Source organism: Streptomyces sp. NPDC006339 (assembly GCF_040612775.1).
GTDB lineage: Bacteria > Actinomycetota > Actinomycetes > Streptomycetales > Streptomycetaceae > Streptomyces.
This window is the reverse complement of sequence record NZ_JBEXQW010000024.1, coordinates 1-57671: the sequence shown is the minus strand read 5'-3', so window position 1 is coordinate 57671 and position 57671 is coordinate 1. Positions and strand designations below refer to the sequence as shown.

Annotated in this window: 49 protein-coding genes and 3 tRNA genes (1 of these 52 running past the window's edge); 15 read left to right on the top strand and 37 right to left on the bottom strand. The window is 71.9% G+C overall.

Translation table 11 applies throughout. The features are described from left to right. Positions 1-245, bottom strand: the start of a protein-coding gene (gene dnaJ / locus ABZ135_RS20555; RefSeq protein ID WP_356697642.1) for a molecular chaperone DnaJ. The gene continues 892 nt to the left of window position 1, outside the view; 245 of the gene's 1137 nt are visible here — the first part of the coding sequence; its start codon is at positions 243-245; its stop codon lies off the left edge, out of view. Then, on the bottom strand, positions 246-1265 hold the full coding sequence (hrcA, locus tag ABZ135_RS20550; RefSeq protein ID WP_356697641.1) for a heat-inducible transcriptional repressor HrcA: 1020 nt from the start codon (positions 1263-1265) through the stop codon (positions 246-248). It lies immediately after the preceding gene. Positions 1266-1436: 171 nt separating this feature from the next. Here hrcA and ABZ135_RS20545 point away from each other — a divergent pair, with 171 nt between their 5' ends. Together ABZ135_RS20545 and ABZ135_RS20540 are read left to right on the top strand one after the other, a co-directional pair. Continuing rightward, a complete protein-coding gene (locus tag ABZ135_RS20545; RefSeq protein ID WP_356697713.1) occupies positions 1437-2168 on the top strand; it encodes an MBL fold metallo-hydrolase in 732 nt (243 codons plus the stop codon). 10 nt (positions 2169-2178) lie between these two features. Continuing rightward, positions 2179-2982 carry a DUF3097 domain-containing protein gene (locus ABZ135_RS20540; protein ID WP_356697640.1) on the top strand — a complete coding sequence of 268 codons (804 nt, stop codon included), beginning with the start codon at positions 2179-2181 and terminating at the stop codon, positions 2980-2982. A 436-nt stretch (positions 2983-3418) separates the two neighbouring features. On the opposite strand, the gene hemW is transcribed toward ABZ135_RS20540, so the two are convergent. The 3 genes from hemW to lepA form a co-directional block, all read right to left on the bottom strand. Beyond that, a complete protein-coding gene (gene hemW, locus ABZ135_RS20535) occupies positions 3419-4651 on the bottom strand; it encodes a radical SAM family heme chaperone HemW (RefSeq protein WP_356697639.1) in 1233 nt (410 codons plus the stop codon). 68 nt (positions 4652-4719) lie between these two features. After that, on the bottom strand, positions 4720-6597 hold the full coding sequence (locus ABZ135_RS20530) for an AMP-dependent synthetase/ligase (protein ID WP_356697638.1): 1878 nt from the start codon (positions 6595-6597) through the stop codon (positions 4720-4722). Between the two features lie 154 nt (positions 6598-6751). Continuing rightward, positions 6752-8623, bottom strand: coding sequence for a translation elongation factor 4 (gene lepA / locus ABZ135_RS20525; RefSeq protein WP_356697637.1), 1872 nt, complete (start codon positions 8621-8623; stop codon positions 6752-6754). 184 nt (positions 8624-8807) lie between these two features. Between lepA and rpsT the strand changes: the two genes are divergently transcribed. Continuing rightward, positions 8808-9074, top strand: a complete 267-nt coding sequence (gene rpsT, locus ABZ135_RS20520) for a 30S ribosomal protein S20 (RefSeq protein ID WP_030211082.1) — start codon at positions 8808-8810, stop codon at positions 9072-9074. Between the two features lie 188 nt (positions 9075-9262). On the opposite strand, the gene holA is transcribed toward rpsT, so the two are convergent. Then, positions 9263-10252 carry a DNA polymerase III subunit delta gene (gene holA / locus ABZ135_RS20515; RefSeq protein ID WP_356697636.1) on the bottom strand — a complete coding sequence of 330 codons (990 nt, stop codon included), beginning with the start codon at positions 10250-10252 and terminating at the stop codon, positions 9263-9265. Between the two features lie 56 nt (positions 10253-10308). Here holA and ABZ135_RS20510 point away from each other — a divergent pair, with 56 nt between their 5' ends. Then, complete coding sequence (locus ABZ135_RS20510) at positions 10309-10554, top strand: hypothetical protein (protein ID WP_356697635.1); 246 nt, start codon at positions 10309-10311, stop codon at positions 10552-10554. Positions 10555-10594: 40 nt separating this feature from the next. Here the strand turns inward: ABZ135_RS20510 and ABZ135_RS20505 are convergent, their stop codons facing one another. From ABZ135_RS20505 to ABZ135_RS20460, 10 genes are all read right to left on the bottom strand, one after another. Continuing rightward, positions 10595-11485: a YceI family protein gene (locus ABZ135_RS20505; RefSeq protein ID WP_356697712.1), complete on the bottom strand. Its 891-nt coding sequence runs from the start codon at positions 11483-11485 to the stop codon at positions 10595-10597. Positions 11486-11628: 143 nt separating this feature from the next. Next, the gene (locus ABZ135_RS20500) at positions 11629-12912 is read right to left on the bottom strand and encodes an MFS transporter (RefSeq protein WP_356697634.1); all 1284 of its coding nucleotides are present in this window, start codon (positions 12910-12912) and stop codon (positions 11629-11631) included. Positions 12913-12914: 2 nt separating this feature from the next. Continuing rightward, positions 12915-13535, bottom strand: coding sequence for a helix-turn-helix domain-containing protein (locus tag ABZ135_RS20495; RefSeq protein ID WP_356697633.1), 621 nt, complete (start codon positions 13533-13535; stop codon positions 12915-12917). A gap of 57 nt (positions 13536-13592) precedes the next feature. After that, the gene (locus ABZ135_RS20490) at positions 13593-16046 is read right to left on the bottom strand and encodes a ComEC/Rec2 family competence protein (RefSeq protein ID WP_356697632.1); all 2454 of its coding nucleotides are present in this window, start codon (positions 16044-16046) and stop codon (positions 13593-13595) included. Continuing rightward, the gene (locus ABZ135_RS20485) at positions 16043-17128 is read right to left on the bottom strand and encodes a ComEA family DNA-binding protein (protein ID WP_356697631.1); all 1086 of its coding nucleotides are present in this window, start codon (positions 17126-17128) and stop codon (positions 16043-16045) included. The genes ABZ135_RS20490 and ABZ135_RS20485 overlap by 4 nt, the downstream gene beginning before the upstream one ends. Positions 17129-17237: 109 nt before the next feature. After that, the gene (locus ABZ135_RS20480; RefSeq protein ID WP_356697630.1) at positions 17238-18083 is read right to left on the bottom strand and encodes a DegV family protein; all 846 of its coding nucleotides are present in this window, start codon (positions 18081-18083) and stop codon (positions 17238-17240) included. Between the two features lie 125 nt (positions 18084-18208). Continuing rightward, positions 18209-18928 (bottom strand): hypothetical protein, encoded by a 720-nt coding sequence (locus tag ABZ135_RS20475; protein WP_356697629.1) that lies wholly within the window; start codon positions 18926-18928, stop codon positions 18209-18211. Positions 18929-19048: 120 nt separating this feature from the next. Further along, a complete protein-coding gene (gene leuS, locus ABZ135_RS20470; RefSeq protein ID WP_356697628.1) occupies positions 19049-21916 on the bottom strand; it encodes a leucine--tRNA ligase in 2868 nt (955 codons plus the stop codon). A 264-nt stretch (positions 21917-22180) separates the two neighbouring features. Beyond that, positions 22181-22253 (bottom strand) — tRNA-Ala (locus ABZ135_RS20465). Positions 22254-22321: 68 nt separating this feature from the next. After that, positions 22322-22394, bottom strand: a tRNA-Ala gene (locus tag ABZ135_RS20460). Positions 22395-22513: 119 nt separating this feature from the next. Here ABZ135_RS20460 and ABZ135_RS20455 point away from each other — a divergent pair. After that, a complete protein-coding gene (locus tag ABZ135_RS20455; protein ID WP_356697627.1) occupies positions 22514-23833 on the top strand; it encodes a glycosyltransferase 87 family protein in 1320 nt (439 codons plus the stop codon). Here ABZ135_RS20455 and ABZ135_RS20450 read toward each other — a convergent pair. The 8 genes from ABZ135_RS20450 to ABZ135_RS20415 form a co-directional block, all read right to left on the bottom strand. Continuing rightward, positions 23812-24045 carry a hypothetical protein gene (locus ABZ135_RS20450; RefSeq protein WP_005317760.1) on the bottom strand — a complete coding sequence of 78 codons (234 nt, stop codon included), beginning with the start codon at positions 24043-24045 and terminating at the stop codon, positions 23812-23814. The genes ABZ135_RS20455 and ABZ135_RS20450 overlap by 22 nt on opposite strands. Before the next feature lie 259 nt (positions 24046-24304). After that, positions 24305-24377, bottom strand: a tRNA-Ala gene (locus tag ABZ135_RS20445). Positions 24378-24472: 95 nt separating this feature from the next. Continuing rightward, complete coding sequence (locus ABZ135_RS20440) at positions 24473-25126, bottom strand: histidine phosphatase family protein (RefSeq protein ID WP_356697711.1); 654 nt, start codon at positions 25124-25126, stop codon at positions 24473-24475. Beyond that, the gene (gene rsfS, locus ABZ135_RS20435; protein ID WP_356697710.1) at positions 25123-25560 is read right to left on the bottom strand and encodes a ribosome silencing factor; all 438 of its coding nucleotides are present in this window, start codon (positions 25558-25560) and stop codon (positions 25123-25125) included. The genes ABZ135_RS20440 and rsfS overlap by 4 nt, the downstream gene beginning before the upstream one ends. Positions 25561-25640: 80 nt before the next feature. Next, entirely contained in the window at positions 25641-27347 is a 1707-nt protein-coding gene (locus ABZ135_RS20430; protein ID WP_356697626.1) for an LCP family protein, read from the bottom strand. 19 nt (positions 27348-27366) lie between these two features. Beyond that, positions 27367-27987 (bottom strand): nicotinate-nucleotide adenylyltransferase, encoded by a 621-nt coding sequence (gene nadD / locus ABZ135_RS20425; RefSeq protein ID WP_356697625.1) that lies wholly within the window; start codon positions 27985-27987, stop codon positions 27367-27369. A 52-nt stretch (positions 27988-28039) separates the two neighbouring features. Further along, positions 28040-28204, bottom strand: a complete 165-nt coding sequence (locus ABZ135_RS20420; protein WP_356697624.1) for a hypothetical protein — start codon at positions 28202-28204, stop codon at positions 28040-28042. Positions 28205-28286: 82 nt separating this feature from the next. Beyond that, positions 28287-28526 (bottom strand): hypothetical protein, encoded by a 240-nt coding sequence (locus ABZ135_RS20415; RefSeq protein ID WP_356697715.1) that lies wholly within the window; start codon positions 28524-28526, stop codon positions 28287-28289. A gap of 128 nt (positions 28527-28654) precedes the next feature. Here ABZ135_RS20415 and ABZ135_RS20410 point away from each other — a divergent pair, with 128 nt between their 5' ends. Beyond that, entirely contained in the window at positions 28655-29824 is a 1170-nt protein-coding gene (locus tag ABZ135_RS20410) for a M48 family metallopeptidase (protein WP_356697623.1), read from the top strand. Here ABZ135_RS20410 and ABZ135_RS20405 read toward each other — a convergent pair. From ABZ135_RS20405 to rfbA, 8 genes are all read right to left on the bottom strand, one after another. Further along, entirely contained in the window at positions 29809-30891 is a 1083-nt protein-coding gene (locus tag ABZ135_RS20405) for a hypothetical protein (protein WP_356697622.1), read from the bottom strand. The genes ABZ135_RS20410 and ABZ135_RS20405 overlap by 16 nt on opposite strands. Before the next feature lie 121 nt (positions 30892-31012). After that, positions 31013-31555, bottom strand: a complete 543-nt coding sequence (locus tag ABZ135_RS20400) for a hypothetical protein (protein ID WP_356697621.1) — start codon at positions 31553-31555, stop codon at positions 31013-31015. A gap of 89 nt (positions 31556-31644) precedes the next feature. Then, the gene (locus tag ABZ135_RS20395; protein WP_356697620.1) at positions 31645-32928 is read right to left on the bottom strand and encodes a glutamate-5-semialdehyde dehydrogenase; all 1284 of its coding nucleotides are present in this window, start codon (positions 32926-32928) and stop codon (positions 31645-31647) included. A 155-nt stretch (positions 32929-33083) separates the two neighbouring features. Then, a complete protein-coding gene (locus ABZ135_RS20390) occupies positions 33084-33572 on the bottom strand; it encodes a hypothetical protein (protein WP_356697619.1) in 489 nt (162 codons plus the stop codon). A 207-nt stretch (positions 33573-33779) separates the two neighbouring features. Beyond that, complete coding sequence (proB, locus tag ABZ135_RS20385; RefSeq protein WP_356697618.1) at positions 33780-34901, bottom strand: glutamate 5-kinase; 1122 nt, start codon at positions 34899-34901, stop codon at positions 33780-33782. 76 nt (positions 34902-34977) lie between these two features. Then, positions 34978-35967: a UDP-glucose 4-epimerase GalE gene (gene galE / locus ABZ135_RS20380; RefSeq protein ID WP_356697617.1), complete on the bottom strand. Its 990-nt coding sequence runs from the start codon at positions 35965-35967 to the stop codon at positions 34978-34980. Between the two features lie 213 nt (positions 35968-36180). Then, complete coding sequence (gene rfbC / locus ABZ135_RS20375; RefSeq protein WP_356697616.1) at positions 36181-36789, bottom strand: dTDP-4-dehydrorhamnose 3,5-epimerase; 609 nt, start codon at positions 36787-36789, stop codon at positions 36181-36183. Positions 36790-36808: 19 nt separating this feature from the next. Beyond that, complete coding sequence (gene rfbA / locus ABZ135_RS20370; RefSeq protein WP_356697615.1) at positions 36809-37687, bottom strand: glucose-1-phosphate thymidylyltransferase RfbA; 879 nt, start codon at positions 37685-37687, stop codon at positions 36809-36811. 148 nt (positions 37688-37835) lie between these two features. On the opposite strand from rfbA, the gene rfbB reads away from it, so the two are divergent. The 9 genes from rfbB (at position 37836) to ABZ135_RS20325 (ending at position 50792) form a co-directional block, all read left to right on the top strand. Next, entirely contained in the window at positions 37836-38825 is a 990-nt protein-coding gene (gene rfbB / locus ABZ135_RS20365) for a dTDP-glucose 4,6-dehydratase (RefSeq protein ID WP_356697614.1), read from the top strand. After that, the gene (gene rfbD, locus ABZ135_RS20360; RefSeq protein ID WP_356697613.1) at positions 38822-39799 is read left to right on the top strand and encodes a dTDP-4-dehydrorhamnose reductase; all 978 of its coding nucleotides are present in this window, start codon (positions 38822-38824) and stop codon (positions 39797-39799) included. Before rfbB ends, rfbD begins: the two co-directional genes overlap by 4 nt. Beyond that, positions 39796-41064: a hypothetical protein gene (locus ABZ135_RS20355; protein ID WP_356697612.1), complete on the top strand. Its 1269-nt coding sequence runs from the start codon at positions 39796-39798 to the stop codon at positions 41062-41064. Before rfbD ends, ABZ135_RS20355 begins: the two co-directional genes overlap by 4 nt. A gap of 145 nt (positions 41065-41209) precedes the next feature. Continuing rightward, positions 41210-41587 carry a DUF2304 domain-containing protein gene (locus ABZ135_RS20350; protein WP_356697611.1) on the top strand — a complete coding sequence of 126 codons (378 nt, stop codon included), beginning with the start codon at positions 41210-41212 and terminating at the stop codon, positions 41585-41587. Beyond that, positions 41584-42318: a glycosyltransferase family 2 protein gene (locus ABZ135_RS20345; RefSeq protein WP_356697610.1), complete on the top strand. Its 735-nt coding sequence runs from the start codon at positions 41584-41586 to the stop codon at positions 42316-42318. The genes ABZ135_RS20350 and ABZ135_RS20345 overlap by 4 nt, the downstream gene beginning before the upstream one ends. Then, entirely contained in the window at positions 42315-43250 is a 936-nt protein-coding gene (locus ABZ135_RS20340) for a glycosyltransferase (protein WP_356697609.1), read from the top strand. The genes ABZ135_RS20345 and ABZ135_RS20340 overlap by 4 nt, the downstream gene beginning before the upstream one ends. 109 nt (positions 43251-43359) lie before the next feature. Beyond that, entirely contained in the window at positions 43360-45606 is a 2247-nt protein-coding gene (locus ABZ135_RS20335; protein WP_356697608.1) for a bifunctional glycosyltransferase family 2 protein/CDP-glycerol:glycerophosphate glycerophosphotransferase, read from the top strand. 69 nt (positions 45607-45675) lie between these two features. Further along, on the top strand, positions 45676-49242 hold the full coding sequence (locus ABZ135_RS20330; RefSeq protein ID WP_356697607.1) for a CDP-glycerol glycerophosphotransferase family protein: 3567 nt from the start codon (positions 45676-45678) through the stop codon (positions 49240-49242). A 20-nt stretch (positions 49243-49262) separates the two neighbouring features. Continuing rightward, the gene (locus ABZ135_RS20325) at positions 49263-50792 is read left to right on the top strand and encodes a DUF6020 family protein (protein ID WP_356697606.1); all 1530 of its coding nucleotides are present in this window, start codon (positions 49263-49265) and stop codon (positions 50790-50792) included. A gap of 152 nt (positions 50793-50944) precedes the next feature. On the opposite strand, the gene obgE is transcribed toward ABZ135_RS20325, so the two are convergent. The 5 genes from obgE to ABZ135_RS20300 all read right to left on the bottom strand — a co-directional run. Next, positions 50945-52384 carry a GTPase ObgE gene (obgE, locus tag ABZ135_RS20320; RefSeq protein ID WP_356697605.1) on the bottom strand — a complete coding sequence of 480 codons (1440 nt, stop codon included), beginning with the start codon at positions 52382-52384 and terminating at the stop codon, positions 50945-50947. Between the two features lie 108 nt (positions 52385-52492). Next, complete coding sequence (gene rpmA / locus ABZ135_RS20315; RefSeq protein WP_010041940.1) at positions 52493-52747, bottom strand: 50S ribosomal protein L27; 255 nt, start codon at positions 52745-52747, stop codon at positions 52493-52495. Positions 52748-52761: 14 nt separating this feature from the next. Next, positions 52762-53082 (bottom strand): 50S ribosomal protein L21, encoded by a 321-nt coding sequence (rplU, locus tag ABZ135_RS20310; protein ID WP_010476312.1) that lies wholly within the window; start codon positions 53080-53082, stop codon positions 52762-52764. Between the two features lie 183 nt (positions 53083-53265). Continuing rightward, positions 53266-54177, bottom strand: coding sequence for a UTP--glucose-1-phosphate uridylyltransferase GalU (gene galU, locus ABZ135_RS20305; RefSeq protein ID WP_356697604.1), 912 nt, complete (start codon positions 54175-54177; stop codon positions 53266-53268). A 94-nt stretch (positions 54178-54271) separates the two neighbouring features. Then, positions 54272-57671 (bottom strand): Rne/Rng family ribonuclease (locus ABZ135_RS20300; protein WP_356697603.1); only part of this gene is annotated, 3400 nt, incomplete at its 5' end.

Below are 57671 nucleotides of genomic sequence, written 5' to 3'. Positions count from 1 at the left end.
AAGCCGCCGGCCCCGCCGCCTCCGGAGGAGGACAGGGGGTCGCCGCCGAGGTCGTAGACCTGCTTCTTCTGCGGGTCCGAGAGCACCTCGTACGCGGCGTTGATCTCCTTGAACCGCTCCTGCGTCTTCGGGTCCGGGTTCACGTCCGGGTGAAGCTCGCGGGCGAGTCGGCGGAATGCCTTCTTGATCTCGTCCTGCGAGGCGTCCCGACGCACGCCGAGGACGGCGTAATAGTCCGTGGCCACTTACGACTCCGCCAGGATCTGTCCGACGTAACGTGCCACTGCGCGTACCGCTCCCATCGTTCCGGGGTAGTCCATGCGGGTCGGTCCGACCACGCCGAGTTTGGCGACTGCCTCGCCGCCGGAACCGTAGCCGACCGAGACGACGGATGTGGACGTCAGGCCCTCGTGGGCGTTCTCGTGCCCGATCCGTACGGTCATGCCCGATTCCTTGGCCTCGCCGAGCAGCTTGAGGAGCACGACCTGCTCCTCCAGTGCTTCCAGGACGGGCCTGATCGTCAGGGGGAAGTCGTGTCCGAAGCGGGTCAGATTGGCGGTGCCGCCGATCATGAGCCGCTCCTCGTGCTCCTCCACGAGGGTCTCCAGGAGGGTCGCGAGCACGGTCGAGACCGTGGCGCGGTCCTCCGACTCCTCGAAGGACTCCGGCAGGTCCTGCACCAACTGCGGCACGTCCGCGAAGCGGCGTCCGACGACCCGGCTGTTGAGCCGGGCGCGCAGGTCGGCGAGGGAGGTCTCGCCGAAGGGTGCCGGGCAGTCGATCACCCGCTGCTCGACCCGGCCGGTGTCGGTGATGAGCACCAGCATCAGCCGGGCGGGCGCCAGCGACAGCAGTTCCACGTGCCGCACCGTCGAGCGGGTCAGCGAGGGGTACTGCACGACGGCGACCTGGCGGGTGAGCTGCGCGAGCAGCCGGACCGTGCGGCCGACGACGTCGTCGAGGTCGACGGCCCCGTCGAGGAAGTTGTGGATCGCCCGCCGCTCGGGGGTCGACAGCGGCTTGACGCCGGCCAGCCGGTCCACGAAGAGGCGGTAGCCCTTGTCGGTGGGGATGCGCCCGGCGCTGGTGTGGGGCTGGGCGATGTAGCCCTCCTCCTCCAGGACCGCCATGTCGTTGCGCACGGTGGCGGGCGAGACTCCGAGCTTGTGCCGCTCGGTCAGCGCCTTGGAGCCGACCGGCTCCTCCGTCCCGACGTAGTCCTGGACGATGGCGCGCAGCACCTCGAGTCTGCGTTCGCTGAGCATCGTGCGCACCTCCAGGTGTCGATCCGGTTCCGGTTGCTCCGCTTTTGGCACTCGCCCTGTCCGAGTGCCAGGAATCCCCCGGCCAGTGTACGGCGGTGTCCATCGCTCCTGGCAAGGAGGCGGGCTCGGAGGGGTCGAGCCCGATAGCGTCGTCGTATGGATGAGCACGCGATGGACGCCCGTACGGAGCGATGGGAAGAGCTCGGCTGGGAGCGGCTCGGAGACGGCGTCGGAAGGCGCCGGCTGCCGGGCTGGGACGCCACGACGGGCCTGGTCGTGGGCCGTGACGCGGTCCTGCTGTACGACACCGGCGCGACCCTCGCGCAGGGCGCCGAGCTGCGCGCCCAGGTGGCGGAGCTCACGGGCGGCCGGAGGGTGACGCATATCGCACTCAGCCACCCGCACTTCGACCATGTCCTCGGGACGGCGGTCTTCGCGGGCGCCGAGGTCTTCGGGGCGGTCGGCATGGACACCCTGCTGCCCCGGGAGCGCGAGGAGCTGCGGACGGACGCGGTACGGCACGGGGTCGACGAGCGGGCCGCGGCGGAGGCGGCCGAGGTGCTGGTCGCCCCGCGGCACACCGTCTCGGGCGAGTGGACCCTCGACCTGGGCGGCCGGCAGGTGCTGCTGGCCAACGTGGGCCCGGGCCACTCGGGCCATGACCTGGTGCTCCTCGTCCCGGGTGAGCGGGAGATCGTCTTCTGCGGCGACCTGGTCGAGGAGTCGGGCGAACCGCAGGCCGGTCCGGACGCGATCCCGGCCCGCTGGCCGGACGCCCTGGACCGCCTCCTGGCTCTCGGCGGCGAGGACGCGGTGTACGTGCCGGGGCACGGGGCGGTGGTGGACGCCACGTTCGTACGACGCCAGCGCGAAGAACTGGCACGGCGCTTCTCCGTCGCATAACGTCCCCCGAATGCGCAGCTACAACCCGGATCTGACCCCTCCTTGGAAGCGCTCGGCGCCCGTCCCGGAGGTCCCGGCGGACCGTGACCTGGTGGTCGAGGAGGTCTCGACGGGCTTCTGCGGGGCGGTGATCCGCTGTGAGGCCGGCACGGTGACGCTGGAGGACCGCTTCGGCAAGCACCGGGTCTTCCCGATGGAACCGCGCGGCTTCCTGCTGGAGGGCCGGGTCGTCACCCTGGTCCGCCCCTCCCGCCCGGCGCCGGCGCGGCCCACCCGTACGGCCTCCGGCTCGATCGCCGTCCCCGGCGCCCGGGCGCGGGTGGCCCGTGCGGGCCGGATCTACGTCGAGGGCCGCCACGACGCCGAGCTGGTGGAGCGGGTGTGGGGCGACGACCTGCGGATCGAGGGCGTCGTCGTGGAGTACCTGGAGGGCGTCGACGACCTCCCGGCCATCGTCGCCGACTTCGCCCCGGCCCCGGACGCCCGCCTCGGCGTCCTGGTCGACCACCTGGTGGACGGCTCGAAGGAGTCCCGCATCGCGGCCCGGGTCTCCTCCCCCGACGTCCTCGTCGTCGGCCACCCCTACATCGACATCTGGCAGGCCGTGAAGCCCTCCGCCCTGGGCATCCGGGCCTGGCCGACCGTCCCCCGCGGCCAGGACTGGAAAACGGGCATCTGCCGCGCCCTCGGCTGGCCCGAAAACACCGGCGCGGCCTGGCAGCACATCCTCTCCCACGTCCACTCCTACAAGGACCTGGAACCGGAGCTGCTGGGCCGGGTCGAGGAACTGATCGACTTCGTGACGGCGCCGTAGGGCCCCGGTGCGGGCCTCCCCACCGGCGCTGCGCCCGCCCTCCGCCGCTGTCCGTTGTGGGCATTCGTTCCGCTGGTGCGGTGCCCGCCCTTGCCGGGCCGTCGCCCCCTCGGTTGTGGGCATTCGTTCCTCCCCCAGACTCCGTCCGGGGGTGCCCCCAGGCGGAACGGGTGGGCACAACGGAACGGCGCCCCTTGCCGGGCCTAGGCTCCTGGTGCTTTGACCCGCACCACGAGTGCGCCGTACTCGTGGTGCGGGCAGGAACAGGTGCGGAACGCGCCCGCATGGGCGCCGTCCCGTGTGCCCACCCGTCCCGCCCCAGCGGGACGAATGCCCACACGGGCGGGCGGGGCGGGGTGCCGCCCCAGCAGGGCGCGGGCCGCACCGGTCCGGGGCGACGGCCAGCACGGGGTCGAGGCGCGGGGCCGGCCGGGGGTCAGTCCACCAGGTCGCGGACCACCGCGTCCGCCAGGAGCCGTCCCCGCAGGGTCAGCACCGCGCGCCCGTCCGCGTACGGCCCCGCGTCCAGGAGCCCGTCCGCGAGGGCCCGCTCGGCGGCGGCGAGGCCCTGGGGGCGGAGCAGGTCCAGGGGGCACCCCTCCCGGAGGCGCAGCTCCAGCAGGACCCGCTCGACCCGCCGGTCCTCCTCCGACAGCACCTCGCGGCCGGCTCCGGGGGACCGTCCCTCCCCCAGGGCCGCCGCGTACGCCCCGGGGTGCTTGACGTTCCACCAGCGCACCCCGCCCACGTGGCTGTGGGCACCCGGGCCGGCGCCCCACCAGTCGGCGCCGCGCCAGTACAGCTCGTTGTGGAGGCAGCGGCCGGACTCGGAGGTGGCCCAGTTGGACACCTCGTACCACTCGAAGCCCGCGCCGGAGAGCACCTCCTCGGCCATCAGATAGCGGTCGGCGTGGACGTCGTCGTCGGTCATGGGTATCTCGCCGCGCCGGATGCGCCGGGCCAACTGGGTGCCCTCCTCCACGATGAGCGCGTAGGCGCTGACGTGGTCGGGTCCGGCGCCGATCGCCGCGTCGAGGGAGGCCCGCCAGTCGTCGTCGGACTCGCCGGGCGTGCCGTAGATGAGGTCGAGGTTGACGTGCTCGAAGCCGGCCGCCCGCGCCTCCGCGACGCATGCCTCGGGGCGGCCGGGGGTGTGGCTGCGGTCGAGGATCTTCAGCACGTGCTGCCGGGCGCTCTGCATGCCGAAGGAGATCCGGTTGAAGCCGCCGGCCCGCAGCTCCTCCAGATAGGCCGGGTTCACCGACTCCGGGTTGGCCTCGGTCGTCACCTCGGCGTCGTCGGCGATCCCGAACTCGTCCCGGACGGCCGCCAGCATCGACACGAGGTCGCCCGCGTCGAGCAGCGTGGGCGTACCGCCGCCGACGAAGACGGTCCGCACCGGGCGCGGGTCGTCGCCGAGGACCTTGCGGGCGAGCCGTATCTCCTCGGCCACCTGCCCCGCGTAGTTCTCCCGGGAGGCGAGCACGCCGCCAGCGCCGCGCAGCTCGCTCGCGGTGTAGGTGTTGAAGTCGCAGTAGCCGCACCGGGTGGCGCAGTACGGCACGTGCAGATAGAACCCGAGCGGACGCTCCCCGGCCCCCTGCAGGGCGTGCGCGGGCAGCGCCCCGTCGTCGGGCATGGGCTCACCATCGGGCAGTACGGAAGGCATGAGCCTATTGTCCCGTACCGCCCGACGTGAGCGTCCGGCCTGTGGATAACTCCGGCCCGGCCGCCGGATCAGACCTCGCGCGCGCCCTCGTACATCTCGTCGATCAGGTGCTGGTAGGTCCGCTCCACGACCGGCCGCTTCATCTTCAGGCTGGGCGTGAGCTCGCCGTGCTCGACGTCGAGGTCGCGCGGCAGCAGCCGGAACTTCTTGATCGTCTGCCAGCGCTGCAGGCTCTCGTTGAGACGGGTGACGTAGCCCTCGATCAGCTCCTCGACCTGCGGGGAGGCGACGACCTCCGCATAGCTCTTGCCGCCGAGCCCGTGATCGGCGGCCCAGCCGAGGATGGAGGGCTCGTCGAGGGCGATGAGCGCGGTGCAGTAGTTCCGGTCGGCGCCGAGCACCACGATGTTGGAGACGAAGGGGCAGACGGCCTTGAACCGGCCCTCGATCTCCGTGGGGGCGATGTACTTGCCGCCGGAGGTCTTGAACAGGTCCTTCTTGCGGTCGGTGATCCGCAGGTAGCCGTCGGCCGACAGCTCGCCGATGTCACCGGTGTGGAACCAGCCGTCCGGCTCCAGGACCTCGGCGGTCTTCTCCGGCAGACCGTGGTAGCCCTCCATGATGCCGGGGCTGCGCAGCAGGATCTCGCCGTCGTCGGCGATGCGGACCTCGGTGCCGGGCAGCGGCTTGCCGACCGTGCCGGTGCGGTACGCCTCGCCGGGGTTGACGAAGGAGGCCGCGGAGGACTCCGTGAGGCCGTAGCCCTCCAGGATGTGGATGCCGGCGCCGGAGAAGAAGTAGCCGATCTCGGGGGCGAGGGCGACCGAGCCGGAGACGGCGGCGCGCAGCCGGCCGCCGAACGCCTCGCGGAGCTTCTTGTAGACGAGCGCGTCGGCGACCTTGTGCTTGGCGGTGAGGCCGAAGGGCGCGGAGGCGGTGCCGGTGCGGCGGAAGTTGTCCTGGGTGACCTTGGCGTACTCGCGGGCGACGCCGGCCGCCCACTGGAAGATCTTGTACTTCGCCGCGCCGCCCTCGCGGGCCTTGGCGGCGACGCCGTTGTAGACCTTCTCGAAGATGCGGGGGACGGCGGCCATGTAGGTGGGCTGCACGACCGGCAGGTTCACGATGATCTTGTCGATCCGGCCGTCGACGGCGGTGACGTGGCCGACCTCGATCTGGCCGGAGGTGAGCACCTTGCCGAAGACGTGGGCGAGCGGCAGCCACAGGTACTGCACGTCGTCCTGGGTGACCAGGCCGGTGGCGGCGATGGCCTTGGCCATGTACGACCAGTTGTCGTGCGGGAGGCGGACGCCCTTGGGGCGGCCGGTGGTGCCCGAGGTGTAGATGAGGGTGGCGAGCTGATCCTTGGTGATCGCGCCGACCCGCTCCTTGACGATCTCGGGGTGCTTCTCCAGGTACGCCTTGCCGCGCGCCTCCAGCTCGGCGAGGGTGAGCACCCACTCGTCGGAGGTGTCGGCGCCCTCGGGGTCGATGACGACGACGTGGTGGAGCTGGGGCAGGTCGGCGCGGCGCTCGACGGCCTTGGCGAGCTGGGCGGCGTTCTCCGCGATGAGGACGCGCGAGTCGGAGTCGGAGAGGATGAAGGCCGACTCCTCGGCGTTGGTCTGCGGGTAGACCGTGGTGACGGCGGCGCCGGCGCACATGACGCCGAGGTCGGCGAGGATCCACTCGACGCGGGTCGAGGAGGCGAGGGCGACCCGCTCCTCCGGTGCGACGCCGAGGTCGATGAGGCCGGCGGCGATGCCGTAGACCCGCTCGGCGGCCTGCGCCCAGGTGAGCGACTTCCAGTCGTCGGGTCCCTGGCCGGAGGCGGCGGGGACCGGGTAGCGGTATGCCTCCGCGTCCGGAGTCCGCTCGACGCGCTCAAGGAAGAGGGCCGCGACGGACGGCGGCCGGTTCTCGATCAGGGTCTGTGTGTCGCTCACGACGTCCTCCGGGCGGCGGCGGTGCGGAACTAACTGGTGAGTAACCTTCGAGCGGCTTCAGAGTAGAGCTCCGAAGACTGGCGCGTAAGAGCTTGCATATAACGAACGGGTCTGCGCGCGACCGGCGCGCAGACCCGTTCGGTGCAAGCGGCAGCTACTTCTTGGCCTTGCCGCCCGCGGCGTCGTCGCTGGACAGCACGGCGATGAACGCCTCCTGCGGCACCTCGACCGAGCCGACCATCTTCATCCGCTTCTTGCCTTCCTTCTGCTTCTCCAGCAGCTTCCGCTTACGGGAGATGTCACCGCCGTAGCACTTGGCGAGGACGTCCTTGCGGATGGCGCGGATGGTCTCGCGGGCGATGACCCGGGAGCCGATGGCGGCCTGGATCGGCACCTCGAATGCCTGGCGCGGGATGAGCTCGCGCAGCTTGGCGACGAGCCGCACGCCGTACGCGTACGCGGCGTCCTTGTGGGTGATCGCCGAGAAGGCGTCCACCTTGTCGCCGTGCAGCAGGATGTCGACCTTGACCAGGCTGGACGCCTGCTCGCCGGTGGGCTCGTAGTCGAGCGAGGCGTAGCCGCGGGTCTTGGACTTGAGCTGGTCGAAGAAGTCGAAGACGATCTCGGCCAGCGGGAGGGTGTAGCGGATCTCGACGCGGTCCTCGGAGAGGTAGTCCATGCCGAGGAGGGTGCCGCGCCGGTTCTGGCACAGCTCCATGATCGAGCCGATGAACTCGGTCGGGGCCAGGATCGTGGCGCGCACGACCGGCTCGTAGACCTCGCTGATCTTGCCCTCGGGGAACTCGCTCGGGTTGGTGACCGTGTGCTCGCTGCCGTCCTCCATGATCACGCGGTAGACCACGTTGGGGGCGGTGGCGATCAGGTCGAGGCCGAACTCGCGCTCCAGGCGCTCGCGGATCACGTCGAGGTGGAGCAGGCCGAGGAAGCCGACGCGGAAGCCGAAGCCGAGGGCGGCGGAGGTCTCCGGCTCGTAGACGAGCGCGGCGTCGTTGAGCTGGAGCTTGTCGAGGGCGTCGCGCAGCTCGGGGTAGTCCGAGCCGTCCAGCGGATACAGGCCGGAGAACACCATCGGCTTCGGGTCCTTGTACCCGCCCAGGGCCTCCTGGGCGCCCTTGGCCTGGGAGGTGATCGTGTCACCGACCTTGGACTGGCGGACGTCCTTCACGCCGGTGATCAGATAGCCCACCTCGCCGACGCCGAGGCCGTCGGCCGGCAGCATCTCGGGCGAGTTGGTGCCGATCTCCAGGAGCTCGTGGGTGGCGCCGGTCGACATCATCTTGATGCGCTCGCGCCGGTTGAGCTGGCCGTCGACGACACGGACGTACGTGACGACGCCGCGGTACGAGTCGTACACGGAGTCGAAGATCATCGCGCGGGCCGGGGCGTCGGCGACGCCCACCGGGGCCGGGATGTCCCGGACGACACGGTCGAGCAGCGCCTCGACGCCCATGCCGGTCTTGGCGGAGACCTTGAGGACGTCCTCCGGCTGGCAGCCGATGAGGTTGGCCAGCTCCTCGGCGAACTTCTCCGGCTGGGCGGCCGGGAGGTCGATCTTGTTGAGCACCGGGACGATGGTGAGGTCGTTCTCCATCGCCAGGTAGAGGTTGGCCAGGGTCTGCGCCTCGATGCCCTGCGCGGCGTCCACGAGCAGGATCGTGCCCTCGCAGGCCGCGAGCGAGCGCGAGACCTCGTAGGTGAAGTCGACGTGCCCAGGGGTGTCGATCATGTTCAGGATGTGCGTCGTGCCCTGATCGGGCCCCGCGCTGGGGGCCCAGGGCAGACGGACCGCCTGGGACTTGATCGTGATGCCGCGCTCACGCTCGATGTCCATCCGGTCGAGATACTGGGCGCGCATCTGCCGCTGGTCGACCACACCGGTGAGCTGGAGCATCCGGTCGGCGAGCGTGGACTTGCCGTGGTCGATGTGCGCGATGATGCAGAAATTGCGGATCAGAGCCGGGTCGGTTCGGCTCGGCTCGGGCACGTTGGTAGGAGTCGCGGGCACGCAGGGTTCTCGTCTCGGGCGATGTTCAGAACGGATACGTAGGCTCCATGGTCCCATGACTGCGGGCCGGTGCTCGGTTTGGGCGGTGCGGAGAGCGGCTGATACCGTGGATAGCTGTGTCTCGTGTGCCCTCTCAGCTACGTGGCACGTCCTCAAGAAACATCGAACCTGTAAAGGCTCTTTCGTGGCGAACATCAAGTCCCAGATCAAGCGGAACAAGACCAACGAGAAGGCGCGCCTGCGCAACAAGGCCGTCAAGTCGTCGCTCAAGACCGCGATCCGCAAGGCCCGTGAGGCTGTCGCCGCCGGCGACCTCGAGAAGGCCACTGTGGCCGCTCGTGCCGCTTCGCGTCAGCTCGACAAGGCTGTCTCGAAGGGTGTCATCCACAAGAACGCCGCCGCCAACAAGAAGTCGGCGCTGGCCACCAAGGTTGCCTCCCTCCAGGGCTGAGCTCTGATGTAACCGGCCGGACGGGACCCAGCGGGCCCTCTCATCCGCTCCCACCCGGCCACCCCGGCTCGTACGCGAGACGCGTTCGCCACGCGTGTACGAGCCCACCCGAGCACCACGTCGAAGGCCCCGTCGCCCTCCTTCCCCAGGAGGCCGCCGGGGCCTTCGCCGTGCGCGGGCGGCCGGGGTCAGCCGCGGCGCATGCGGGCCGCGCGGGCGATCGTCACGACGGCCTTCTCCAGGGCGTACTCGGGATCGTCGCCACCGCCCTTCACGCCCGCGTCCGCCTCCGCGACCGCGCGCAGGGCGACGGCGACGCCGTCGGGGGTCCAGCCGCGCATCTGCTGGCGGACGCGGTCGATCTTCCAGGGCGGCATGCCCAGCTCACGGGCGAGGTCGGCCGGGCGGCCGCCCCGGGCGGAGGAGAGCTTGCCGATCGCCCGGACGCCCTGGGCCAGCGCGCTGGTGATCAGGACGGGCGCGACACCCGTCGAGAGGGACCAGCGCAGGGCCTCCAGGGCCTCCGCCGCGCGCCCCTCGACGGCGCGGTCCGCGACCGTGAAGGACGATGCCTCGGCGCGGCCCGTGTAGTAGCGCCCGACGATCGCCTCGTCGATCGTGCCGTCGACGTCCGCCGTCAACTGGGCCACCGCGGAGGCCAGCTCCCGCAGATCGCTGCCGATCGCGTCGACCAGCGCCTGGCACGCCTCCGGCGTGGCCGAGCGACCGAGCGACCGGAACTCCTGCCGCACGAAGGTCAGCCGCTCCGCCGGCTTCGTCGTCTTCGGGCAGGCCACCTCCCGCGCCCCCGCCTTGCGGGCCGCGTCCAGGAGTCCCTTGCCCTTGGCGCCGCCGGCGTGCAGCAGCACCAGGCTGATCTCCTCGACGGGCGCGTCCAGGTACGCCTTGATGTCCTTGATCGTCTCCGCCGAGAGGTCCTGCGCGTTCCGCACGACCAGGACCTTCCGCTCGGCGAAGAGCGAGGGGCTGGTCAGCTCCGCCAGCGAACCGGGCTGGAGCTGTTCGGGGGCGAGGTCGCGGACGTCCGTGTCGGCGTCGGCGGCGCGGGCCGCCGTCACCACCTCGCGGACCGCGCGGTCGAGCAGGAGGTCCTCCTGGCCCACGGCGAGCGTGACGGGGGCGAGGAGGTCGTCGGTGGAAGTCTTTCTGGTGGCCATCGCGCTCCAGCATCCCACGGGCCACCGACACTCCGGCCATCGTCGAGAATGTGCACGTGAGCGATGTGAGACACGTACTGGTCCTCCCCGATCGCGACGCGGCCGAGGAGGTGGCCGAGGAGCTGCCCGACCGCTTCGGCGTCACCGAGGAGCCGCAGCTCGTGCGGGACGCCCTGGCGGGCGAGGACGATGCCGAGGACGCCCAGTGGCTGGTGGTGGTCGAGGACCCGGACGCCCGGCTGGACCCGGCGGCCTTGGACGAGCTGGCCGCCGCGTACGAGGGCTGGCTGGAGAAGCCGTAGAGAGCCGTCCCCGCCGGGCCGGCGGGGGCGGCTCACGGCGTCAGGCCGGACGCGTCGCCTTCGGCACGATCTGGACGTCCAGGTCGATCGTGATGCTGGAGCCGACCGCCGCGATCCCGCGCGCGAGCAGCGTCTGCCAGGTCAGCGTGAAGTCCTCGCGGTGGAGTTCGGTGGTCGCCCGGCAGGCGCACCGGGTCTCGCCCTGGAGGCCGCTACCGAGGCCCAGGTACTGCGTGTCGAGGGTGACCGTGCGGCTGACGCCGTGCAGGGTGAGCCCGCCGGTGACGGCCCAGCGGCTGCCGCCCTTGTGGACGAAGCGCTCGCTGAAGAACTCCATCGTCGGGTAGGCGCCGACGTCGAGGAAGTCGCCGGAGCGCAGATGGTCGTCGCGCATCCGCACACCGGTGTCGATGGAGGCGGCGTCGATCACGACGTGCATGGCGGACCGCTCCATGCGCTCCGCGATGCGGACGGCGCCGGCGAAGCTGTTGAAGCGGCCGTGGATCCGTGCGAGGCCGATGTGCCGGGCGGTGAAGCCGATCTGGGAGTGCATCGGGTCGATCTCCCAGTCGCCCGGCTCGGGCAGCGGCGGCTGCGGGGCGATCTGGAGCAGGACGTCGCCGAGACCCGCGTGCGCGTTCTCGGTGACGAGGGCGTTGCCGTGGTACGGGGCGTAGCCCTCCGCCGTGACCGCGAGCCGGTACTCCCCGGCCGGCACGGTCGCGAGGACGCTGCCGTACGGGTCGGTCTCCCCGGCGAGGACCTTGCGGCCCGCGGTGTCGCTGAGCACGAACTCGGCCTGGCGGACCGGCTCGCTGACGGGGTCGAGGACCCGGCAGCTCAGGACGCCGGCCGACCGCGGTACCGGAAGTCCCGCCAGCGGGCCGCCCCGGGGCGCTCGCGGGCCGCGCTTACCGAACAGACCGAACACGTTTCCCTTACCCCCGGACAGACCGCTGACGTTCTCGCTTCGACGAAGACGCATTCGATCACTGTTGCGGCGTTCGAGGCAAACGATGCAAGTGTTACCGGAGGTCCGAATTGAGGACCTCGATGACGTCCGCTCGGCTCCCCTCACGGCGGGGACGACACCTGGGAGGCCCCCTGGGAGGCGACCGGCGTCCGTTCCGGCAGTTCCCGCAGGCGCGGCAGCGGTGACGGCAGCACCCACAGCACCGCGAACACCGCGCCCACGGTCGCCATCCACAGCGTGGGCCGCACTCCGAGGCCGGCGCCGAGCAGACCTCCGGCGAGCGCGCCGACCGGACGGAAGCCGTGGTTCAGCGTCCGGAACGCCCCCATCACCCGGGACCGGATGGCGTCGGGTATCAGCGCCATCTGGAACGAGCCGGCCGCGACGTCGACCACCATCACACCGACGCAGGACAGGAATTCGGCGAAGAACAGCAGCCCGATCACCAGCGGGAGCGGGCCGTCGGCGAGGGGTATCAGGACCAGCGGGAGCGTGAAGCCGAGGTATCCGGCCACAAGGGACGGGCCGATGCCGATCCGCCGGACGACGGCTCCGCTCGCCGCCGCGCCGATCAGTCCGCCGACGGCGCCGGCCGCGAGCACCGCGCCCAGCACACCGGCGCTCAGGCCGAGTTCGGTCGTCGCGTAGAGGACGAAGAGGGTGTGGAACATGTAGTTGAAGAACTGGACGGTGCCGGCCGAGGCGAACAGCGCGCGCATCGACGCGTCCTTGAGCAGCCAGCGCAGGCCCTCGGTGAAGTGCCCCTTCTCGACCGGGGCGGGCGCCGGTTCCACGGGGTCGATCCGCGCCAGGTACCCGGCCGAGACCAGGTAGCTGAGCGCGTCCGCGAGCAGCGCGAAGGGCGCGGTGAGGACCTGCACGAGCACGCCGCCGATCCCCGGGCCCGCCAGCCAGGACATCGAACGGCTGCCGTTGACGAGGGAGTTGGCCTGCACGTACCGCTCGGTGGGGACGAGCGACACGAGCAGCGTGGTGTTGCACGCCTCGAACAGCACGCTCAGCGCCCCCACCCCGAAGGCCACCACGTACAACTGGCCGAGCGTCAGCAGGTCCAGGAGGTACGCGGCCGGGAGGGTCAGCAGCAGCGCCGCCCGGCCGAGGTCAGCCGCGATCATCGCCCGTCTCCTGCGGGCCTGACGGTCGGCCCAGGCGCCGAGCGGCAGGTTGAGCAGCAGCGCGGGCAGCAGCTCGGCCGTCTTCAGCCAGCCCATCTCGGCGGCGTCGGCCCCGAGGACGAGCACGGCGGCGAGCGGGAGCGCCATGAGCGAGATCTGGTCCCCGACGAGGGAGATCGTCTGGCCGGTCCAGTACCGCCGGAAGGGCCGCTCGCGGAGCAACGAGGGTATGCGGGTGGTGATCGCCATGGTCACCGGTCCTCGTCGTCGGTGGGGTCGGTGCCGGGCGCGCCCTCGGGGAACTCCCGGTCCAGGTACGCGATGCGCAGGATGCTGACCGGCCTGGCGCCGTCGGGCCGGCGGGCCGGGTCGAGGTCCCGGTCCTCGTAGGGCCGCAGGAGTTCCTCGATCCGCCGGCCGAGGTCGGAGAGCTCCTCGGGGGTGAGGTGCACGAGCGTGTCACCGAACTGCTCGGCCTCCTGCCACTCGGCGGGGAGGGTGTGCCGGTTCTCCACGGCCCGCAGGACCCGCTGGAAGTACAGCTCGATCGCGGCCCCGCTGAGCGCGTTCGCCGCCTCGGCTACGGCGGCGTCCTCGCTGTGGTCGGGCCACTCCGTGAACTGGGCCGTCGCGCGCCACGGCTTCTCCCGCCCTTTGCCGCCCGGCGCCTGCTCGACCAGCCCGTACTTGGCGAGTATCCGCAGGTGGTACGAGCAGCTCGCGACGGACTCGCCGGTGAGCTCGGCCGCCTGGGTGGCGGTGAAGGGCCCGCTGCGCCGCAGCAGACCCACGAGGGTCATCCGCGTCGGATGGGCGTAGGCGCGCAGGGCGCGGGGGTCGGTGAGCCGGATGCTGCGGGGCTGCTCGCTCATGATGTAAACATATCTTTAGAAAGACTCCTTTACAAGGATTGCTATGCAGACGCTTCCTCAGGGGAGCGCCACGTCGAGGCTGTGCGCCGCGAGTCCCGCGCCCGCGCCCGTCACCGCGATCGCCCCGTCCCGGTCCGTGCTCAGCACCCGCGCGCCCCCGGCCCGCAGTGCCCCGACCGTCAGCGGCGAGGGATGCCCGTACGGATTGTCCCGTCCCGCCGAGACCAGGGCCAGCCTCGGCCGCACCGCCCGTATCAGCTCCGGGTCCTGGTGGGCCGAACCGTGGTGGGCGACCTTGAGCACGTCCACCGGCGGCAGCTCCGGCCAGGCCCGCAACAGGCCCCGCTGGGCCGGTGGTTCGAGGTCGCCGAGCAGCAGCAGGCTCACCCCTCCGGCGGCCCGGACGAGCAGCGTGACGCTGGCGTCGTTGGGACCCGCCTCCACCGGCCACCCGACGCCGGGGCGGCTCCTCGGCCACAGCACCCGCCACTCCAGCGAACCGAGCACACGCCGCTCCCCCGCCTCCGCCCGCACCAGCGGCACCCCGGCCGCGAGCGCCGTCCGCCGCACGAACGCCGCCTGCTCCGGCGGCTCGTCCAGCCCCGTCGTCTGGATCGCGCCCACCGCCCGCCCGCGCAGCACCCCCGGCAGCCCGGCCACATGGTCCGCGTGGAAATGGGTGAGCACCAGGAGTGGGATCCGGCGCACCCCGAGATCCCGCAGGCACCGGTCGACGGGCGCCGGGTCCGGCCCGGCGTCCACCACCACGGCGGTGTCCCCGCCGGCCGACAGGACCGTGGCATCGCCCTGACCGACCTGGCACATCGCGAACACCCAGCCCGGCGGCGGCCAGCTCGTGATCAGCCGGACCAGCGGAGGCGGCCGCACCACCGCCAGGAACAGCAGCACCGCGCAGCCCGCACCGATCCACCGCCGTGCCGGCAGCCGCCACGCGGCGAGCACCACAAGACCGGACAGCAACGCCAGCAGCACACCGCCCCACCAGCCGCCCGGCCAGGCCGTCTGCGCCCCGGGCAGCTCCGCTCCCGTCCGGGCCACCTTCGCGATCCACCCGGCGGGCAGACCCGCGACCCGTGCCACCACCTCGGCCGCCCCGGGCCACACGGGCGCGAGACCCAGCGCGGCGAACCCGAGCACCGTCGCCGGGGCCACCGCCGGCTCCGCGAGCAGGTTGGCGGGAACCGCCACCAGACTCACCCGCGCCGCGAAGACCGCCACGACGGGCGCGCACACCGCCTGCGCGGCCAGCGTCGCCCCCAGCGCCTCGGCGATCCTCCCGGGCACCCCCCGCCGCCGCAGCGCCTCGCTCCAGCGCGGGGCGACCGTGAGCAGCGCCCCCGTGGCCAGGACCGAGAGCAGGAATCCATAACTGCGCGCCAGCCAGGGGTCGTAGAGCACGAGGATCAGCACCACGGCCGCGAGCGCCGGGATCAGCGAGCGGCGCCGGCCGGTCGCGATGGCGATCAGCGTGACGAGTCCGCACGCCGCCGCCCGCAGCACACTCGGGTCCGGACGGCACACGACGACGAACGCGAGCGTCAGCCCTCCTCCGGCGAGCGCCGTCGCCCGCAGCGGAATGCCCAGCCGGGGGGCGAGCCCGCCCCGCTCGACCCGCTGGGCGGTGCCGGGCCTGCCGATGAGGAGCAGCAGCACGACCGTCAGATTGGAACCGGACACGGCCAGCAGGTGAGACAGGTCGGTGGCCTCGAACGCCTCCTTCAGCTCGGGTCCGATCCGCGAGGTGTCGCCCACGACGAGACCCGGCAGCAGCGCCCGGGCGTCCGACGGCAGGCCGTCCGTCGCCCGCCGCAGCCCGGCCCGCAGCTCCCCGGCCCTGCGCTGGAGCGCGCTCGGCCGATTGGTGACGCGGGGCGGTCCGCCGCCGTCGGCCCGGAGGATCGCGGCGAAGACGTCGCCGGACCGCGCCGGCGCGAGCCGCCCCCGCACACCGATCCGGGTCGAGGGAAGCAGCGTCAGCCACTCCTGCCGGCCCTCCCGCGCGGGCACCAGGACCAGGACCGGCGCCCTGGTCCGGTGCACGGAGCCGTCCCGCCCTTCGACCCTGGTCACCTCACCCGTCACCACGACGAGGGCGGGCGCCGACCGACCGCCGTTCGCCCCGGGCCGGGGCCGGGTGAGCCGGGGATCGGCCGTGACCGTCACCTCCGCCTCCACCCGGCCGTCGACGGCGGCGAGTTCGGGCACCGGGCCGCGCCGCAGGTCGGCCGCGTGCAGACCACCGGACGCGGCACCCGCGGCGGCGCAGAGCAGCACTCCGGCGGCGGCGGTCGCCCGCAGTCCCCGCCGCGCGGCCGGCACCAGCAGCAGCGCCGCCCCGGCCAGGCAGAGCAGCACGCCCGCGACCGTCCACCACCCCGCGACACCCACGGCGAGCGCCGTGCCGCCCCATGCGGCGAGGGCCGGCGGGACCAGCCGGAGATCGGCCGGACCCTCGTCCCCCGGGACCGTCGGGCGCACCTCCTCGCTCATGGCCGGACCAGCGGCGCGAGGTCCGCGAACCGGCGCTCGCCGATCCCGTCGACGTCCCGCAGTTCGGCGACCGAGCGGAATCCACCGTGCCGGGCCCGGTGTTCGACGATGTGCCGGGCGAGGACCGGGCCGACCCCGGGCAGCGCGTCGAGCTGTTCCACGCTGGCCGTGTTGAGGCTCAGCGGGCTCGTCGGACTCGGTGACCCCAATCCGGCACCGGACCCCGCACCGGACCCCGCTCCTGCCCCCGGGCCGACCGCTCCCCCGGCCCCCGCGCCGCCGGCCGCCGCCGGGAGCCCGACCAGGACCTGCTCGCCGTCCTGAAGGACCCGCGCCCGGTTGAGGCCGGTCAGGTCCGTGCCCGGCCGGATGCCACCGGCCGCGCGCAGGGCGTCGGCGACACGGGACCCGGCGGGCAGGGTGAACACCCCGGGCCGGCGCACCTTGCCCCCGACGTCCACCACGACCACCGCGCCCGCGCCCGTGCCCGCGCCCGCCGTCGGACCCGTCCCGGCCCCGGCCCCGGCCCCTGTCCCCACCGGCGCGGGGGACGGGCGCTGCGGGACCGAGGGCGCAGGCCCGGGCAGCGGGCGGGCCGCCGCCACCACCTCGGGCGCCCTGACCTGCTGGGGTCGGCCCGTCCAGAAGGAGGCCCCCGCGACACCGGCGCCCACGACCAGGACGACGGTGAGCGCGGCCAGCGAACGGCGCTCCAGGCCGCACCGGGACTGGACCCACAGCGGCAGCCTCTCGCGCACCGCGAGCCGTAACCGCTCCGTTCGTCGCACGGGCGGCTCCGGTCCCGCCCGCTCCCCCACGAGAAACCCGGGACGCTCCGGAGGCTCTGGGGGGTTCGGGGCCTGGGCCGGGGCGGGCGGTGCCGGAGGCGGCGACGGCGGGAACAGCGCCTCGCCCCGCCGCCGTACCGTCTCCGAGGCCGTCCGTACCGCCCCAGCCGTCCCGACCGGCCGGGGCCTCCGGGTGCGGCGCCGCGTGGCACGGCCGTCCGATCCCGGTGCCCGGCCGGGGCCGCTGGTCGCCGTGGTGCCACGGCCTGATCCGATGTGTGTGCGAAGAGTCATGGATCCGACGGTAGGCAGGTTCGCCGGAATCCGCTGAGACCCCCCAAATGCGGTGGACAACCGCCCAGTTGTGGATAACTCCATCACCCGAACGGGGGATCGCGCACGGTCAGCGGGGCGAGATGACCACCGCGAGCAGGCCCGGCCCGGTGTGGGCGCCGATGACCGCGCCGACCTCGGTGACCTGGAGGTCCTCCAGGGTCGGCAGGCGCTCCCGGAGCCGCTCGGCCAGGACGGCGGCCCGGTCGGGTGCGCAGAGGTGGTGCACGGCGACGTCGACGGGACCGGTCCCGGCCTGCTCGACCGCGATCTCCTCCAGCCGCGCGATCGCCTTCGACGCCGTCCGCACCTTCTCCCTCAGTTCGATCCGCCCGCCGTCGAGTTGGAGCAACGGCTTCACGGCCAGCGCGGATCCCAGGAGCGCCTGCGCGGCCCCGATGCGCCCGCCGCGGCGCAGATAGTCGAGCGTGTCGACGTAGAAGAAGGCGGAGGTGTTCGCGGCCCGCTTCTCGGCGGCCGCGGCGACCTCGTCGAGCGAGCCGCCCGCCTCGGCGACCTCGGCCGCCGCGAGGGCGCAGAAGCCGAGGGCCATCCCCACCATCCGCGTGTCGACGACCCGCACGGGCACGGGCGCGTCCTGGGCGGCGAGCAGGGCGGCGTCGTAGGTGCCGGAGACCTCGGCGGACAGGTGGAGCGAGACGATGCCGCGGGCTCCGGCCTCCGCGGCGGCGCGGTAGGCCGCGGCGAAGACCTCGGGCGCGGGCCGCGAGGTCGTCACCGAGCGCCGCTTCTGGAGCGCTTCCGCGAGCGAGCGGGCCGAGATCTCGGTGCCCTCCTCCAGCGCGCGGTCCCCGATGACGACGGTGAGCGGCACGGCGGTGATGGCGTGCCGCTCCATCGTCTGGGCTGGCAGGTAGGCCGTGGAATCGGTGACGATCGCGACATGCCGGGACATGAGCGGGAGGTTACCCGCCGATGCCGCCGTTCGGCAGCCCGGCCCCCGTCAGGACACCCTCGCGCGAGGCCGCGCCCTCTCCCGCACGGCGCTCACGCCTCGACCGGTCCTCGGCCGGCGGGGCCTCAGGTGGTGGTCTCCGGGCGCGTCGACTTCTCCCACGGATACGCCGTCCTGCGCGGATCGGGACCGGTGATGGCCTGCGGCTGCTGCTCGGGACCGGGCGCGGGCGCCGCGGCCTCCGATCCCGGCCGGGCCGCTCCCGGCTGCCGGGCACCCGTGGCCTCACCCGCGGTGTCGGTGTGGGTCCAGTGGCGCAGGGCGCCCGCCTCCATGTCGATCTGGGCGCTCAGCGAGGAGAGCTCGTCCTCGGCGAACTGACGGGCCCGGTCGCGGGCCGCGAAGCGCAGCGCGTCGGCGGAGTGGGTGATCTGCTCGGTGCGCCGGCGGAGATCGGGCAGTTGCCCGGCGACATGCGCCCGGTCCGGCTCGCGCTCCAGCCGCTTGAGGTCCTCGTCCAGCTCCCGCCCGTGGGCGCTCAGCCGGTGGAAGAGGTCCAGGGACTCCCTCAGGGACGCGTCCTCGGCCACGCCCGCCTGCAACGCGTCCTGGGTGGCGCGCATGGAGGTGCGCAGCGAGAGCCGGAGTTGGGCCAGTTCGCCCGCGACGCCGGTCTGGCCGAAGCTCTTGGCCCGCAGGGTGGTGTCCTCCACCGTGCGCTTGGCCTGGTCGATCGTGCGGTCGACCCCGCGCTTGGCAGCCTTGGCCACCTTCACCGTGGCATAGACCCCGAGCGCCACGAAGGCGACGAAGAGCAATGCCAAGATCGTGATCAAGGCTTCCATGTGGCTCGCCCCTCCGGCCTCGATTGTGGTTCTTCCACGGTAAACGGAAGGGGCAGGCTGACGGTTCCAAGGGAACCCCCAACCTGCCCCCAGCCTCCCCCTAGGGGATGCCGTCAGTCGTCAGCCGGCGACGATGTTGACCAGCTTCGGCGCCCGGACGATCACCTTGCGGATCTCCGCGCCGCCCAGGGCGGCGACGACGGCCGGGTCGGCGAGCGCCAGCGTCTCCAGCTCCGCGTCGGTGATCGACGGGGAGACCTCCAGGCGCGCCTTGACCTTGCCCTTGATCTGCACGACGCAGGTCACGGTCTCGTCGACGACGTAGGCCGGGTCGGCGACCGGGAAGTCCTGGTGGACGACCGAGTCGGTGTGGCCCAGGCGGTGCCACAGCTCCTCCGCGATGTGCGGGGCCAGCGGGGCGACCAGCAGCACCAGCCGCTCGGCGACCTGCCGGGACACCGGGCCACCGGACTTGGTCAGGTGGTTGTTCAGCTCGGTGATCTTGGCGATGGCAGTGTTGAAGCGCATCGCGACCATGTCCTGGGAGACCCCGTCGATGGCCTTGTGCAGGGCGCGCAGGGTGTCCTCGTCGGCCGGCTCGTCGACGACCGTGACCTCACCGGTCGTCTCGTCGACGATGTTGCGCCACAGCCGCTGCAGCAGCCGGTACTGGCCCACGACAGCGCGGGTGTCCCAGGGACGGGAGACGTCCAGGGGGCCCATGGCCATCTCGTACAGGCGCAGCGTGTCGGCACCGTACTCAGAGCAGATCTCGTCCGGGGTGACCGCGTTCTTCAGGGACTTGCCCATCTTGCCCAGGACGCGGCTGACCTTCTCGCCCTGGTACCAGAAGGCGCCGTCCCGCTCCTCGACCTCGGCGGCCGGGACGGCGATGCCGCGGGAGTCCCGGTAGACGAATGCCTGGATCATGCCCTGGTTGTACAGCTTGTGGAACGGCTCGGCCGAGGAGACGTGCCCCAGGTCGAACAGGACCTTGGACCAGAAGCGCGCGTACAGCAGGTGCAGCACGGCGTGCTCGGCACCGCCCACGTACAGGTCGACGCCACCGGTGGGCATGCCCTCGCGCGGGCCCATCCAGTACTGCTCGATCGCCGGGTCGACCAGCTTCTGATCGTTGTGCGGGTCCAGGTAGCGCAGCTCGTACCAGCAGGAACCGGCCCAGTTGGGCATGGTGTTGGTCTCGCGGCGGTACTTCTTGGGGCCGTCGCCCAGGTCCAGGGTGACGTTGACCCAGTCCTCGTTGCGGGACAGCGGGGTCTCCGGCTGGGTGTCCGCGTCGTCCGGGTCGAAGGTGCGCGGCGAGTAGTCGTCGACCTCCGGCAGCTCCAGCGGCAGCATCGACTCGGGCAGCGCGTGGGCGACGCCGTCCTCGTCGTAGACGATCGGGAAGGGCTCGCCCCAGTAGCGCTGGCGGCTGAACAGCCAGTCGCGCAGGCGGAAGTTGACGGTGCCCTCGCCGATGCCGCGGTCGGCCAGCCAGGCGGTGATCCGCTCCTTGGCCTCGACGACGCCCAGGCCGTCCAGGGAGATCTCCCCGTTGGCGGAGTTGATCAGCTTGGCCTCGTAGGAGGAGAAGGCGTCGTCCCAGGTGGCCGGGTCGGTGCCGCGGTCGTCGCTGGGCTCCACGACGCAGCGCATGGGCAGCTCGAAGGCGCGGGCGAAGGCGAAGTCGCGGCTGTCGTGCGCCGGGACGGCCATGATCGCGCCGGTGCCGTAGCCCATCAGGACGTAGTCGGCGATGAAGACGGGGACCTGCTCGCCGCTGACCGGGTTGGTCGCGTACGCGCCGGTGAAGACGCCGGTCTTCTCCTTGGCCTCGGCCTGCCGCTCGACGTCCGACTTGGAGGCGGCCTGCTTGCGGTAGGCGTCGACGGCCTCGGCGGGGGTGGCGTGACCGCCGGTCCACACCTCGTGGGTGCCCTCGGGCCACGCGGCCGGGACGATCCTCTCGACCAGGTCGTGCTCGGGGGCCAGCACCATGTAGGTGGCGCCGAACAGGGTGTCCTGGCGGGTGGTGAAGACGGTGATGGCTCCGGCGTCGCCGACCTGGAAGTCGACGCGGGCGCCCTCGGAGCGGCCGATCCAGTTGCGCTGCTGCAGCTTGATGGCCTCGGGCCAGTCCAGCGCGTCCAGGTCGTCCAGCAGGCGGTCCGCGTAGGCGGTGATGCGCATGTTCCACTGGCGCAGCTTGGCCTTGAAGACGGGGAAGTTGCCGCGCTCGGATCGGCCGTCGGCGGTGACCTCCTCGTTGGCCAGGACGGTGCCCAGGCCGGGGCACCAGTTGACCGGGGCGTCGGAGGCGTACGCCAGGCGGTACTCGCCCAGGACGTCGGCGCGCTCGACGGCGCTCAGGGCGCCCCAGGGGCGGCCCCCGGGGACCTCACGGGTGCCGTTCTCGAACTGCTCGACCAGCTCGGCGATCGGGCGGGCCTTCTTCGCCTCGGTGTCGTACCAGGAGTTGAAGATCTGCAGGAAGATCCACTGGGTCCACTTGTAGTAGTCCGGGTCGATCGTGGCGAACGACCGGCGCTTGTCGTGGCCCAGGCCCAGCCGGCGGAGCTGGACCTTCATGTTCTCCATGTTGGCCTCGGTGGACACGCGCGGGTGCGTGCCGGTCTGCACGGCGTACTGCTCGGCCGGCAGGCCGAAGGCGTCGAAGCCCAGGGTGTGCAGGACGTTGTGCCCGGTCATGCGCGCGTGGCGGGCGAAGACGTCGGTGGCGATGTAGCCCAGCGGGTGACCGACGTGGAGACCCGCACCGGACGGGTACGGGAACATGTCCATGATGAACTTCTTGGGGCGGGCCGCCACGGCCGCGTCCCCGGCCAGGTCACCGGTGGGGTTCGGGGCCTCGTAGGTGCCCTCGGCGTCCCAGGCGTCCTGCCAGCGTGCCTCGATGTCGGCGGCCACGGCCGCCGTGTAGCGATGCGGGGCCGCCGTCTCGGCAGCCGTGTTGATCTCGGTCATGATCCTTGAAGCTCCATCGATCGTCTCTGCCCACTGCCGGCCAGTGCCACGAAATGAAAAATCCCCTCGCACAGGAGGGGACGCCGCGCCGATGCCGACCGGATCTTCATCCGTCGGGACTGATCAGCGCGGCTCGCTAAGCAGAAGGCGTACGGCACGCATGGCGTCAGGGTACCGCAGGGCCCGAGCGGGCCGCACCGACGTTCCGGGGGGTGACACACGACGAAGCGGGCCGTCCGATCCGGACGACCCGCTTCTCTTCTGTGGAGCTAAGGAGAATTGAACTCCTGACCTCTTGCATGCCATGCAAGCGCTCTACCAACTGAGCTATAGCCCCTTGCGAGGGATGAGACTACCGCAGAAGCGGTGCGAACCAACCCGTCCGGGCGGCCCGCTTCCCTTCTGTGGAGCTAAGGAGAATTGAACTCCTGACCTCTTGCATGCCATGCAAGCGCTCTACCAACTGAGCTATAGCCCCTTGTCGCTCACCGCTCCAGCGACTGGCGCGGCGACGGACAGAACAGTAACCGGCGGCCCGACGGTTCTCCAAATCCGTTTCTCCGGAGGCCCGCGTCCGGCCGGGTAGGGTCGCCGACTGTGTCCGTCTCCGTAGCCCCTTCCTCAGGCTCCCCCTCCCGCGGCCGGCCGCTCGCCCTCGCCGCGGCCGTCTGCCTGCTCTCGTTCACGGCCTTCTGGGTGGCCCAGCGCCTCGCGCACGTGAACATGCTCGACGTGATGGTCTACCGGGCGGAGGCCGAGACGCTGCGGGCCGGAGGCGACCTCTACGCGATGCGCGCCACCTCGGCGAACCTCGCGATGACCTACCCGCCGATCGCGGCCGTCCTGTTCCTGCCGCTGACCCTGGTGAGCGTCCCTGTGATGCGGACGCTCTCCACCGCCGGGAACCTGCTCCTCGTGATCGCGCTGGTCCAGTTGTCCCTCCCGCTCGTGCGCCCGGCGCTGTCCCGCGGCGCGGCGCGGGCCGATCTGTGGCGTACGACCCTGTGGGTCGCCGCGGTCGTGGTCTGGTGCGAGCCGGTGTGGACGACGCTGCGGTACGGGCAGATCAACCTGCTGGTCGCGGTGGCGGTGCTCTGGGACCTCACCCGTCGCGAGGGGAGCCGCTGGGCCGGCCTGGGCATCGGGCTCGCCACCGCGGTGAAGCTCACCCCGGGCCTCTTCATGGTCCTGCTGTTCGCCGCCGGCCTGCTGCTGTGGCGCCGGGACCGGACCCTCAACCAGTGGCTGCGGACGGCGCTGACGGCGACCGGGACCTTCCTGGCGGCCACGCTGGCGATGGCACTGGCCCTGCCCGCCGACTCGAAGACGTTCTGGACCCGGACCCTGTTCGAGACGGGCCGGGTCGGCCACACGGAGGAGACCGCGAACCAGTCCCTCAGCGGCGTCCTCGCCCGGCTGATGCACACCGACGCGCCGGGCCTGTGGTGGGTGGCGACCGCGGCGCTGCTCGGCGGCGCGGCGATGGTGCTGGCGGTACGGGCCGCGATCCGGGGCGACAAGGCGGTGGCCGTGACCGTCACCGCGTTCACGGCGCTGATGATCAGCCCGATCTCCTGGTCCCATCACTGGGTGTGGTGCGTGCCGCTGCTGATCCTGCTGTACGACCGCTCCACGCGCGCGTGGCCGGTGACGGGAGCCGTGGCACTGGCCTTCGCCTCGTTCGCGCTGTGGTGGGTGCCGCACGACCCGGGCCGCCCCGAACTCGACCAGAACGCCGGTCAGATGCTGCTCTCGGCGGTCTATCCGCTGACGGCGACCGCGGTCTTCGCCGGCTACGCGCTGGCGGTGTGGCGGACGCGGACGCCCCGGACCGTCACCGACCGCGCCACCGGGTCGGAGGCCGTCGGGCGGGAGCCGCAGGCCGGCCGGGAGGCTCAGGCCGTCGCGAAGGAATAGAACCGCTTCAGGGTGCAGTGCTCGTCGAGGAGCCGGCCGTAGATCGGCTCCCCTTCGAGTTCACGGTAGGTCTCGATGGGGTCGCCTTTTATGATCAGCGCCCGCGCGCACTCCTCGCACCAGTACTGGAACTCCGGGTTGACCGGGTCCATGTCGCGCACGATGGGCGTGCCGCTGCCGCACCAGTCGCACTTCCGCCTGTGCGCACCCATCACTCGGCTCCACACGGGCGCGGGGAACGGTCGAGCCGGGCCCGTGGCACGGGGGCGGCATCCGAGACGGCATCGGCTGCGGTCTCCTCGGCACCGTCCACGGCCATGCGAGCTCCCTCCCGTCCGGACCGACGTCCCCTCCGGCGGTCCGATTCTGCCATGGCCTCGCAAGAGCGTCAGCGTCGTCGGCGGAGTGACGAGCTCAGGTGCTCGGGAAACGACGAATCCCGCCCCCACTGGGGACGGGATCCGGTGACTGTGGAGCTAAGGAGAATTGAACTCCTGACCTCTTGCATGCCATGCAAGCGCTCTACCAACTGAGCTATAGCCCCTCGTGTTCTTCGCGCTCCGCGCTGCGAACAAGAAGAACTTTAGCCTGGGACCTGCCGGAAAGTGAAATCGGCCTCCGGCAGGCCGCCGGCGGGGCTCAGTCGTCGTCGCCGAGGACCGGCTCGGGCAGCGTGCCGGCGTTGTGCTCCATGAGACGCCAGCCGCGCGCCCCCTCGCCGAGCACGGACCAGCAGCAGTTCGAGAGCCCGCCCAGGCTCTCCCAGTGGCGCGCGTCCAGGTCGAGCAGCCGGCCGATGGTGGTGCGGATGGTGCCGCCGTGGCTGACCACGACCAGCGTGCCGTCCGCGGGCAGCTTCTCGGCGTGTGCCAGGACCACCGGGGCGGCCCGGTCGGCCACCTCGGTCTCCAGCTCGCCGCCGCCCCGGCGCACCGGCTCGCCGCGCTTCCAGGCGGCGTACTGCTCGCCGAACCGCGCGGTGATCTCGTCGTGGGTCAGCCCCTGCCACTCCCCCGCGTACGTCTCGCGCAGGGCGGAGTCGTGCGCGACGGCGTGGCCGGTGAGCGCGGAGAGCTCGGCGGCCGTGGCCGCCGCCCGCTTGAGATCGGAGGAGACGATGGCGTCCGGCTTCAGCGCGGCGAGCAGACGGGCGGCCCGGCGCGCCTGGGCGACGCCGGTCTCGGTCAGCTCGATGTCCGTGGAGCCCTGGAAGCGGCGCTCCAGGTTCCAGGAGGTCTGGCCGTGGCGCCACAGCACGATGCGGCGGCCCGTGCCGCCCTTGCCGCTGGTCAGCTCAGCTCACCGTCCGCTCCGTCGGCGCCCATCAGGCGCGCGTGCTCCTGCGCCTTGCCGCGCGTCTTCTGAGCGTCCTCGGGCAGCGGAAGCTCGGGGCAGTCCTTCCACAGCCGCTCGAGGGCGTAGAAGACACGCTCCTCGCTGTGCTGGACGTGGATCACGATGTCGACGTAGTCGAGGAGGATCCAGCGGGCGTCGCGGTCGCCCTCGCGGCGCACCGGCTTGGCGCCGAGCTCCTTGAGGAGCCGCTCCTCGATCTCGTCGACGATCGACTTGACCTGGCGGTCGTTGGGCGCGGAGGCGAGCAGGAAGGCGTCGGTGATCGACAGCACGTCGCTGACGTCGTACGCGATGATGTCGTGCGCGAGCCGGTCGGCCGCCGCCTGGGCGGCGGTGCTGACAAGCTCGATGGAGCGGTCCGTGGCGGTCACAAGCAGGCTTTCGTCGGCGGTCAGAGACACCTCAAGGGTCTCATGTACCGCCGACGGCCCCGAAAAGGATTATCGGAGGGTCACCGTTTGCCGCCGGGGATCTTGTAATCCTGGCCCAGGACGACGGTGACCTCGGCGTTTCCGACGGGCTTGCCCTTGGTGACGGAGCCGGCCGGGAGGCCCAGGGTCTTGGCGACCTCCGAGGCGGTCGCCTTGTGGGCGTCGTCGCCGTAGACGACCTCGGACTTTTCCTCGGTACCGGTCCTGGTGCCGCCGACTACGGCGTAGCCGCCGTTGATCAGGACCACGCGGGCCGCCTCGGTGGCGTCCTCGCCGGTGGCGTCGCGGATCGCGACCCGGGTCGCCGCACCCTGCTCGGGGGCGCTGACCTTGCCGCCGAGGATGTCCTTGACCACGCTGTCGCCGGTGGCCTCGCTGAGCGAGCCGTCGGGCTCGACGGGCAGCAGGGCCGTCTTGTAGTCGCCGACCTTGGCGTGCTCGGCGAGCTTGGCGAGCGAGGCGCCGAGGTCCTTCTCGGGCAGGGACGGGTCGAGGATCTGGGCGAGGGTCTCGATGGTGACCGTGGCGGCCTCGGGGTCGTCGGACATCTTCCGCAACACCCCGTACAGGACCTGGCCGAAGCGCTGGAGCTGCTTGGCCTCGGCCTCGCCCGGCGCCCGGTAGGTGGCGTAGGCGACGGCGGCGCGGCCGTTGAGCGTCTGGTTCTCGCCCTTCTCGACCAGCGGTTCGGCGCCGGGCTTGTCGCCGGGCACGGTGGTGTCGGTGGTGATGTCGATGTTGCTGACGAGCTCGACCAGGTTCTCCAGGTACGGGGTGTCGAGCCGCCAGGTGCCGGTGATCTCGGCGCCGAGGAGGTTGCCGATCGCCTCACGGGTGCCGCTGGAGCCGTCGTCCTCGACGGACTTGGCGAGCGTGGTCGTGGCGCCCTCGTCGTCGGCGACGGCGAGCGAGTTGGGGAGCAGGACGGTGGTGCCCTGCTGGGTGGTGGTGTTGTCCACCAGGAGGGCGGTGGAGGTGCCGCCGCCCTTGGTGTTGTGGAGGTGGACGACGATCGTGTCCCGCTGCTGCGGTCCGGTGGCCGTGTTCTGCTTCTGCTCGCCGCCGCCCGTGAAGGGCAGCCGGCCGGCCGACCAGAGGTAGCCGACGCCGCCGACGACGGCGAGGGCGAGGACGACGACGAGGGCGACGACGCGGTTGCGGCCCTTGCGACGGGCCTCCTCGCGCCGCTCGGAGCGGCTCTCGGTGAACTTGAGCCAGTCGATGACGTCCTCGGAGTCCTCGTCCGGCTCCTCGATGAACGAGAACTGCTCGGTGCGGTACTCCCGCCCGTCGTCCTCCGGCGCGGGGCGCGGCCCGGGCACGGCGGCGGACGGCGCGGGCTCCGGAGCCGGCGCCGGAGCCGGCGGGGCGGGAGCGGGGGCGGGCTCGGTCTGTACGGCCCACTGCTGACCGGTGTCGTACTGCTGCTGGTAGTCGTACCCGGGCTGCTGCGGGGCGTACGGGTCGTACTGCGGCTGCTGGACGGGGTACTGGGGCGCCTGGGGCTGAGGGTGCTGCTGGGGCGCGGCCTGCGGCTGCTGGACGGGCTGCTGCCCGTAGGGGTCGTAGCCGTAGCCCTGGTCCTGGGGCCGGCCCTGCTGCTGACCGTAGGGGTCGTAGTGCTGCTGCGGGACCTGCTGCTGGTACACCGGCTGCCCGTACTCGTCGTAGCCGATGATCTGCGGCTGCGGATAGTACGGGTCGTACGGGTTCTGCTGGTCGTTCACCGGTGCCCCTCCCCGAGGCTCACTCGCCGCGGTACAACTGGCGCTTGTCGATGTAGCGCACCACACCGTCCGGGACCAAATACCAGACGGGATCGCCCTGCGCGACCCTTGCCCGGCAGTCGGTGGAGGAGATGGCGAGCGCGGGGACCTCGACCAGGGACACGCCGCCCTTGGGCAGGCCGTCGTCGGTGAGGTCGTGACCCGGTCGGGTGACGCCGATGAAATGGGCGAGCGCGAACAGTTCCTCGGCGTCGCGCCAGGTGAGGATCTGCGAGAGCGCGTCGGCGCCGGTGATGAAGAACAGGTCGGCGTCGCTGTTGAGGGAGCGCAGGTCCCGCAGCGTGTCGATGGTGTACGTCGGGCCGCCCCGGTCGATGTCGATGCGGCTGACGGAGAACTGCGGGTTGGACGCCGTGGCGATGACCGTCATCAGGTAGCGGTCCTCGGGCGCCGAGACGGCCTTGTGGCTCTTCTGCCACGGCTGCCCGGTCGGCACGAACACCACCTCGTCGAGGTGGAACAGGGCGGCCACCTCACTGGCGGCCACCAGGTGTCCGTGGTGGATCGGATCAAACGTTCCGCCCATCACGCCGAGGCGGCGCTTGCCGCGACCGCCAGTAGGCACTTCCTGCTCTCCCATGCGTGCAGAGCCTACTGGCACGGCGGCGGACGCCGGATCAGCGGCCTCGGGCTCAGCGGTCGCGGTTGAAGCGGGTGGTGATCCACAGCAGCAGGAGCAGGGCGGCGAGCGAGCCGAAACCGGTGAGGTACGGGTTGAGGCTGTCGTGGTTGCCGCCGTGCTCGGCGCCCTCGGAGGCGAGCGTGACCAGGTTGGCGGCGGTGGCGTGGAGGCTCATCTTCGGCAGGACCTTCGATCGGGGATGGGAGCGAGACTTCGCGCACATCGTATGCGGGAGGTCGCGGCCCGCTCACGCCGACTCAGGCGTTGGCGTCCCCGGGGCCGTCCGCGCGGCCGTCTCCGGTCTTCGTCGCGGGGTCGCCGGGGGCGCCCTGCGCGTCGTCGCCCGCGCCGTCGCGGTAGCCGCGCAGCAGGAACCAGGCGAGCAGCGCGGCGCCCACGATCGAGGCGAGGAGCACGATCCGGAGCGTGTCGCCCGGGCCCTGCGCACCCGTCGCGGCGAGCAGGGGGGTGACGGCGGCGGTCGCGGTGTCCGTCATGGCGCTGGTACTCCTCGCTTGTCCACAGTGCCCGAGTTATCCACAGGCTCGAGCACACGGTAGTCCCCTCCCCTAGGCTGGGTTGCGTCAGGGGGACGAGCACCGACTCGTACGAACAGGGGGCATCCATGACCGAGAACCACCAGGGGAATCTGCCCGGCAGGCAGCGCAAGCGCTTCCCGGAGATCTCCTCGCGGGCCTACGAGCACCCGGCCGACCGCTCGGCGCTGGTCGCGCTGCGCAAGCTGAGCGGCTTCGACACCGTCTTCAAGGCCCTGAGCGGCCTGCTGCCCGAGCGCAGCCTGCGACTGCTGTTCCTCTCCGACTCCGTGCGGGTGAGCGACGCGCAGTTCTCCCATCTCAACGACATGCTGCGCGACGCGTGTTACATCCTGGACCTGGAGAAGGTCCCGCCGATGTACGTCACGCAGGACCCGAAGCCGAACGCCATGTGCATCGGCCTGGACGAGCCGATCATCGTGGTCACCACGGGCCTGGTGGAGCTGCTCGACGAGGAGGAGATGCGGGCCGTCGTCGGCCACGAGGTGGGCCACGCGCTCTCGGGCCACTCCGTGTACCGGACGATCCTGCTGTTCCTCACGAATCTGGCCCTGAAGGTCGCCTGGATCCCGCTGGGGAACGTGGCGATCATGGCGATAGTGACGGCGCTGCGGGAGTGGTTCCGCAAGTCGGAGCTCTCGGCCGACCGGGCGGGCCTGCTGGTGGGCCAGGACGTGCAGGCGTCGATGCGCGGCCTGATGAAGATCGCGGGCGGCAACCACCTCCACGAGATGAACGTGGACGCCTTCCTCGCCCAGGCCGACGAGTACGAGAAGGGCGGCGACCTGCGCGACTCCGTGCTGAAGATCCTGAACGTGCTGCCGCGCTCGCACCCCTTCACCACCGTGCGCGCGGCCGAGCTGAAGAAGTGGTCGGAGACCCGCGACTACCAGCGGATCATGGACGGCCACTACCCGAAGCGCACGGAGGACGGGGACACCTCGGTGACCGACTCCTTCCGCGAGTCCGGCCGGCACTACGCGGAGTCGGTGCGCAGCAGCAAGGATCCGTTGATGAAGCTGGTCACCGACATAGCCGGTGGCGCCGGGGACCTCGCGGGCGATCTGGGCGGGAAGCTGTTCGGCCGCTTCGGCGGCGGCAACGGTGGTACGGGCACGGAGGCCGGCGGCGGCAAGGACTCCGGCCAGGGCTCCCAGGGCGCGCGGGGCGACGATGACCGCGGCGCCGGTGGTGACGGTGGTGGCGGGACCGGCGAGCGGGGTCAGAGCGAGGGCTGAGCGCCGGGTGCGAGCGTGCCGCAGAGCGCGGCGGTGGCTGGCCGGCCCGTGGCGTACGGGTCGGTGACCGCCGGCCGGCTCCGGTCGGCGGCCCGCTCGCCCGCGAGCAGCGGGCGCAGCGCGCCGGTGGTGTCGGCGTCGCAGGACTGCGGGCCGGCCCGGACGGTGCTGGTGAGCAGCTCGGCGCGGTGCATCCGCAGGTCCTCGCGGTCGAAGCGGAAGCGCAGCTCGCGGTGGACGGTGAACAGCGACGCCTGCGGGGCCGGGCCGCTGCCGGAGGTGGCGGGTCGGACGGCGTAGGTGAAGGTGTGGTCCGCCGTGACCTCCAGCAGGTCGGTGCTGACCTCCGCGAAGCGCAGGGTGCCCTGGACGCGGACGGAGGGGTCGGCGAGGGCGACCCGGTGCGGGTCGAAGCGGACCAGCCAGCCGGAGACGGCGTGCCGGCCGTCGTCGCGGGGCGCCTCGACGCTCCGGTCGAACTGCTCCTGCTGGTCCGGGTCGACGAGCAGGCGGGGCGGGCGGACGGTCGCGCCGGACAGGACCTCGGGGGCGAGGGAGGAGGCGACCAGGTAGTCCTTGGCGATGCCGAGGGCGGTGAGGACCTGGCTCTCGGAGAAGTGGCCGGTGCGTCCGGCCGGGGGGAGGCTGATGGCGGCGGCGCCGGTGCGCTGCTCGGCGGCGGGGCTGCGGGCGAGGAGCCGGCCCGGTTCCCCGCCCGGCACGGGGCCCTGGGGGGCGAGCCGGACCAGTGTGGTGCGCAGCGCTTCGGCCGGCTGGTCGACGGGGGGCTGGTAGGGGTTGCGGACACCGAGGTAGACGGCGGTGCCGAAGGCGAGCACGATCAGCAGGACCAGCATCATGGCCTGCCGGGAGCCGCCGCCGCGGGCCTCCCCGCCGGGGAGGGGGCGGACCGCCTGGGCGTGCTCGCCCATCCGCTCCTGGGCGGAGAACTCCTGGAGCCGGGCAGCACGGACGAACGCCTCGTCGAAGACGACGGATCGGTACTCGTCCTCACCGCCGGGGACCCCCTCGGGAGTCCCCTCAGGCGGGTCGCCACGCCCTGCCATACCTTCAGGGTAGGTCGGCGGGCGCCCCGGTAAACGCCCAGGTACACGACAACTTCGGAAGAATTCGGACGCCGTTGCGGCGAATGGGCGAGGGACCGGTCCGGGCCCCTCGGGGCCTGCGTCAGCGGGCGCCGGGGGCGGCGGGGACGACGGCCGCGGAGGGGGCGCCCCGGGGCTTGTCGACATCGGTGGTGGCCGGCGTCGGGATGCGGTCCTGGCGGTTGGCGGAGGCGCCCCGGTAGACGGCGCTGAAGGCGAGGGCGACCATGCCGACGCCCATCACCAGGGCGAGCACCCAGGCGACCGGGCGGTGCCAGCGGGCACTGCTCCGGTAGGGGCGCAGGGCGCCGCCGTGGGGGCCGTAGGGGCCGAAGTCGTCGTCGGCGCCGTCCGGGTCGTAGTCCTCGGGAAAACGGCCGGGGTCGTGGCCCTCGTCGTCGGCGAGACCGGCGACGGCCCGGGCGCGGGCGGCCTCGGCCTCGGCGCGGGCCTGGGCGGCGGCGAGCAACCGCTCGACGGCGGTCGGCTCGTGGACCTCGGCGGCCCGTACGAAGTCCTCGTCGAAGACCACGGTGGCGAAGTCCTCGTCGGCGCCTCCGCGGTCGACAGAGTCCTCGGGGTCTCCGCCGTCCTGAAACGGCCTGCCCCCCACGTCGTCCGGCACGGATTCAGAGTAGACCGGGAAGGGAGTTTTGGGCAGGGAGAGCGCGAACTGTCCCTGCCCTCGGCGGGCGGCCGAACGGAGGTCGCCGGTTACCGGACGTGACCGTCGCCGGTCACGATGTACTTGGTGGAGGTGAGCTCGGGAAGGCCCATGGGACCGCGGGCGTGCAGCTTCTGGGTGGAGATGCCGATCTCCGCGCCGAAGCCGAACTGTCCGCCGTCCGTGAAGCGGGTGGAGGCGTTGACGGCGACGGTGGTCGAGTCGACCAGTTGGGTGAAGCGGCGGGCCGCGGCCTGGGAGGTGGTGACGATGGCCTCGGTGTGGCCGGAGGACCAGAGCCGGATGTGCTCGACGGCCTTGTCGAGGGAGTCGACGACGGCGGCGGCGATGTCGTAGGAGAGGTACTCGGTCTCCCAGTCCTCCGGGGTGGCCGGGACGACGGTGGCCTTGCTGCCCTCGGCCCGGGCGAGGACCCGCTCGTCGGCGTGGACGGTGACGCCCGCCTCGGCCAGGGCGTCCAGGGCGCGCGGCAGGAAGGCGTCGGCGATGTCGCGGTGGACCAGGAGGGTCTCGGCGGCGTTGCAGACGCTGACCCGGTGGGCCTTGGAGTTGATCAGGATCTCGACGGCCATGTCGAGGTCGGCCTCGGCGTCGACGTAGACGTGGCAGTTGCCGGTGCCGGTCTCGATGACCGGGACGGTGGACTCCTCGACGACGGTCTTGATCAGCGAGGCGCCGCCGCGCGGGATGAGGACGTCGACGAGGCCGCGGGCGCGCATGAGCTCGCGGACCGAGTCGCGGGACTCGCCGGGGACGAGCTGGATGGCGTCGGCGGGCAGCCCGGCGCCTCCGACGGCGTCGCGCAGGACCTTCACCAGGGCGGTGTTGGAGGAGTACGCGGAGGACGAGCCGCGGAGCAGGACGGCGTTGCCGGACTTGAGGCAGAGGGCGGCGGCGTCGACGGTGACGTTGGGCCGGGCCTCGTAGATGATGCCGACGACACCGAGCGGGACGCGGATCTGGCGCAGGTCGATGCCGTTGGGGAGGGTGGAGCCGCGGACGACCTCGCCGACCGGGTCGGGCAGGGCGGCCACGTGCCGGACGTCGGCGGCGATGGCCCGCACCCGCTCGGGGGTGAGGGTGAGCCGGTCGATGATGGCCTCGCTGGTACCGGCCTCGCGGGCGCGGGCGATGTCCTCGGCGTTGGCCTCGACGATCTCGGCCGTGCGGACCTCCAGGGCGTCCGCGATCGCCAGCAGGGCGTCGTCCTTGGTCGCGCGCGGGAGTGGCGCGATTTCGGCGGCCGCGGCGCGGGCGCGGTAGGCGGCCTGGGCGACCGGGGACATGGTGTCGAAGGGCATGAACGAGGTCATGTCCGCAGGGTACTGGCACCTCTGCGGACATCCCTCACGTATCTCACCGCCGTCCCGCACTGCGAGACGTCCCGGGCGGGCATCCGTCGGGGCTTCCCCGGGGGCGTCCGGCGTGGACGTCCGTCGGGGACTCCCGTCGGTACGGGGGACGTCCGTCAGTACGGGTGGACGCCGACCGGGGCGGCCGGCGGCGGGCCGTAGCCCTCGGCGATGCGCTGGTGGTAGGTCTCGCGGTCGATGACCTCGAGGCCGACGATCTCCCAGGGCGGCAGCTTGGCGCTCTGCCGGTGTTCGCCCCACAGCCGCAGGGCGACGGCCGCGGCGTCGTGGAGGTCGCGGGCCTCCTCCCAGTAGCGGATCTCGGCGTGATCGTTGGCATAACGGCTGGTCAGCAGGAAGGGGTGGTCGTGGGCCAACTGCTCCAGAGCACGGCGCACCTCCTTCAGCGGGGCCTCCGCTCCGGAGACGCTGAGGGTGATGTGCCAGAGCTTGGACAGCTCCCGCTCGGGGCTCCCTCCGTCCGCCTGCTCGGGCAGGTCCTTCAGGTCCTGCTCGTATTCGTCGAAGTCGGCTCCGGCCTCGACGCTCGTCAGGGCGCGTTCGGCCGTCCCTCGGGGCGGTGCCCCTGGGCGCGCTCGTCTCACCGGCGGCCTCCTGTGTGATGCCTGTGCTGCGTGCTGCTGCATGCTGCTGCGTGTACTGCGCGTGTTGTCGTCCCCGCCCTCTCCGTGCCCCCAGAGAAAGTTGACCAGCCCGCGGCGGCGCATGGGGCGGTTTTGGTGAAGGTCCCTACCGGATGACCAGACTTTCAGCCGTTTCGGTTCACATGGGCACGGGGCACATGCGTGCGGTCACATCACGACGAGGTCGTCGCGGTGCACGACCTCGCGCTCGTACTCCGGGCCGAGTTCGCGCGCCAGGTCGTGGGTGGAGCGGCCGAGCAGCCGGGGGATCTCCTTGGCGTCGAAGTTGACCAGCCCGCGGGCGACGGCGCGGCCCTCGGTGTCCCGCAGCTCGACCGGGTCGCCGGCGGTGAACTCGCCCTCGACGGCGGCGATCCCGGCCGCGAGCAACGACTTCTTGCCCTCCACCACGGCCCGTACGGCGCCGTCGTCGAGGGTCAGCGCGCCCTGCGGGGTCGAGGCGTGGGCGAGCCACAGCAGCCGGTCGGCGGAGCGGCGGCCGGTGCGGTGGAAGTAGGTGCCGGTGTCGCGGCCGGCGAGGGCGTCGGCGGCGCGGCTGGCGGAGGTGAGGACGACGGGGATGCCGGCGGCGGCCGCGATCCGGGCCGCCTCGACCTTGGTGACCATGCCGCCGGTGCCGACGCCGGCCTTGCCGGCCGAGCCGATCTCGACGTGGGCGATGTCCTCGGGGCCGGTGACCTCGGCGATCCGCGAGGTGCCGGGCTTGGACGGGTCGCCGTCGTAGAGGCCGTCCACGTCGGAGAGGAGGACGAGCAGGTCGGCGCGGACGAGGTGGGCGACGAGGGCGGCCAGCCGGTCGTTGTCGCCGAAGCGGATCTCGTCCGTGGCGACGGTGTCGTTCTCGTTGACGACCGGCAGGGCGCCCATGGCGAGAAGCTGGTCGAGGGTCCGGTAGGCGTTGCGGTAGTGGGCGCGGCGGCTGGTGTCGTCCGTGGTGAGGAGGACCTGGCCGACGCGGACGCCGTACCGGGCGAAGGAGGCGGTGTAGCGGGCGACCAGCAGGCCCTGGCCGACGCTGGCGGCGGCCTGCTGCCGGGCCAGGTCCTTCGGGCGGCGGGTGAGGCCGAGCGGGGCGAGGCCGGCGGCGATGGCGCCGGAGGAGACCAGGACGATCTCCTTCTCGCCGCCGCTGCGGACCTTGGCGAGGACGTCCACGAGGGCGTCCACGCGGTCGGCGTCGAGGCCGCCGGAGGCGGTGGTCAGCGACGAGGAGCCGACTTTCACGACGATCCTGCGGGCTTCCGTCACGTACTGCCTGGCCTCTGTCACCTGCGTCGTCCTCGCCGTCGTACTCGTGCTCTCGCTCGGCAGGCAATCTACGCGAGCGGGGACGGGCGGCGCCCGCCTATTCCGTCGGCTGGACAGCGCTCGCGGTGTGCGCCTCCCAGGCCGAGGCGATCATGGAACGGACGTCGTGGCGGGCCTTCCAGCCCAGCTCGGCGGCGATCCGTTCGCAGGAGGCGACCACCTTCGCCGGGTCGCCGGGGCGCCGGGCGACGACCTCGGGCTCGACGGTCCGGCCGGTGACCTCGCGGACCAGGTCGATCATCTCCCGTACCGAGACGCCCTCGCCGCGGCCGATGTTGAGGGTGAGGTCGCGGAACTCCCCCTCGGCGGCGAGCTCGGTGAGCCGGCGCGCGGCGGCCAGATGGGCGTCGGCGAGATCGGCGACGTGGATGTAGTCGCGGACGCAGGTGCCGTCGGGGGTCGCGTAGTCGTCACCGAAGATCAGGGGCGGGCGGCCCTCGTCGAGCCGCTGGAAGACCATCGGTACGAGGTTGAAGACACCGGTGTCGGCGAGTTCGGGCGCGGCGGTGCCGGCCACGTTGAAGTAGCGCAGGCAGGCGGTGGCCATGCCGTGGGCGCGGCCGGTGGAGCGGACCATCCACTCGCCCGCGACCTTCGTCTCGCCGTACGGGCTGAGCGGCGCGCACGGGGTGTCCTCGGTCACCAGGTCGGTGTCCGGCATGCCGTACACCGAGGCGGAGGAGGAGAAGACGAAGCTGTCGACGCCGGCCGCGGCGGCCGCTTCGAGCAGGACCTGGAGGCCGCTGACGTTCTCGCGGTAATAGAGGAGCGGACGCTCGACGGACTCGCCGACGGCCTTCTTCGCGGCGAGGTGGACGATCCCGCGGACCGCGTGCTCGCGCAGCACCCGGTCGAGGAAGGGCCGGTCCAGCACGCTGCCGCGCTCCAGCGGCACGCCGGCCGGGACCCTGGCCGGGTCGCCGGTGGAGAGGTCGTCGAGGACGACCACCCGCTCACCGGCCTCGGCCATGGACTGGACGACATGGGAACCGATGTAGCCGGCGCCGCCGGTGATGAGCCACGTCATTCGGGCAGCCTAACGCGAACGGCGCGGAGCGAGACGAAGCGACGGCCGTGGACGCCCCGGGCCCCCGGCCCGCCCGGCCGCCCGGCCGCGAGCCCCGCCCCGCGCACGGCCCGCCGGCCGCGACCCGAGCCCCCGCGCCCGCGCCCGCCCCACGACGACGGCCCGGCGCCCCCACACGGGAACGCCGGGCCGTCGTCCGGGACGCGGGTGCCGTCAGGCGCGTCGCTCCGCCAGGGAGCGGCGGAAGGCCACGCACTCGTCGTACACCGGGAGGATGCCCGCCTCGCGGGCCTGGGCGAGGGTCGGGCCCTGGGCGTCCTTCGGGGAGAGTTCGGGCTCGCCGTCGACGGGCCACTCGATGCCGATCTCCGGGTCGAGCGGGTACACGGTGCGCTCGCGCTGCGGCGCGTACCCCTCGGAGCAGAGGTAGGTGACGGTGGCGTCGTCGGTGAGGGCGCAGAAGCCGTGGCCGAGGCCCTCGGAGAGGTAGACCGCGTTGCGCTCCCGGTCGTCGAGGCGCACGGCCTCCCAGCGGCCGAAGGTCGGCGAGCCGACCCGTACGTCGACGATGATGTCGAGCACGGCGCCGCGCACACAGGTCACGTACTTGGCCTGGCCGGGCGGGACGTCGGCGAAGTGGATGCCGCGCACGACCCCGGCGGCGGACACCGAGAGGTTGCCCTGCTTCAGGCCGAGCGGGTGCCCGACGGCCTCGGCCAGCACGTCGGCCTTGTACCACTCCAGGAACAGGCCGCGTGCGTCACCGTGCTGCTGCGGGACGAACTCCCAGGCACCCTCGATGCCCAGCGGGTTGACCTTCATGGGACCGATCGTTCCTCTCTCAGACCTGCTCGGCCTCGTACGCGAGCAGGTTCAGCAGGTAGTCGCCGTAGCCGCTCTTGGTCAGCGGCTCGGCGAGGGCGCGCAGCCGCGCGTCGTCGATGAAGCCGGCGCGCCAGGCGGCCTCCTCCAGGCAGCCGATCTTCATGCCCTGGCGCTCCTCGACCACGCGGACGTACTCGGATGCCTGCACGAGGGACTGGAAGGTGCCGGTGTCGAGCCAGACGGTGCCGCGGTCGAGGACCGAGACCTGGAGCTCGCCGCGGTCGAGGTAGTACTTGTTGACGTCGGTGATCTCCAGCTCGCCGCGGCCGCTGGGCTTCAGGCCCTTGGCGATCTCGACGACCCGGCTGTCGTAGAAGTAGAGGCCCGGCACCGCGTAGCGGGACTTGGGCTGCTTCGGCTTCTCCTCGATGGAGCGGGCGCGGCCCTGCTCGTCGAAGTCGACGACGCCGTAGGCGGTGGGGTCGGAGACGGCGTGGGCGAAGACGACGCCGCCCTCGGGCTCGCGGTACTTGGCGAGCTGCCGGCCGAGGCCGACGCCGTGGAAGATGTTGTCGCCGAGGATCAGCGCGACGGGCTCGTCGCCGATGAATTCCTCACCGATGACGAATGCCTCGGCAATTCCGTTCGGGTGCTCCTGAGTGGCGAACCGGATGTCGAGTCCGAAATCGGACCCGTCGCCCAGAAGCCGCTCGAACTGCGGACGCTCCTCGGGACCCGTGATGATCAGAATCTCCCGGAGACCCGCCATCACGAGGGTCGACAGGGGGTAATAGATCATCGGCTTGTCGAAGACCGGCATCAACTGCTTCGACACGGCCCGGGTGATCGGCCACAGTCGGGAGCCGGTACCACCGGCGAGCAAAATTCCACGCATGGGCACGCAGCCTACGGCAGCCCCGTGGGGCCGGTGGCCACCGCCGCCGGGGAGCGGCCGGGCGAGTGTGGTGAGAACGGTCACGGACGGCCGGACGAACGACGTGCGAACGGACGGCGGAACGGGTGCCCATAGAATGGGGCCCCTTATGAGGATTCTCGTCACCGGCGGCGCCGGGTTCATCGGTTCACAGTTCGTGCGGGCAATGCTCTCCGGAGAGCTGCCTTCGGGCGAGGGTGCCCAGGTCACCGTCCTGGACAACCTCACCTATTCGGGCAACGAGGCCAATCTCGCCCCGGTGGCGGACCGGCCCGGCTACACCTTCGTGCACGGCGACATCCGTGACTACGCGACGGTCGACGACGTCATGCGCGGGCAGGACGCGGTCGTGCACTTCGCCGCCGAGTCCCACGTGGACCGCTCGATCCTCGACGCCTCGCCGTTCGTGACGACGAACGTCCTCGGCACCCAGGTCCTCCTGGACGCCGCCAAGCGCCACGGCGTCGGCCGCTTCGTGCACGTCTCCACCGACGAGGTCTACGGCTCCATCGCCGAGGGCTCCTGGACCGAGGACTGGCCGCTCGCGCCGAACTCCCCGTACTCGGCCTCGAAGGCCGGCTCGGACCTGCTGGCCCTCTCGTACCACCGCACCCACGGCATGGACGTCGTGGTGACGCGCTGCTCGAACAACTACGGCCAGTACCACTTCCCCGAGAAGATGATCCCGCTGTTCACCACGAACCTGCTGGACGGGAAGAAGGTGCCGCTGTACGGCGAGGGCCTGAACGTGCGCGACTGGCTGCACGTCTCGGACCACTGCCGGGGCATCGAGATGGTGCTGCGCGGCGGCCGCGCCGGTGAGGTCTACCACATCGGCGGCGGCACCGAGGTCACCAACAAGGAGCTCACCGGTCTGCTCCTCGACGCCTGCGGCGCCGGCTGGGACATGGTCGAGCACGTCGAGGACCGCAAGGGCCACGACCTGCGCTACTCCCTCTCCATCGACAAGATCCGCGAGGAGCTGGGCTACACCCCGCTCGTCACCTTCGAGCAGGGCCTCGCCGACACCGTCCAGTGGTACCGCGACAACCGCGCCTGGTGGGAGCCGCTCAAGGCGAAGGCGGCGCTGTCCGCATGAGCACCGAGCAGCACACCGGCGCCCCGTCCCCGCGGACCCGCTGGCTGATCACCGGCGCGGCCGGCATGCTCGGCCGTGACCTCGCCGAGGTCCTGACCGAGGCCGGCGCGGACGTCACCGCGCTGACCCGCAAGGACCTCGACATCACCGACGCCGAGGCCGTGCGCGCCGCCGTCGCCGGCCACGACGTGGTCGTCAACGCGGCCGCCTGGACCGACGTCGACGGCGCCGAGACCGAGGAGGCGGCGGCCACCCGGATCAACGGGGACGGCCCGCGCGCCCTCGCGGCGGCCTGTGCCGACAGCGGCGCCGTGCTGCTCCAGATCTCCACCGACTACGTCTTCCCGGGCGACGCCACCGAGCCGTACCCGCACGACGCCCCCACCTCTCCGGTGAACGCCTACGGTCGCGGCAAGCTGGCCGGCGAGCGGGCGGTCGCCGAGCTGCTGCCCGAGCGCGGCTATGTGGTGCGCACGGCGTGGCTGTACGGCGCCCACGGCCGGAACTTCGTGTCGACCATGCTGGGCCTGGCCGAGCAGCGCGAGACCCTCGACGTCGTCGACGACCAGCGCGGTCAGCCGACCTGGACCCGTGCGCTGGCCCGCCAGCTCCGGGACCTGGGCGAGGCGGCCGTCGCGGGCCGGGCCCCGGCCGGCGTCTACCACGGCACGGCCTCGGACACGGCGACCTGGTTCGACCTGGCCCGGGCTGCCTTCGAGCTGACCGGTCTGGACCCGGAGCGGGTGCGGCCGACCACGTCGGAGAAGTTCACGCGTCCCGCCCGTCGCCCCTCCTACAGTGTGCTCGCGCACGAGCGGTGGGCCGAGGCGGGCGTGGCGGTGCAGCCGCACTGGCGCGAGCAGCTCGCCGAGGCCCTGCGGGTCATGGCCCCGGGAACCCCCGCGCACGCGGCCCCCGGCCAGGAGACCCCCGCCCCGGACCCCACCTCCCCCGGCGGACGGTCCGGCGCGTGACCCTGCTCGACCGCATCACCACGGTCCTGCCCCGCGGGACCGCCGTCGTGGGCGTCGGCACCGCCCTGCTCGGCGGCGCCAACTACGTGCATCTCGCGGCGGCGGGCCACTCGCTGTCCGTGGACGACATGGCGAGCTTCTCCGTCCTGTGGACCATCGTCGCGTCCGTCGGGCTCGGCCTGTTCTTCCCGGTCGAGCAGGAGGTCACCCGCATGGTGGCCGCACGGGTGGTGGCCGGCGACGGCTCGCTGCCCGTGCTGCGGCGCGGCGCGGTCCTCGCCGGCGGGCTGCTCGCGGTCGTCCTGGTGCCGCTCGCGGTGTTCGCGCGTCCGCTCGCCGACCTCTTCTTCCACGGCGACCGGGCTTTGGTCCTCGCGCTCGGCGGCGCCTTCGCGGCCCTCGCGCTGGCCCACCTCACGCGCGGCATGCTGGCCGGCCTCGGCCGCTTCGAGGCGTACGGACTCCAGCTCGGCCTGGACGGCCTGCTGCGGATCGTGCTGTCCGCCGCCCTGGCGCTCACCGGCGCCGACTCGGCGTTCCTGTTCGCCGCCGTGATGACCGTGGCGCCGCTGATCGCCGTCCTGGCGACCCTGTCGCCGGCGCTGCGCGGCGCGCGGTCCGGATCGACGGCGCAGTGGCGGCAGCTCATCGAGCACCTGGGGCTGCTCGTCGGTTCCACCCTGCTGGCGCAGGTGCTGGTGAACGTCGCGGTGGTCAGCACCAAGCTCATCGCCACGGACGACAGCGCCCTGGTCGCGGCCCTGCTGTCGGCGCTGGTCCTGGCGCGGGTGCCGCTGTTCGCGTTCGGCGCCTTCCAGGCGTCGCTGCTCGCCGGGCTGTCGACCGCTCAGGCCGAGGGCGACGCCGGCGGCTACCGACGGTTGCTGCTGCGGGCCTGTGCGATGACGGCGGGTCTGGGCGCGGCCTTCGGTGTCGGAGCCGTCGCGCTCGGCCCGCTGCTGCTGCCGGTGCTGTTCAACTCTCCCGACGTGCTCGGGCCGCTGGACTTCGTGTGGCTCTCGCTCGGCACGACCCTGTACATGCTGGCCATGGTGCTCGGTCAGGCGCTGCTCACCAGCGGTGCCGTACGGCAGCAGCTCATGGCCTGGATCGTGGGTACGGCCGCGCTCGTGGCCGTCACTCTGAGTCCGCTGGAGCTGCGCGGCAGGGTCGAGATCGCCTATGCCGTGGGGTCACTCGTCGTGGTCACCGTCATGATGCTCGTTCTTCGCTCTCGTGTAGGCTACCGTTCGGTGCACTCATAGGAATGATCTCCATTCCCTCACTCTCCGTGAACGACAGACGGACAGTGGGATGCCGCCGTACGGCGCCCTCCGCCCCCATCTTTGGAAGTAGACAGGCCGTTTCCATGAGTCGTCCGATAGACCGGAGCCCGGCGTGAAGTTGTGGATGCTGACTTCGGTCACCGGAGTCTTTCTCGTCGCGTGCATCGTCGAGCTGCTGCGCCGTCGCAAGCTCAAGGAGAAGTACGCGTTCCTCTGGGTGCTCACCGGACTGGTGATCATCCCGCTCGGTTTCTTCCCGAGCGGTCTCGACTCCGTCGCCCGCGCGGTGGGAGTCGCCTCCGGCGTCAGTCTGATCCTCTTCCTCAGCGTCGCCTTCCTCTTCATCGTCTGCCTCCAACTGAGCTGGGAGGTCGGCCACCTCGAGGAGGAGGGGCGCACCCTCTCCGAGGAGGTGGCGCTGCTCCGCGTGGACGTGGAGGAGCTGCGCGCGCAGCTCGCGCAGAAGACCGGCACGGCGACCGGGCAGGGGGGCCGCAAGTGATCGACGGCAAGCGCGTATTGATCATCATGCCCGCGTGGAACGAGGCCGAGGGCGTCGCCGACGTCATCAAGGAGGTCCACACCACGCTGCCGGGTGCCGATGTCCTGGTGGTGGACGACGGCTCCGCCGACGACACCAGCGCCGTGGCCCGCGCCGCCGGCGCGACCGTGCTGAAGCTCCCGTACAACCTGGGCGTGGGCGGCGCGATGCGTGCCGGCTACCGCTTCGCGCACGACCGCGGCTACGACGTCGCCGTCCAGGTCGACGCCGACGGCCAGCACGACCCGCGCAACGTGCCCGAGCTGCTGGCCCGCCTGGACGCGGGCGCCGACCTCGTCATGGGCGCGCGGTTCGCCGGCACCGGTGACTACGAGACCCGCGGCCCCCGCAAGTGGGCCATGCTGGTGCTCGCGTTCTGGCTGTCCCGGATGGCGAAGACCAAGCTGACCGACGTCACCTCGGGCTTCCGCGCCTCCAACCGCGACCTGATCGACGTCTTCGCCCACTGGTATCCCGTGGAGTACCTGGGCGACACGGTGGAGTCGACGATCGCCGTGGTCCGGGCGGGCTACCGGATCGAGCAGGTGCCCGTCGCGATGCGGCCGCGCGCCACCGGCACCCCCAGCCAGTCCCCGTGGAAGGCCACGCTCTACCTGGGCCGGATCGGCATGATCCTGCTGCTCGCGCTCAGCCGCCGCTCCGCCCTCGGTCCCAAGACGAAGGGCAAGTGACAGCGGTGCGAAACCCCGACCGGGCCGACACCACCGACCCTCTCGGCACGCTCGACATCATGCTGCCGCACTACGGCGACACCGCCCTGATGCAGGCCGCGGTGCGCAGCGTCCTCGACCAGACCGACAAGGACTGGCGGCTGACCGTCGTCGACGACGGCAAGGAGGAGGGCGTGCCCGAGTGGTTCGCCTCCCTCGGCGACGACCGGGTCCGGTACCAGCGCAACGAGCGGAACCTGGGCATCACCGGGAACTTCCGCAAGTGTGTCGACCTGGTCGAGGCGCCGTACTTCTCCATGCTGGGCAGCGACGACCTGCTGCTGCCGACCTATGTCGAGACGATGCGGGCCGCCGTCGCGGCCGTGCCCGACGGGGCGATCTACCAGCCGGGCGTCGAGGTGATCGACGAGCACGGCAATCCGTCGACCTCGCTGGGCGACGAGGTGAAGAAGCGGCTGTACGCGCCGAAGAACACCGGCCGTCGTCTGGTGCTCTCCGGCGAGCCGCTCGCCGCGAACCTGCTCGGCGGCAACTGGCTGTACTTCCCCTCCATCGTCTGGCGCGCCGACGCGGTCAAGGGCATCAGCTTCCGGGAGGACCTGTCGGTCATCCAGGACCTGGCGCTGATCATCGAGCTGATCAAGCGCGGTGAGAAGCTCGTGGTCGAGCCGGCCACGGCCTTCCGCTACCGGCGCCACTCGGGCAGCCTCTCCTCCGCCGAGGCCGCCACCGGCGGCCGTTTCGCCGAGGCCATCCGCTTCTTCGGCGAGGTGGCCCGGGACCTCGACCGGCACGGCTGGCCGAAGGCCGCGCGCGCCGCCCGCCTGCACCTGTCGATGCGGCTGCACGCGCTGACCCTGCTCCCCGGGGCCCTGCGCCGCCCGGCCGCCGTACGCCGCCTGCTGGGATACGCCCTGACCAGCTCACGATGACCGTCCCGCGGGGCGGCGGGACGCTCCCGCCGCCCCGCGGAGTCCGTCCGCCCCTCCTTCGCCGACCGCCCGCCCCTGTCCGCTCCCCGTTCGTCCGGAAGCCAGCCCTATGACTCCCACGCACACCGCAGCCCGGCCATCGGCGGCCGCTCCCCGGTTCAGCATCATCGTCCCGGCCTTCCGCGTCGAGGCGTATCTGCGGGACTGCCTCGACTCCGTCCTGGGCCAGTCGTTCCAGGACTTCGAGCTGATCGCGGTCAACGACGCCTCGCCCGACGCGTGCGGCGAGATCATGGACGAGTACGCGGCGGCCGACCCGCGGGTGGTGGCGGTCCAGCTCGCCGAGAACGTGGGCCTCGGCCGGGCCAGGAACGCGGGCATGGCCCGCGCGAAGGGCACCTATCTGCTGTTCCTGGACAGCGACGACACGATGCTGCCGGGCTCGCTCGCGGCGATCGCGCAGCGCCTGGCCGAGACCGGCGATCCCGATCTGCTGGTCTTCGACTACTCCCGTACGCACTGGGACGGCCGGATCACCCCCAACGCCAAGGCGAAGGTGCTCCTCGACAGTCCGCGCGGCGCCGTCGGCCTGGCGGACAACCCGGCCCTGCTCGACCTGCTCCAGGTGGCCTGGAACAAGGCGTACCGCCGTGACTTCGTGGAGCGCTGGGGCTTCGAGTACCCGCCCGGCTACTACGAGGACACCCCCTGGACGTACCCGGTGCTGATCGCCGCCGAGTCGATCGCGGTGCTCCCCCGGGTGTGCGTGCACTACCGCCAGCGCCGCCAGGGCAGCATCCTGCACAGCACCAGCCGCAAGCACTTCGACGTCTTCGACCAGTACGAGCGGGTCTTCGCGTTCCTCGACGCGCACCCCGAGTTCGACCGCTGGCGCGGCCCCCTCTTCGACCGGATGATCACCCACTTCCGGGTGGTCGAGAACTCCCCCGGCCGGCTCCCCGCCGAGGCCCGCGAGGAGTTCCGTGCGGGGTTCCTCCGCTACGAGAACGCCTACCGTCCGGCCGGGCACGTCACCCCGCCGGCCGCGAGCATCTCCGCCTCCCGCAGGGCCGTCGCCAAGCTGCCCGCCCCGCTGCGCGGCGCCGCCCGGCGCGCCTACCGCACGGCCCGCCGGGTGAAGGCGGCCCCGCGCAAGCTGCGCAAGCCGCTGCGCAGCGCGGTCCTGGCCGGCTACTACCGGGCCCAGCGGATGCTGCCGGTGCAGAACGACACGGCCGTCTTCGCCGCGTACTGGAACACGGACTACGCCTGCAACCCGGCCGCCGTCCACCAGAAGCTGCTCGAACTGGCGCCGAAGGTGAAGACGACCTGGGTCCTCAAGCCCGGCTCGCGCAACACCCCGCCGCCCGGCACGCAGGTCGTCCACCCCGGTTCGTTCGGCTTCTGGCGGGCGATGGCCCGCGGGAAGTACTTCGTGAACAACGTCAACTTCCCGACCCGGGTGGTCAAGCGCCCCGGCCAGATCCATGTGCAGACGCACCACGGCACGCCGCTGAAGCGGATGGGCGTCGACCTGGCCGAGTTCCCCGTCGCCCAGGGCGACCTGGACATGAAGACGCTGATGAAGCGGGTGGACCGCTGGGACTACAGCGTCTCCTCCAACAGCTTCACCACCGCCGTCTGGGACCGCGCCTACCCGGCCGAGTACGAGTCGCTCGACTACGGCTACCCGCGCAACGACGTCCTAGTGCGGGCCGGCGAGGAGGAGCGGCGGGCGGCCCGCGAGAAGCTCGGCCTGGACGCGGACTCCACCGTCGTCCTGTACGCGCCGACGCACCGCGACTACCAGAGCGTGCCGCGGCCGCTGCTCGACCTGGAGCAGTTCGCGGCCCGGCTCGGCGAGGGCTTCACGGTGCTGTCCCGCGCCCACTACTTCCACCTGAACCACCCGGGCGCCACCGGCCCGAAGGAGGGCTCCGGCGTCGTCGACGTCAGCCGCCACCCCTCGGTGGAGGAGCTGTTCATCGCCGCCGACTGCCTGCTCACCGACTACTCGTCGCTGATGTTCGACTACGCGCTGCTGGACCGGCCCGTCGTCGTCTACGCCAACGACTGGGAGGTGTACCGCGCGACCCGCGGCACCTACTTCGACATCCGTGTCGAGTCCCCGGGCCATGTGGTGGAAACCGAATCGGACCTTCTGGACGTCTTTCTCTCCGGACGCTGGTCCGACGGCGACTCCGCGAAGCTGCGGGCCGCGTTCCGGAGGCGCTTCTGTGAGTTCGACGACGGTTTCGCGGCGGAGCGCGTGGTACGCAAGGTCTTCCTGAACCAGGAGAATGAACCGCCGGTGGCGCTTCCCACGGAGCGCCCCGGCCCACGCACCCGCGGCTAGAGCTACCGTGTCCGGCGAGCCGTACGTCGCCGTCACACACGAACACCTTGAGGAAAGGCGCAGTACCCAATGCCTCCCCGCCTGTCAGTCGTCGTTCCCGTCTACAACGTGGAGCTCTTTCTCGACGAGTGCCTGCAGTCCATCGCCGACCAGACGTTCACCGACTGGGAGGCCATCGTCGTCGACGACGGCTCGACCGACGGCAGCCTCGCCATCGCCCGCGCCTGGGCCGAGAAGGACGAGCGGTTCCGGGTGGTCGCGCAGGAGAACAAGGGTCTGGGGCCGGCCCGTAACACCGGCGTCGCCCATCTGACGGAGGGCACGGAGTACCTGGCGTTCGTCGACAGCGACGACATCGTGCTGCCGGACACCTACGAGCGGTTCCTCACCAAGCTGGACGCGACCGGCTCCGACTTCGCCAGCGGCAATGTGAACCTGCTGAAGGCGGGCGAGGTCCTGCCGTCCCCGCTGCACCAGAAGCGCCTGGGCAAGGACCGCGACCGCACCCACATCACCCGGGACAAGGAGCTCGTCTACGACCGCACGGCGTGGAACAAGGTCTTCCGCCGCTCGTTCTGGGACAAGCACGCCTTCGAGTTCCCCGGCATCCTCTACGAGGACGCCCCGGTGACCCTGCCGGCCCACTTCCAGGCCGCGAAGGTCGACGTGCTCGGCGACCCGGTCTACCTGTGGCGGCAGCGGACCGGCGGCGCCCCGTCGATCACCCAGCGCCGGACCGAGCCGGTCAACGTCCGCGACCGCATAAGGTCGTGCGACTCCGTGAGCCGTTTCCTCGCCTCCCAGCCGGGCGAGGACTACGCGGAGCACAAGCGCTGGTACGACCAGATCTTCATCAGCGACGAGCTGCCGCTGTTCATGAGCGTGCTCGACGAGGCCGGTGACGAGTTCCGCGAGCTGTTCATGAAGGGCGCCGCGGACTTCCTCGGCCGGGTCGACCCCCGGGTCCTCACCCGGCTCGACGTGTCGCTGCGGCTCAAGTGCCACCTGATCGGCGAGGGCCGGCTCGACGAGCTCATGGAGCTGATCGCCTACGAGCGCGAGACCGGCCGGGCGATCCCCGTCACCCGGCAGGGTCTGCGCCACTTCGCCGACTACCCGGTGCTCGCCAAGGGCAAGGCGGTTCCCCGCGACGTCCTGCGCGTCGGCTCCGAGTTCTCCGCCCGCGCCCAGGTCGAGACGGTCGTCTGGCGCGACGGCCGCCTGCACCTCGACGGCCACGCCTACATCCGCAACCTGGCCGCGCCGAGGCCCAAGCCGTCCCTGCGCGTCCTCATGCTGCGCGAGAGCGGCAGCCGGCGCACCGTCCTCGTCCGGCCCAGCCGCACCCGGGCCGCCAGGGCCACCCAGACCTCCGGCCAGTCGCTGCACAACTACGACTGGTCCGGCTTCTCCCTCGACCTCAACCCCGCCAAGCTGAAGGGCCGGGGCGGCTGGCGCGACGGCGTGTGGCGGCTGACCGTCGCCACCGTCCAGGAGGGTGTGGCCCGCCGCACCCGGCTGAAGGCCGGCGAGAGCGGCAGCGCCGACAGCCCCTCCCAGCACTGGGTCGAGAAGGACGTGCGGGTCGTCCCGTTCGTCGCCGATAGTCATCTGTACCTGCGGGTCGACAAGGTCCGCGCCAAGCTGACCGGCCACCGCCGGGTGGACGGTGCCGTCGAGCTGTCCGGCGTCCTCGGTCACGAGGCCGCCGCGCCCGGCGTGACGTCCACGCTGCGGCTCACCCACGCCACCTCGGACGCGAAGCGGGAGTTCCCCGTCACCCGCGACGGCGCCGCCGACTTCTCCGTACGCGTCCCGCTCGCCGACCTCGACGTCGAGGGCCGTGACTCGAAGGACCTGGAGGTCACCGACAAGTGGGCGGCCGAGCTGGTCGTCGGCTCGAAGAGGTTCCCCGTCGCCGTCCACGACCGCCAGGGCGACCTGGGCCGCCAGTACGCCTTCGACGGCGGGGACACCACCGCCTGGGGCAGCCGGGCCGTGGCGATCGCCAACGACGGCGCCGGCCGCCTGGTGCTGCGCACCCAGCCGATCCAGCCCATGATCGCGGAGGCGTCCGTCTCCGCCGAGGGCCGGATCACCCTGGAGGGCGCGCTGCCCGCCACGGTCGACGAGCCGCTGGAGCTCGTGCTGCGCCACAGCCGGCACGCCGAGGAGCATCGCCACCCGGTCACCGTGGAGAACGGCACCTTCCACGTCGACTTCCTGCCGGTGCCCGACGGCTTCACCCGGGTGCCGCTGCGCCAGGGCCGCTGGTACCTGTTCGTGCGGACCGCCGAGAGCCGGGTCGAGGTGCCGGTGCGGGCCGTCCCCGCGGCGCTCGGCATCCTGCCGATCACGTTCTCGCTGCGGGGCCGCGACTACGCGCTGACCCACCGCTTCTACGACCGGCTGCTCATCGACTCGGCCTCCGACCTGGACGCGGAGGAGATCGGCTGGTTCCGCCAGCGCGAGATGCGCTCCACGGTCTACGAGAAGGCCCGTACGGCCGCGCTCAAGGACACCGTCCTGTACGCGTCGTTCTCCGGGCGCCAGTACTCCGACTCGCCGCGGGCGGTCTACGAGGAGCTGGTCCGGCAGGGTTCCGACCTGGAGCACGTGTGGGTCGTGGAGGACCGCCGGGCCGAGATCCCGGAGGGCGTACGCGTCATCCGCCGGTGGAGCCGCGAGTGGTACGAGGCGCTCGGCACCAGCCGGTTCATCGTGACCAACACCCACCTGCCGTTCTGGATCAGGCGCCGTGAGGGTCAGGTCATCGTGCAGACCTGGCACGGCACCCCGCTCAAGCGGATCGGCCACGACATCGACAGCGTGCAGTTCGCCGACCGCAAGTACCTGGAGAAGGTCGCCCAGGAGACGCCGAGCTGGAGCTTCCTCGTCTCCCCCAACCGCTTCTCCACCCCGATCATGAAGCGCGCCTTCCAGTACGACGGCGAGATCCTCGAGTCCGGCTACCCGCGCAACGACGTGCTGCTGTCCGAGAAGACGGAGGACCTGGCGCGCGCGGTCCGGGAGCGGATCGGGCTGCCGGAGGGCAAGAAGGTCGTGCTGTACGCGCCGACCTGGCGGGACGACCAGTTCTACCAGGCGGGCAACTACAAGTTCGATCTTCGTCTCGACATCAAGAAGGCGGCGCGGCGGCTCGGCGAGGACCACGTCCTGCTGGTCCGCAAGCACTCGAACATCGTGGACGCGGTGCCGGGCGCCGGCGACGGTTTCGTCTTCGACGTGTCCAGCTACCCGGACATCGCGGAGCTGTTCCTGATCACCGACGTGCTGGTCACGGACTACTCGTCGCTGATGTTCGACTTCGCGAACACCGGCCGTCCGATGCTCTTCTTCACGTACGACCTGGAGTACTACCGCGACCAGCTCCGCGGTTTCTACTTCGACTTCGAGAAGAGGGCCCCCGGCCCGCTGGTGCAGACCTCCGACGAACTCATCGAGGCGCTCGGCGACATCGACCGGATCGGCTCCGCGTACACCGAGGCGTACCGCGAGTTCCGCGACGTGTTCTGCGATCTCGACGACGGCCACGCCTCCGAACGGGTGATCGCCCGGATGCTGGAGCTCGCCCACCCCGACAGCCCGTCCACCAAGCCAGCGGAGCAGCGGTGAAGTCGCCTTCCCTCCCCCTCGTGAACCGGACCCTGGAACGGATCCCGCCCCGACGGCGGCTTCCGCTCGCGGTGTACGCGGCCACCCAACTGATCTTCCTGGTGTGGTGGGCCGCGTTCTACCCGGGTGGGATGAGCTACGACTCGATCTCGTACGTGTGGCACGTCACCACCGGGCACTGGATGTCCAACCACTCGGTGGCCTACGACGCGCTGGTCTGGCTCAGCATCCAGCTCACCGGTGACCTGGCGCTGCTGACGTTCCTGCAGTCCGTGGCGATGGCGGCGACCCTGGCGTACGTGGCGGTGACGCTGCGCATGTTCGGGGTCAAGGGGAAGTGGAGTTTCTCCGCGGCGGTGGCCTGTGCGCTGCTGCCGTCCCTCGGCACGTTCGTGATCTACGTGTGGAAGGACGTCGCCTACGCGATCGGCGCGGTCCTCGCCTTCGCGGCGGTGGGCCGGCTGGCCGCGCGCCGGCTGCGGGGCGACGCCACCGACATACGGGACCGGGCCTTCCGCAGCGAGATGGCGGTCCTGTTCCTCGGCTTCCTGTGCATGAGCATCTTCCGCAACAACGGCCTGCTGGTCGCGCTGATCGCGGTGCCGGTGCTGCTGCTGACGCTGCCGAGGATGCGCCGGTGGCTGCTGGTCGCGACGGTCGTGCCGGCGATGATCGGTGCGGGGCTGCAGTTGGTGATCTACCCGGCCGTCGGCGTGCAGACGCCGACCAAGGACCAGGTGTACGCGATGAACTACGCGGACATCGCGGTGGTGTACGGGCAGGTTCCGCACACCTTCACCAAGGCCGACACGAAGCTGATGGCGAAGGTCGCGCCGCTGTCGCACTGGAGCGGCAAGGCCGCCAACTGCTACAACGCCGACTGGGCGATGCAGAAGCCGATGAACCGCAAGCTGGCGGCCAAGTACAACGACCAGTTGGTCTCCCTGTGGTTCCGGGTCCTGGAGCGCACGCCGGACCGGATGATCTCGGCCCGGCTGTGCCGCTCGCACATCGCGTGGTCGCCGTACCCGGGTCCCGTGGACAAGATGGGGCACACCCTCATCAGCCCGCCGGCCGTGCCGAAGAACCTGTTCGGCTGGGCGGACTGGAACCCGGACATGAAGGACAGCCCCTACCGGCCGATCCTGAAGATCCGCCCGCTGTCCTACAAGCTGAACGACGCGGCGTACTTCGTGTGGCAGGCGAGCAAGACGGCGCAGTTGCAGTGGCTGCTGTTCCGCGGGGCGATCTGGTGCTACGCGGCGTACGCGATCGTCCTCGCCTTCTCCCGCAAGCACCGCACCTGGGCACCCGTGGCCCTGCTCGCGGTCCCGCTGGCCCTCCAGCTCACGGTCGTCGCGGCGAACCCGGCGCCGCTGGCCCGCTACATGTTCGCCCCGATGTTCCTGGGCATCCTGTGCCTGCCGCTGATCGGCGCGCGGCCCCGCTTCACGAAGCGCCCCGACCCGACCCCGGCCACCCCGGCCGCGGACCGCGCCTCCAACCCCCCGGACCCGGACCCCGACCCGGAACCGGCCCGGGTCGCCTGACGACCTGACCCGCGAACAGCGAAAGGGGCCCGCCTCCTCCCCACGAGGAGGCGGGCCCCTTTCCTGCTGCCCGTGCGCCGGACTCCGTCCGCCGACACGTGAGCGGGCCCCCGCCGGAACACTCCGGCAGGGGCCCGCAGACGCGCACCCGTCTAGAACGGGTTGAACTCGTCGAACTCCCGCTGCGCGTCGTCCCGCTCCGCCTCGCGGTCCCGGCGGCGCTGGGCGGCCGGGCGGGGGGCCTCCATGCGGTGGTCCTCGCCGCGGCGGCCGAGCATTTCGGCGCCGGCGGTCATCGAGGGCTCCCAGTCGAAGACGACCGCGTTCTCCTCGGGGCCGATGGCGACGCCGTCGCCGGCGCGGGCGCCGGCCTTCATCAGTTCGTCCTCGACGCCGAGGCGGTTGAGGCGGTCGGCCAGGTAGCCGACGGCCTCGTCGTTGTTGAAGTCGGTCTGGCGGACCCAGCGCTCGGGCTTCTCGCCGCGCACGCGGTAGACGTCCTCGTGCTCGTCGTAGGTGACGGTGAAGCCGGCGTCGTCGACCGCCTTCGGGCGGATGACGATGCGGGTCGCCTCCTCCTTCGGCTTGGCCGCGCGCGCCTTCGCGACGATCTCGGCCAGCGCGAAGGACAGCTCCTTCAGACCCGTACGGGCGACCGCGGAGACCTCGAAGACGCGGTAGCCGCGCTCCTCCAGATCCGGGCGGATCATGTCCGCGAGGTCCTTGCCGTCCGGGATGTCGATCTTGTTGAGGACGACGATGCGCGGGCGGTCGTCGAGGCCGCCGTACTGCTTCAGCTCCTCCTCGATGACATCGAGGTCGGTGACCGGGTCGCGGTCGGACTCCAGCGTCGCCGTGTCGAGGACGTGGACCAGCACCGAGCAGCGCTCGACGTGGCGCAGGAACTCCAGGCCCAGGCCGCGGCCCTGGCTGGCGCCGGGGATGAGGCCGGGGACGTCGGCGATGGTGTAGACGGTCGAGCCGGCCGTGACCACGCCGAGGTTCGGGACCAGCGTCGTGAAGGGGTAGTCCGCGATCTTCGGCTTGGCGGCCGACAGGACGGAGATCAGCGAGGACTTGCCGGCGCTCGGGTAGCCGACGAGCGCCACGTCGGCGACCGTCTTGAGCTCCAGGACGATGTCCTGGACGTCACCGGGCTCGCCGAGCAGCGCGAAGCCGGGCGCCTTGCGCCGCGCGGACGCGAGCGCCGCGTTGCCGAGGCCGCCGCGGCCGCCCTGGGCGGCGACGAACGTGGTGCCCTCCCCGACCAGGTCGGCGAGGACGTTGCCCTTCTTGTCGAGGACGACGGTGCCGTCCGGCACGGTCAGGACGAGGTCCTGGCCGTCCTTGCCGGAGCGGTTGCCGCCCTCGCCGGGCTTGCCGTTGGTGGCCTTGCGGTGCGGCGAGTGGTGGTATTCGAGGAGCGTGGTGACCGACTGGTCGACGACCAGGATCACATCGCCGCCACGGCCGCCGTTGCCGCCGTCCGGGCCGCCGAGCGGCTTGAACTTCTCCCGGTGGACGGAGGCGCAGCCGTGGCCTCCGTTACCCGCGGCGACGTGCAGCTCGACGCGGTCCACGAAGGTGGTCATGTTCTGTGCCTCCAGAGAGATTAAGCGTGGAATGTCTATCTAGTAACACGCGAAAGGCGGACCCGCTTCCCTGCCGGGAAGTGAGGTCCGCCTCCGCAAAGCGTCCGATCAGGCGACCGGAACGATGTTCACGACCTTGCGGCCACGGTGGGTGCCGAACTGCACCGAACCGGCCTGCAGGGCGAACAGCGTGTCGTCGCCGCCACGGCCGACGCCCGCGCCCGGGTGGAAGTGGGTGCCACGCTGGCGGACCAGGATCTCACCCGCGTTGACGACCTGACCGCCGAAGCGCTTCACGCCGAGCCGCTGGGCGTTGGAGTCGCGACCGTTCCGGGTGGACGATGCGCCCTTCTTGTGTGCCATTGCTCAGTCCCTCTTTACTTCGCGGCCGTCGGGATGGACGTGACCTTGATCGCCGTGTACTGCTGACGGTGACCCTGGCGACGGCGGTAGCCGGTCTTGTTCTTGTAGCGCAGGATGTCGATCTTGGCGCCCTTGTGGTGGTCCACGACCTCGGCCTGGACCTTGATGCCCGCCAGGACCCACGGGTCGCTGGTCACGGCGTCGCCGTCGACAACGAGCAGGGTCGAGAGCTCGACCGTGTCGCCAACCTTGGCGGTGGAAATCTTGTCAACCTCAACGATGTCGCCGACAGCAACCTTGTGCTGGCGACCACCGCTGCGCACGATGGCGTACACGCGGATCTCTCTCTCACTCGGGAACGGGACCTCTGATGCCAGCCGCCCGCGCGGGCCTGGGCCCACGGCGATCCGGAATCGGACGAGCGGCCTCTCCCGGAGACCCGGGAGGGAGGTGCTCAGAGGTGTGGCGTGCTAGTCGACACGCCGACGGTCTAGATTACGGGCGGCGCCCGTAGGGGGTCAAATCTCGGTCGTCTCGGCGACGAAGCCCTTGAGCCAGTCGCGGAAGTCCGGGCCCAGGTCCTCGCGCTCGCAGGCCAGCCGCACGATGGCGCGCAGGTAGTCGCCGCGGTCACCGGTGTCGTAACGGCGGCCCTTGAAGACGACGCCGTGGACGGGGCCGCCGACCCGCTCGTCGAACGCCATCTTCTGCAGGGCGTCGGTGAGCTGGATCTCGCCGCCGCGGCCCGGCTCGGTCTCCCGCAGGACGCCGAAGACGGCCGGGTCGAGGACATAGCGGCCGATGATGGCCAGGTTGCTGGGCGCCTCCGCCGGCTCCGGCTTCTCGACGAGGCCGGTGATCCGTACGACGTCGGCGTCGCCGGTCGGCTCGACGGCCGCGCAGCCGTAGAGGTGGATCTGCGCCGGGTCGACCTCCATGAGCGCGACGACGCTGCCGCCGTGCTCGTCGAGGACCTCCAGCATGCGGGCGAGCAGGGGGTCGCGCGGGTCGATCAGGTCGTCGCCGAGGAGCACGGCGAAGGGCTCGTCGCCGACGTGCGGCGCGGCGCACAGCACGGCGTGGCCGAGACCGCGGGGGTCGCCCTGGCGCACGTAGTGCATGGTGGCGAGCTCGTTGGACTCCTGGACCTTGGCGAGGCGCTCCTCGTCGCCCTTGCGGACGAGCGCCTCCTCCAGCTCGTAGTTCCGGTCGAAGTGGTCCTCGAGCGGGCGCTTGTTGCGCCCGGTGACCATCAGGACGTCCTCCAGCCCTGCCGAGACCGCCTCCTCCACGACGTACTGGATCGCCGGCTTGTCGACGACCGGCAGCATCTCCTTCGGCGTCGCCTTCGTGGCGGGAAGGAAGCGCGTGCCGAGGCCGGCGGCGGGGATAACGGCCTTGCGCACGCGGGGAGTGGGCTTGTTGTTCATCGGGCTGGTTCCTGGTTTCCGATCCGGGGGTCAAAACGTGTGGACCGTCCTCGGTAAGGAGGACGGCCCACACGGGTCGCGTCGGGGACTGGGGTCAGTCCTGCGCGGGGGCGGCGGTCTTCTTCGCCGCCTTCTTGGCGGTCGTCGTCTTCTTCGCCGCGGTCTTCTTGGCCGCCGCCGTCTTCTTGGTGGCGGCCTTCTTCGCGGTGGCCTTCTTGGCGGTCTTGCGAGCCGCCTTCTTGGCCGGGGCGGGGGCCTCGGCCTCGACGTCCGCGGGGACCTCCGCCTCGGCCTCGGCCCGGGCCTCCGCGGGGGCGGCCGCCGGGACGACGACCACGGCGGCCTCCTCGGCACCGGTCGGCGAACCGGCCGGAGCGGTGGCCTTGCGGACCACCCGGCGACGCTTCGGCGGGGCGGCCGCGGGGGCCTCCTCGACGACGGGCTCGGGCGCGGCCTCGGCGGCCGGCTCGGCCACGGGGGCCTCGACGGCGGCCGGGGGCTCCGCGGCGACGACGGTCTCGACCACCGGCTCGGCGGCCGGGGCCGGCGAACCGGCCGGGGCCGTGGCCTTACGGGTGGCACGGCGACGGGTACGCGGCGCCGGAGCGGCCTCCTCGGCCGGAGCGGGCTCGGCGGCCGGCTCGGCCACGGGCTCCGCGACCGGCTCCGGCTCGGCCTCGGCCTTGGCCTTGGCCTTCTCCTCCGCCTTGGGCTCCGGCTTCGGCTCCGGGACGACGACCTCGTAGGTCTCCGTCTCGGTCACGGCCGGCGAGGCGACCGGCGCCGACACCCGGCGGGTGGCCCGGCGACGGCCGCGACCGCGCGTGGCGGCGGCCTCGGCCTCCGCGACGCTGCCGTACAGCTCCTCGTCCGGGGCGATGGCCTCGGGCAGGGCCACCGGGGCCGCGAGCTCCGCCGCGACCTCGGCCTCGGTCTCCGTCTCGGCCTCGGCCGACTCGGCCGTCTCGACGCCCTCGTGCTCGTGCTCGTGCTCGTGGACGTGCTCGGCGCCGCCGCGGCCGCGCTTCTTCGCGCGCTTGCCGCCGCCACCGCCACCGGCGGTGGTCGGCTGCTCCATGTGGACGATGACACCGCGGCCGTTGCAGTGGACGCAGGTCTCGGAGAAGGACTCCAGGAGGCCCTGGCCGACCCGCTTGCGGGTCATCTGCACCAGGCCCAGCGAGGTGACCTCGGCCACCTGGTGCTTGGTCCGGTCCCGGCCCAGGCACTCCAGGAGGCGGCGCAGCACCAGGTCGCGGTTGGACTCCAGGACCATGTCGATGAAGTCGATGACGACGATGCCGCCGAGGTCGCGCAGGCGCAACTGCCGGACGATCTCCTCGGCCGCCTCCAGGTTGTTCCTGGTGACGGTCTCCTCGAGGTTGCCGCCCTGGCCGGTGAACTTGCCGGTGTTGACGTCGACGACGATCATCGCCTCGGTCTTGTCGATCACCAGCGAGCCGCCGGACGGCAGCCAGACCTTGCGGTCCAGCGCCTTCATGAGCTGCTCGTCGATCCGGTACGTGGCGAAGACGTCGACCTCGCTCGTCCACTTGGACAGGCGGTCGGTCAGGTCGGGGGCGACGTGCGAGACGTAGCCGTGGATGGTCTCCCACGCGTCGTCACCGCTGACGATGACCTTGGAGAAGTCCTCGTTGAAGATGTCGCGGACGACCCGGACGGTCATGTCCGGCTCGCCGTAGAGAAGCGTCGGCGCGTTGCCGTTCTTCGCCTTCTTCTGGATGTCCTCCCACTGCGCCTGGAGCCGCTCGACGTCACGGCGCAGCTCGTCCTCGCTCGCGCCCTCGGCGGCGGTGCGCACGATGACGCCCGCGTCCTCGGGGACGATCTTCTTGAGGATGGTCTTCAGACGCGAGCGCTCGGTGTCGGGGAGCTTGCGGCTGATGCCGGTCATCGAGCCCTCGGGCACGTACACGAGGTAGCGGCCGGGCAGGGAGACCTGGCTGGTGAGACGGGCGCCCTTGTGGCCGATCGGGTCCTTGGTGACCTGCACCAGGACCGACTGGCCGGACTTGAGGGCGGACTCGATGCGGCGCGGCCCGTTGGCCATGCCGAGCGCCTCGAAGTTGACCTCACCGGCGTACAGGACGGCGTTGCGGCCCTTGCCGATGTCGACGAAGGCGGCCTCCATCGACGGCAGCACGTTCTGGACCTTGCCCAGGTAGACGTTGCCGACGTAGGAGGTGGCCTGCTCCTTGTTGACGTAGTGCTCGACGAGCACGTTGTCCTCGAGGACGCCGATCTGGGTGCGCTCGCCGTTCTGGCGGACGACCATCACGCGCTCGACGGCCTCGCGGCGGGCGAGGAACTCGGCCTCGGTGATGATCGGGACGCGGCGGCGGCCCTGCTCGCGGCCCTCGCGGCGGCGCTGCTTCTTGGCCTCCAGGCGGGTGGAGCCCTTGATGGACTGCACCTCGTCGGACGGCTCGGCCTTCTCGCGGGCGGGGCGGGGCTCACGGACCTTGACGACCGTGCGCACGCCGTCCTCCTCAGCGGCCTCCGCCTCGGCGGCGGCGTCACCGCTGCGGCGACGGCGGCGACGGCGACGGCGGGAGCTGCTGGAGCCGCCGAACGCCTCGGCGTCCTCGCCCTCGTCCGACTCCTCGGTGTCGCCCTCGGCCTCGGCGTGGGTCTCCTCGGCCTCCTCGGCCTCGTCGGTGTCCTCGGCCTCGGCGAACTCGCCGCGGCGGCGGCGCCGGCCACCACGACGGCGGCGGCGGGACGGGCGGTCCTCGTACTCCTCGGTCTCGTCGGCCTCGGGCTCCGCCTCGGCCACGGCCTCGGCCACGGCCTCGGCCTCCGGGGTGGACTCGACCTCGGGCTCGTCGGCGACGGTGGCCGGGACGGGCTCGACGGCGACGGGCTCGCCGCGGCGACGGCGGCGACGGCGGGAGCCGGTCTCGGCGCGCTCGGGGGCCGGAGTGACCTCCGCGGTCTCGAATGCCTCCTCCTCCGGCTCCTCCTCCACGGCCTCGGCCGCGGCGATGGCGGCGGCGGTCTCCGGGGTCTGGAACATCGGCTCGGTGAAGACCGGGGGCTGGAAGACGGCGACGGCCGGGCGGGCGGCCCGGCGGGTGCGCGGCGCCTCGGCCTCGGCGGCCGGGGCGGCGAACTGCGGCGAACCGGCGCGGCGGCGGCCACGGCCGCGGGTGGCGGCCTCCTCGGCGGCGGCGACATCGGCCCCGTGCGAGGCGATCTCCTCGACGGTGTCCTCGGGCAGCGCCTCACCGGAGGTCTCGGCGGCGATCTCGGCGGCGGCGGAGGCCGTCACCTCGGGCGTGCCGGTCCTGCGGGTGGCGCGGCGGCGGGTACGGGGAGCCGGGGCGGCCTCCTCGGCCGGAGCGGGCTCGGCGGCGGGCGCGACGGGCGCGGCCTCGGCGGCCGGGGCCTCGATCGGCTCCGGGGTCGCCGTGGCACGGGTGGCCCGGCGGCCCGTCACGAGGTCCGCATGGGCTTCGAGGATGTGGCCGTCG

Excerpts from the sequence above, each read along its gene's own strand:
- ABZ135_RS20410 (WP_356697623.1), top strand. The coding sequence starts at position 28,655 with ATGACCGAGAACCACCAGGGGAATCTGCCCGGCAGGCAGCGCAAGCGC.
- ABZ135_RS20415 (WP_356697715.1), bottom strand. The coding sequence starts at position 28,526 with ATGACGGACACCGCGACCGCCGCCGTCACCCCCCTGCTCGCCGCGACG.
- ABZ135_RS20485 (WP_356697631.1), bottom strand. The coding sequence starts at position 17,128 with ATGACTCTTCGCACACACATCGGATCAGGCCGTGGCACCACGGCGACC.
- ABZ135_RS20480 (WP_356697630.1), bottom strand. The coding sequence starts at position 18,083 with ATGTCCCGGCATGTCGCGATCGTCACCGATTCCACGGCCTACCTGCCA.
- ABZ135_RS20495 (WP_356697633.1), bottom strand. The coding sequence starts at position 13,535 with ATGAGCGAGCAGCCCCGCAGCATCCGGCTCACCGACCCCCGCGCCCTG.
- hrcA (WP_356697641.1), bottom strand. The coding sequence starts at position 1,265 with ATGCTCAGCGAACGCAGACTCGAGGTGCTGCGCGCCATCGTCCAGGAC.
- ABZ135_RS20420 (WP_356697624.1), bottom strand. The coding sequence starts at position 28,204 with ATGAGCCTCCACGCCACCGCCGCCAACCTGGTCACGCTCGCCTCCGAG.
- galU (WP_356697604.1), bottom strand. The coding sequence starts at position 54,177 with ATGAACAACAAGCCCACTCCCCGCGTGCGCAAGGCCGTTATCCCCGCC.
- ABZ135_RS20350 (WP_356697611.1), top strand. The coding sequence starts at position 41,210 with ATGCTGACTTCGGTCACCGGAGTCTTTCTCGTCGCGTGCATCGTCGAG.
- ABZ135_RS20405 (WP_356697622.1), bottom strand. The coding sequence starts at position 30,891 with ATGGCAGGGCGTGGCGACCCGCCTGAGGGGACTCCCGAGGGGGTCCCC.
- rfbC (WP_356697616.1), bottom strand. The coding sequence starts at position 36,789 with ATGAAGGTCAACCCGCTGGGCATCGAGGGTGCCTGGGAGTTCGTCCCG.
- rfbA (WP_356697615.1), bottom strand. The coding sequence starts at position 37,687 with ATGCGTGGAATTTTGCTCGCCGGTGGTACCGGCTCCCGACTGTGGCCG.
- ABZ135_RS20450 (WP_005317760.1), bottom strand. The coding sequence starts at position 24,045 with ATGGGTGCGCACAGGCGGAAGTGCGACTGGTGCGGCAGCGGCACGCCC.
- ABZ135_RS20395 (WP_356697620.1), bottom strand. The coding sequence starts at position 32,928 with ATGACCTCGTTCATGCCCTTCGACACCATGTCCCCGGTCGCCCAGGCC.
- galE (WP_356697617.1), bottom strand. The coding sequence starts at position 35,967 with ATGACGTGGCTCATCACCGGCGGCGCCGGCTACATCGGTTCCCATGTC.
- ABZ135_RS20335 (WP_356697608.1), top strand. The coding sequence starts at position 43,360 with ATGACTCCCACGCACACCGCAGCCCGGCCATCGGCGGCCGCTCCCCGG.
- ABZ135_RS20540 (WP_356697640.1), top strand. The coding sequence starts at position 2,179 with ATGCGCAGCTACAACCCGGATCTGACCCCTCCTTGGAAGCGCTCGGCG.
- rpmA (WP_010041940.1), bottom strand. The coding sequence starts at position 52,747 with ATGGCACACAAGAAGGGCGCATCGTCCACCCGGAACGGTCGCGACTCC.
- holA (WP_356697636.1), bottom strand. The coding sequence starts at position 10,252 with ATGGCCACCAGAAAGACTTCCACCGACGACCTCCTCGCCCCCGTCACG.
- ABZ135_RS20545 (WP_356697713.1), top strand. The coding sequence starts at position 1,437 with ATGGACGCCCGTACGGAGCGATGGGAAGAGCTCGGCTGGGAGCGGCTC.
- rfbD (WP_356697613.1), top strand. The coding sequence starts at position 38,822 with ATGAGCACCGAGCAGCACACCGGCGCCCCGTCCCCGCGGACCCGCTGG.
- ABZ135_RS20330 (WP_356697607.1), top strand. The coding sequence starts at position 45,676 with ATGCCTCCCCGCCTGTCAGTCGTCGTTCCCGTCTACAACGTGGAGCTC.
- nadD (WP_356697625.1), bottom strand. The coding sequence starts at position 27,987 with ATGGGAGAGCAGGAAGTGCCTACTGGCGGTCGCGGCAAGCGCCGCCTC.
- obgE (WP_356697605.1), bottom strand. The coding sequence starts at position 52,384 with ATGACCACCTTCGTGGACCGCGTCGAGCTGCACGTCGCCGCGGGTAAC.
- rfbB (WP_356697614.1), top strand. The coding sequence starts at position 37,836 with ATGAGGATTCTCGTCACCGGCGGCGCCGGGTTCATCGGTTCACAGTTC.
- ABZ135_RS20490 (WP_356697632.1), bottom strand. The coding sequence starts at position 16,046 with ATGAGCGAGGAGGTGCGCCCGACGGTCCCGGGGGACGAGGGTCCGGCC.
- ABZ135_RS20500 (WP_356697634.1), bottom strand. The coding sequence starts at position 12,912 with ATGGCGATCACCACCCGCATACCCTCGTTGCTCCGCGAGCGGCCCTTC.
- ABZ135_RS20475 (WP_356697629.1), bottom strand. The coding sequence starts at position 18,928 with ATGGAAGCCTTGATCACGATCTTGGCATTGCTCTTCGTCGCCTTCGTG.
- hemW (WP_356697639.1), bottom strand. The coding sequence starts at position 4,651 with ATGCCTTCCGTACTGCCCGATGGTGAGCCCATGCCCGACGACGGGGCG.
- leuS (WP_356697628.1), bottom strand. The coding sequence starts at position 21,916 with ATGACCGAGATCAACACGGCTGCCGAGACGGCGGCCCCGCATCGCTAC.